The organism is Colwellia aquaemaris (assembly GCF_057548755.1).
Genome location: NZ_BAAJLV010000005.1, coordinates 1 through 57,671 on the forward strand (window position 1 = coordinate 1; position 57,671 = coordinate 57,671).

At 37.3% G+C, this 57,671-nt stretch carries 51 protein-coding genes, 14 tRNA genes, 1 pseudogene and 1 riboswitch (1 of these 67 running past the window's edge); of the genes and pseudogenes, 44 read left to right on the forward strand and 22 right to left on the reverse strand.

The genetic code is table 11. The features are described from left to right. The first annotated feature begins 728 nt into the window (after window positions 1-728). The 7 genes from AC27HL_RS14190 (at window position 729) to AC27HL_RS14220 (ending at window position 7,268) form a co-directional block, all read left to right on the forward strand. Window positions 729-1,918, forward strand: a protein-coding gene (locus AC27HL_RS14190) for an IS3 family transposase (RefSeq protein WP_487081715.1) whose coding sequence is annotated in 2 segments (ribosomal slippage) — window positions 729-996 and window positions 996-1,918 — 1,191 coding nt in all. Because the reading frame shifts where the segments join, the coding sequence is not laid out codon by codon here. Window positions 1,919-1,933: 15 nt separating this feature from the next. Then, complete coding sequence (locus AC27HL_RS14195; RefSeq protein WP_487081944.1) at window positions 1,934-2,167, forward strand: hypothetical protein; 234 nt, start codon at window positions 1,934-1,936, stop codon at window positions 2,165-2,167. 117 nt (window positions 2,168-2,284) lie between these two features. After that, entirely contained in the window at window positions 2,285-2,701 is a 417-nt protein-coding gene (locus AC27HL_RS14200) for a DUF3995 domain-containing protein (RefSeq protein ID WP_487081716.1), read from the forward strand. A 74-nt stretch (window positions 2,702-2,775) separates the two neighbouring features. Beyond that, complete coding sequence (locus AC27HL_RS14205; RefSeq protein WP_487081717.1) at window positions 2,776-3,351, forward strand: helix-turn-helix domain-containing protein; 576 nt, start codon at window positions 2,776-2,778, stop codon at window positions 3,349-3,351. 93 nt (window positions 3,352-3,444) lie between these two features. Beyond that, window positions 3,445-3,873: a DUF4396 domain-containing protein gene (locus AC27HL_RS14210; protein WP_487081718.1), complete on the forward strand. Its 429-nt coding sequence runs from the start codon at window positions 3,445-3,447 to the stop codon at window positions 3,871-3,873. A gap of 710 nt (window positions 3,874-4,583) precedes the next feature. Beyond that, complete coding sequence (locus AC27HL_RS14215; protein WP_487081719.1) at window positions 4,584-5,297, forward strand: hypothetical protein; 714 nt, start codon at window positions 4,584-4,586, stop codon at window positions 5,295-5,297. A 147-nt stretch (window positions 5,298-5,444) separates the two neighbouring features. Continuing rightward, window positions 5,445-7,268: a DUF885 domain-containing protein gene (locus AC27HL_RS14220; protein WP_487081720.1), complete on the forward strand. Its 1,824-nt coding sequence runs from the start codon at window positions 5,445-5,447 to the stop codon at window positions 7,266-7,268. Between the two features lie 49 nt (window positions 7,269-7,317). On the opposite strand, the gene AC27HL_RS14225 is transcribed toward AC27HL_RS14220, so the two are convergent. After that, window positions 7,318-7,986: a substrate-binding periplasmic protein gene (locus AC27HL_RS14225; RefSeq protein ID WP_487081721.1), complete on the reverse strand. Its 669-nt coding sequence runs from the start codon at window positions 7,984-7,986 to the stop codon at window positions 7,318-7,320. A 364-nt stretch (window positions 7,987-8,350) separates the two neighbouring features. On the opposite strand from AC27HL_RS14225, the gene AC27HL_RS14230 reads away from it, so the two are divergent. Further along, on the forward strand, window positions 8,351-8,758 hold the full coding sequence (locus AC27HL_RS14230) for a hypothetical protein (RefSeq protein ID WP_487081722.1): 408 nt from the start codon (window positions 8,351-8,353) through the stop codon (window positions 8,756-8,758). Window positions 8,759-9,013: 255 nt separating this feature from the next. Further along, complete coding sequence (locus AC27HL_RS14235; protein WP_487081723.1) at window positions 9,014-9,280, forward strand: S24/S26 family peptidase; 267 nt, start codon at window positions 9,014-9,016, stop codon at window positions 9,278-9,280. A gap of 9 nt (window positions 9,281-9,289) precedes the next feature. Here AC27HL_RS14235 and AC27HL_RS14240 read toward each other — a convergent pair whose 3' ends face one another. From AC27HL_RS14240 to AC27HL_RS14250, 3 genes and pseudogenes are all read right to left on the reverse strand, one after another. Further along, on the reverse strand, window positions 9,290-9,799 hold the full coding sequence (locus tag AC27HL_RS14240) for a hypothetical protein (protein ID WP_487081724.1): 510 nt from the start codon (window positions 9,797-9,799) through the stop codon (window positions 9,290-9,292). 318 nt (window positions 9,800-10,117) lie between these two features. After that, on the reverse strand, window positions 10,118-10,684 hold the full coding sequence (locus tag AC27HL_RS14245; protein WP_487081945.1) for a methyl-accepting chemotaxis protein: 567 nt from the start codon (window positions 10,682-10,684) through the stop codon (window positions 10,118-10,120). Continuing rightward, window positions 10,658-11,416: pseudogene (locus tag AC27HL_RS14250) on the reverse strand (PAS domain-containing protein); the annotation flags it as partial. The gene AC27HL_RS14245 and the pseudogene AC27HL_RS14250, both read right to left, overlap by 27 nt. Window positions 11,417-11,658: 242 nt before the next feature. On the opposite strand from AC27HL_RS14250, the gene AC27HL_RS14255 reads away from it, so the two are divergent. Beyond that, window positions 11,659-12,030: a Rieske 2Fe-2S domain-containing protein gene (locus tag AC27HL_RS14255; RefSeq protein ID WP_487081725.1), complete on the forward strand. Its 372-nt coding sequence runs from the start codon at window positions 11,659-11,661 to the stop codon at window positions 12,028-12,030. Between the two features lie 98 nt (window positions 12,031-12,128). Here the strand turns inward: AC27HL_RS14255 and AC27HL_RS14260 are convergent, their stop codons facing one another. Further along, window positions 12,129-12,746 carry a paraquat-inducible protein A gene (locus AC27HL_RS14260; RefSeq protein WP_487081726.1) on the reverse strand — a complete coding sequence of 206 codons (618 nt, stop codon included), beginning with the start codon at window positions 12,744-12,746 and terminating at the stop codon, window positions 12,129-12,131. Window positions 12,747-13,075: 329 nt separating this feature from the next. Here AC27HL_RS14260 and AC27HL_RS14265 point away from each other — a divergent pair, with 329 nt between their 5' ends. Together AC27HL_RS14265 and AC27HL_RS14270 are read left to right on the forward strand one after the other, a co-directional pair. Further along, window positions 13,076-13,258: a hypothetical protein gene (locus AC27HL_RS14265; RefSeq protein ID WP_487081727.1), complete on the forward strand. Its 183-nt coding sequence runs from the start codon at window positions 13,076-13,078 to the stop codon at window positions 13,256-13,258. A 116-nt stretch (window positions 13,259-13,374) separates the two neighbouring features. Beyond that, window positions 13,375-14,121: a DUF1835 domain-containing protein gene (locus AC27HL_RS14270; RefSeq protein WP_487081728.1), complete on the forward strand. Its 747-nt coding sequence runs from the start codon at window positions 13,375-13,377 to the stop codon at window positions 14,119-14,121. A gap of 33 nt (window positions 14,122-14,154) precedes the next feature. Here the strand turns inward: AC27HL_RS14270 and yfbR are convergent, their stop codons facing one another. Together yfbR and AC27HL_RS14280 are read right to left on the reverse strand one after the other, a co-directional pair. Beyond that, window positions 14,155-14,763 (reverse strand): 5'-deoxynucleotidase, encoded by a 609-nt coding sequence (gene yfbR, locus AC27HL_RS14275; protein WP_487081729.1) that lies wholly within the window; start codon window positions 14,761-14,763, stop codon window positions 14,155-14,157. 55 nt (window positions 14,764-14,818) lie between these two features. Beyond that, window positions 14,819-16,033 (reverse strand): pyridoxal phosphate-dependent aminotransferase, encoded by a 1,215-nt coding sequence (locus AC27HL_RS14280; RefSeq protein ID WP_487081730.1) that lies wholly within the window; start codon window positions 16,031-16,033, stop codon window positions 14,819-14,821. Between the two features lie 229 nt (window positions 16,034-16,262). On the opposite strand from AC27HL_RS14280, the gene AC27HL_RS14285 reads away from it, so the two are divergent. Both AC27HL_RS14285 and AC27HL_RS14290 read left to right on the forward strand, forming a co-directional pair. Further along, complete coding sequence (locus AC27HL_RS14285) at window positions 16,263-16,853, forward strand: hypothetical protein (protein WP_487081731.1); 591 nt, start codon at window positions 16,263-16,265, stop codon at window positions 16,851-16,853. 151 nt (window positions 16,854-17,004) lie between these two features. Then, window positions 17,005-18,114: an ABC transporter substrate-binding protein gene (locus tag AC27HL_RS14290; RefSeq protein WP_487081732.1), complete on the forward strand. Its 1,110-nt coding sequence runs from the start codon at window positions 17,005-17,007 to the stop codon at window positions 18,112-18,114. 44 nt (window positions 18,115-18,158) lie between these two features. Here the strand turns inward: AC27HL_RS14290 and AC27HL_RS14295 are convergent, their stop codons facing one another. Both AC27HL_RS14295 and AC27HL_RS14300 read right to left on the reverse strand, forming a co-directional pair. Then, on the reverse strand, window positions 18,159-19,871 hold the full coding sequence (locus AC27HL_RS14295; RefSeq protein WP_487081733.1) for a proline--tRNA ligase: 1,713 nt from the start codon (window positions 19,869-19,871) through the stop codon (window positions 18,159-18,161). A 123-nt stretch (window positions 19,872-19,994) separates the two neighbouring features. After that, window positions 19,995-21,077, reverse strand: coding sequence for a Kelch repeat-containing protein (locus AC27HL_RS14300; protein ID WP_487081734.1), 1,083 nt, complete (start codon window positions 21,075-21,077; stop codon window positions 19,995-19,997). Window positions 21,078-21,290: 213 nt separating this feature from the next. On the opposite strand from AC27HL_RS14300, the gene AC27HL_RS14305 reads away from it, so the two are divergent. Both AC27HL_RS14305 and AC27HL_RS14310 read left to right on the forward strand, forming a co-directional pair. Further along, window positions 21,291-21,773 carry a GNAT family N-acetyltransferase gene (locus AC27HL_RS14305; protein ID WP_487081735.1) on the forward strand — a complete coding sequence of 161 codons (483 nt, stop codon included), beginning with the start codon at window positions 21,291-21,293 and terminating at the stop codon, window positions 21,771-21,773. A 48-nt stretch (window positions 21,774-21,821) separates the two neighbouring features. Beyond that, complete coding sequence (locus tag AC27HL_RS14310) at window positions 21,822-22,679, forward strand: DMT family transporter (protein WP_487081736.1); 858 nt, start codon at window positions 21,822-21,824, stop codon at window positions 22,677-22,679. A 51-nt stretch (window positions 22,680-22,730) separates the two neighbouring features. Here AC27HL_RS14310 and AC27HL_RS14315 read toward each other — a convergent pair whose 3' ends face one another. Next, on the reverse strand, window positions 22,731-23,087 hold the full coding sequence (locus tag AC27HL_RS14315) for an RNA-binding S4 domain-containing protein (protein WP_487081737.1): 357 nt from the start codon (window positions 23,085-23,087) through the stop codon (window positions 22,731-22,733). Window positions 23,088-23,256: 169 nt separating this feature from the next. After that, window positions 23,257-23,340: riboswitch (cyclic di-GMP riboswitch) on the forward strand. 59 nt (window positions 23,341-23,399) lie between these two features. Here AC27HL_RS14315 and AC27HL_RS14320 point away from each other — a divergent pair. Next, window positions 23,400-23,744: a DUF3718 domain-containing protein gene (locus tag AC27HL_RS14320; RefSeq protein WP_487081738.1), complete on the forward strand. Its 345-nt coding sequence runs from the start codon at window positions 23,400-23,402 to the stop codon at window positions 23,742-23,744. A gap of 87 nt (window positions 23,745-23,831) precedes the next feature. Here AC27HL_RS14320 and AC27HL_RS14325 read toward each other — a convergent pair whose 3' ends face one another. Further along, a complete protein-coding gene (locus AC27HL_RS14325) occupies window positions 23,832-24,848 on the reverse strand; it encodes a LacI family DNA-binding transcriptional regulator (RefSeq protein WP_487081739.1) in 1,017 nt (338 codons plus the stop codon). A gap of 147 nt (window positions 24,849-24,995) precedes the next feature. Between AC27HL_RS14325 and AC27HL_RS14330 the strand changes: the two genes are divergently transcribed. Genes AC27HL_RS14330 through AC27HL_RS14340 form a run of 3 tightly spaced genes read left to right on the forward strand, consistent with a single transcriptional unit; the run spans window position 24,996 to window position 28,833 of the window. Beyond that, complete coding sequence (locus AC27HL_RS14330; RefSeq protein ID WP_487081740.1) at window positions 24,996-26,039, forward strand: UDP-glucose--hexose-1-phosphate uridylyltransferase; 1,044 nt, start codon at window positions 24,996-24,998, stop codon at window positions 26,037-26,039. After that, a complete protein-coding gene (gene galK / locus AC27HL_RS14335; protein ID WP_487081741.1) occupies window positions 26,039-27,211 on the forward strand; it encodes a galactokinase in 1,173 nt (390 codons plus the stop codon). Before AC27HL_RS14330 ends, galK begins: the two co-directional genes overlap by 1 nt. A gap of 47 nt (window positions 27,212-27,258) precedes the next feature. Next, the gene (locus AC27HL_RS14340; RefSeq protein ID WP_487081946.1) at window positions 27,259-28,833 is read left to right on the forward strand and encodes a sodium/sugar symporter; all 1,575 of its coding nucleotides are present in this window, start codon (window positions 27,259-27,261) and stop codon (window positions 28,831-28,833) included. A 220-nt stretch (window positions 28,834-29,053) separates the two neighbouring features. Here the strand turns inward: AC27HL_RS14340 and AC27HL_RS14345 are convergent. The 6 genes from AC27HL_RS14345 to AC27HL_RS14370 all read right to left on the reverse strand — a co-directional run bounded on the left by AC27HL_RS14345 (window position 29,054) and on the right by AC27HL_RS14370 (window position 29,816). Then, window positions 29,054-29,129 (reverse strand) — tRNA-Val (locus tag AC27HL_RS14345). 46 nt (window positions 29,130-29,175) lie between these two features. Next, window positions 29,176-29,251, reverse strand: a tRNA-Val gene (locus tag AC27HL_RS14350). A 48-nt stretch (window positions 29,252-29,299) separates the two neighbouring features. Further along, a tRNA-Val gene (locus AC27HL_RS14355) sits at window positions 29,300-29,375 on the reverse strand. Window positions 29,376-29,408: 33 nt separating this feature from the next. Further along, window positions 29,409-29,484 (reverse strand) — tRNA-Val (locus tag AC27HL_RS14360). A 29-nt stretch (window positions 29,485-29,513) separates the two neighbouring features. After that, a tRNA-Val gene (locus AC27HL_RS14365) sits at window positions 29,514-29,589 on the reverse strand. 95 nt (window positions 29,590-29,684) lie between these two features. Then, window positions 29,685-29,816 carry a hypothetical protein gene (locus AC27HL_RS14370; protein WP_487081742.1) on the reverse strand — a complete coding sequence of 44 codons (132 nt, stop codon included), beginning with the start codon at window positions 29,814-29,816 and terminating at the stop codon, window positions 29,685-29,687. Window positions 29,817-29,871: 55 nt separating this feature from the next. Here AC27HL_RS14370 and gltX point away from each other — a divergent pair, with 55 nt between their 5' ends. Further along, window positions 29,872-31,284: a glutamate--tRNA ligase gene (gene gltX / locus AC27HL_RS14375; protein ID WP_487081743.1), complete on the forward strand. Its 1,413-nt coding sequence runs from the start codon at window positions 29,872-29,874 to the stop codon at window positions 31,282-31,284. A 279-nt stretch (window positions 31,285-31,563) separates the two neighbouring features. Here gltX and fabA read toward each other — a convergent pair whose 3' ends face one another. After that, a complete protein-coding gene (gene fabA, locus AC27HL_RS14380) occupies window positions 31,564-32,079 on the reverse strand; it encodes a bifunctional 3-hydroxydecanoyl-ACP dehydratase/trans-2-decenoyl-ACP isomerase (RefSeq protein WP_487081744.1) in 516 nt (171 codons plus the stop codon). A gap of 177 nt (window positions 32,080-32,256) precedes the next feature. On the opposite strand from fabA, the gene AC27HL_RS14385 reads away from it, so the two are divergent. The 14 genes from AC27HL_RS14385 (at window position 32,257) to AC27HL_RS14450 (ending at window position 38,556) form a co-directional block, all read left to right on the forward strand. Further along, window positions 32,257-32,511: a hypothetical protein gene (locus tag AC27HL_RS14385; RefSeq protein ID WP_487081745.1), complete on the forward strand. Its 255-nt coding sequence runs from the start codon at window positions 32,257-32,259 to the stop codon at window positions 32,509-32,511. A gap of 136 nt (window positions 32,512-32,647) precedes the next feature. Next, window positions 32,648-33,292 (forward strand): UvrY/SirA/GacA family response regulator transcription factor, encoded by a 645-nt coding sequence (uvrY, locus tag AC27HL_RS14390; RefSeq protein ID WP_487081746.1) that lies wholly within the window; start codon window positions 32,648-32,650, stop codon window positions 33,290-33,292. Between the two features lie 2 nt (window positions 33,293-33,294). Further along, on the forward strand, window positions 33,295-35,148 hold the full coding sequence (gene uvrC, locus AC27HL_RS14395) for an excinuclease ABC subunit UvrC (protein ID WP_487081747.1): 1,854 nt from the start codon (window positions 33,295-33,297) through the stop codon (window positions 35,146-35,148). 103 nt (window positions 35,149-35,251) lie between these two features. Next, the gene (pgsA, locus tag AC27HL_RS14400; protein ID WP_487081748.1) at window positions 35,252-35,830 is read left to right on the forward strand and encodes a CDP-diacylglycerol--glycerol-3-phosphate 3-phosphatidyltransferase; all 579 of its coding nucleotides are present in this window, start codon (window positions 35,252-35,254) and stop codon (window positions 35,828-35,830) included. A gap of 157 nt (window positions 35,831-35,987) precedes the next feature. Then, window positions 35,988-36,063 (forward strand) — tRNA-Gly (locus tag AC27HL_RS14405). 55 nt (window positions 36,064-36,118) lie between these two features. Beyond that, a tRNA-Cys gene (locus AC27HL_RS14410) sits at window positions 36,119-36,192 on the forward strand. A gap of 4 nt (window positions 36,193-36,196) precedes the next feature. Next, window positions 36,197-36,283: transfer RNA gene (locus AC27HL_RS14415), tRNA-Leu, on the forward strand. 68 nt (window positions 36,284-36,351) lie between these two features. Then, window positions 36,352-36,427: transfer RNA gene (locus tag AC27HL_RS14420), tRNA-Gly, on the forward strand. Window positions 36,428-36,471: 44 nt separating this feature from the next. Further along, window positions 36,472-36,547 (forward strand) — tRNA-Gly (locus tag AC27HL_RS14425). Window positions 36,548-36,610: 63 nt separating this feature from the next. Then, window positions 36,611-36,697, forward strand: a tRNA-Leu gene (locus tag AC27HL_RS14430). A 33-nt stretch (window positions 36,698-36,730) separates the two neighbouring features. Beyond that, a tRNA-Gly gene (locus AC27HL_RS14435) sits at window positions 36,731-36,806 on the forward strand. Between the two features lie 63 nt (window positions 36,807-36,869). Next, window positions 36,870-36,956, forward strand: a tRNA-Leu gene (locus tag AC27HL_RS14440). A gap of 33 nt (window positions 36,957-36,989) precedes the next feature. Further along, a tRNA-Gly gene (locus tag AC27HL_RS14445) sits at window positions 36,990-37,065 on the forward strand. A 171-nt stretch (window positions 37,066-37,236) separates the two neighbouring features. Then, window positions 37,237-38,556, forward strand: a complete 1,320-nt coding sequence (locus AC27HL_RS14450) for an outer membrane protein transport protein (protein WP_487081749.1) — start codon at window positions 37,237-37,239, stop codon at window positions 38,554-38,556. A gap of 80 nt (window positions 38,557-38,636) precedes the next feature. Here the strand turns inward: AC27HL_RS14450 and prsT are convergent, their stop codons facing one another. After that, window positions 38,637-41,480: an XrtA/PEP-CTERM system TPR-repeat protein PrsT gene (gene prsT / locus AC27HL_RS14455; protein ID WP_487081750.1), complete on the reverse strand. Its 2,844-nt coding sequence runs from the start codon at window positions 41,478-41,480 to the stop codon at window positions 38,637-38,639. Window positions 41,481-41,861: 381 nt separating this feature from the next. Here prsT and AC27HL_RS14460 point away from each other — a divergent pair, with 381 nt between their 5' ends. The 6 genes from AC27HL_RS14460 (at window position 41,862) to AC27HL_RS14485 (ending at window position 48,257) form a co-directional block, all read left to right on the forward strand. Next, entirely contained in the window at window positions 41,862-42,653 is a 792-nt protein-coding gene (locus AC27HL_RS14460) for a PEP-CTERM sorting domain-containing protein (RefSeq protein ID WP_487081751.1), read from the forward strand. 326 nt (window positions 42,654-42,979) lie between these two features. Then, a complete protein-coding gene (locus AC27HL_RS14465; protein WP_487081752.1) occupies window positions 42,980-43,210 on the forward strand; it encodes a hypothetical protein in 231 nt (76 codons plus the stop codon). After that, on the forward strand, window positions 43,207-43,881 hold the full coding sequence (locus AC27HL_RS14470; protein ID WP_487081753.1) for a DUF2959 domain-containing protein: 675 nt from the start codon (window positions 43,207-43,209) through the stop codon (window positions 43,879-43,881). Before AC27HL_RS14465 ends, AC27HL_RS14470 begins: the two co-directional genes overlap by 4 nt. A 130-nt stretch (window positions 43,882-44,011) precedes the next feature. Next, a complete protein-coding gene (locus AC27HL_RS14475; protein WP_487081754.1) occupies window positions 44,012-46,414 on the forward strand; it encodes a DUF748 domain-containing protein in 2,403 nt (800 codons plus the stop codon). Between the two features lie 131 nt (window positions 46,415-46,545). Beyond that, entirely contained in the window at window positions 46,546-47,361 is an 816-nt protein-coding gene (locus AC27HL_RS14480) for a hypothetical protein (protein WP_487081755.1), read from the forward strand. Then, complete coding sequence (locus tag AC27HL_RS14485) at window positions 47,358-48,257, forward strand: ABC transporter ATP-binding protein (RefSeq protein WP_487081756.1); 900 nt, start codon at window positions 47,358-47,360, stop codon at window positions 48,255-48,257. Before AC27HL_RS14480 ends, AC27HL_RS14485 begins: the two co-directional genes overlap by 4 nt. Window positions 48,258-48,269: 12 nt before the next feature. Here AC27HL_RS14485 and AC27HL_RS14490 read toward each other — a convergent pair whose 3' ends face one another. Next, a complete protein-coding gene (locus AC27HL_RS14490; protein ID WP_487081757.1) occupies window positions 48,270-50,771 on the reverse strand; it encodes an EAL domain-containing protein in 2,502 nt (833 codons plus the stop codon). A 599-nt stretch (window positions 50,772-51,370) separates the two neighbouring features. Between AC27HL_RS14490 and AC27HL_RS14495 the strand changes: the two genes are divergently transcribed. Then, complete coding sequence (locus AC27HL_RS14495; RefSeq protein WP_487081758.1) at window positions 51,371-51,850, forward strand: low molecular weight protein-tyrosine-phosphatase; 480 nt, start codon at window positions 51,371-51,373, stop codon at window positions 51,848-51,850. A 106-nt stretch (window positions 51,851-51,956) separates the two neighbouring features. On the opposite strand, the gene rne is transcribed toward AC27HL_RS14495, so the two are convergent. Further along, window positions 51,957-55,022, reverse strand: coding sequence for a ribonuclease E (gene rne / locus AC27HL_RS14500; protein WP_487081759.1), 3,066 nt, complete (start codon window positions 55,020-55,022; stop codon window positions 51,957-51,959). Window positions 55,023-55,671: 649 nt separating this feature from the next. Between rne and rluC the strand changes: the two genes are divergently transcribed. Continuing rightward, window positions 55,672-56,631 carry a 23S rRNA pseudouridine(955/2504/2580) synthase RluC gene (gene rluC / locus AC27HL_RS14505; RefSeq protein WP_487081760.1) on the forward strand — a complete coding sequence of 320 codons (960 nt, stop codon included), beginning with the start codon at window positions 55,672-55,674 and terminating at the stop codon, window positions 56,629-56,631. 15 nt (window positions 56,632-56,646) lie between these two features. Beyond that, complete coding sequence (locus AC27HL_RS14510; protein WP_487081761.1) at window positions 56,647-57,300, forward strand: HAD-IA family hydrolase; 654 nt, start codon at window positions 56,647-56,649, stop codon at window positions 57,298-57,300. 115 nt (window positions 57,301-57,415) lie between these two features. Here AC27HL_RS14510 and AC27HL_RS14515 read toward each other — a convergent pair whose 3' ends face one another. After that, on the reverse strand, window positions 57,416-57,671 hold the 3' portion of the coding sequence (locus tag AC27HL_RS14515) for a Maf family protein (RefSeq protein ID WP_487081762.1). The gene runs 341 nt beyond the window's last position; only the last 256 of its 597 coding nucleotides appear in the window; the start codon falls outside the window, past its right edge — the gene reads right to left on this strand; it ends in the stop codon at window positions 57,416-57,418.

A 57,671-nucleotide genomic window follows, 5' to 3' on the forward strand; every position in this document is an offset into this window, starting at 1 on the left:
ATATAACAAGCCAATCAAGTCGGACGTATAACAGTTGGCTGCGTTCACTTCGTTCACAATTATAGCCAACTATTATCCGCCGCTTATTGGGGCGTTATATGCTTTAAAGAATTACGTTTTAGAGCAAGAGATCTTTAACGTAGTGTTTTTCGCTAAAACTGTTTAGTGTATGCACTAATAAACTTTGTTGTTATTCCTTTTTCAAAGGCAACAAAGTTATTAATTTAGTTCGGCCAGTTGTGCTTAACGCTCAAAAGTTCATGGTTGGTCGTTTTATAACGGGTGCCTTAAAGTGCTAGCAGTGTTTGTTTTAAATTGCGCTGCATATAACAAGCAATTCAAGCGGGACTTTTTAAAGTTTGCCTAGTTTCGCTGCGCTACACATTTTGGCAAACTATTAAAAAGCCCCTTAATATGGGCGTTATGCGCCTAAAGTCGGGTGAGTTCAAAAATTAAGGGTCGATGTGGCAAACGAGCAATATAAAGCACAAAAAAATCACTACAGTTTAGCAAAAAGAAAATTGATAAAGCTGGGAGAGATATTCGTCACGCTACAATTGGTGATGAACGGACAGCTGCTATTAAGAAGATTCAAAATTTTCGAGAGTACCATTTATACCCTTTAATGCTTTTAAAGAATCACCTTGCTCGTACTGTAGTGGCATACTGAATTTGGCCACCTAAATAGAGATGTTATCATGCATCTCATAACTACTTAGGTGATACAAATGGCAATAAGAAAAAGACCAACTTACGCTCCAGAATTTAAATTAGAAACAGCCCAATTAGTTGTAGATGAAGGCTACTCCCAAGCAGAAGCTGCCAAAGCAATGAATGTTGGTAAATCAACAATCAGCAAGTGGGTAAATCAGTTACAAGAAGAACGAGCTGGTAAGGCTCCCAAAGCTTCACCTATGACACCTGAGCAAATTGAAATACGTGAGTTAAAGAAAAAAATTGAACGTATTGAATTAGAAAAGGAAATTCTAAAAAAGGCTACGGCTCTGTTGATGTCAGACTCCCTGAACAATTCGAATTAATCGAAAAACTCAATCAGAGCAATAAAACTAGGTATCACATAAAAACCTTGTGTGATGTTTTTGGGGTTCATCGCAGTAGCTATAAATACTGGCGTGTGCGGGATAAGACCATTTCGCCAGACAAGCTACGTTTATTAAGTGAAGTTAAACAGATTCACAGTGAAAGCAATGGCTTTGCGGGAGCTAGAACGATAGCAGATATAGCAACAAATAGAGGCCTTCATTTAAGTAGATATCGAGCAACTAAGCTAATGAGGCAACTTGAGTTAGTGAGTTGCCAAATGCCAAAACATAGCTATAGGAACGGTGCTAAGGAGCATGTTGAGTTCCCTAACTTACTTGATAGGCAGTTTGATGTAGTTGAACCAAATACTGTTTGGTGTGGCGATGTGACTTATATCTGGACAGGTAATCGATGGGCTTATTTAGCTGTAGTTATTGACTTATTTGCACGCAAGCCAGTTGGTTGGGCTATGTCATTGTCACCGGACAGTGCATTAACTTGTAAGGCTTTAATGATGGCTTACGAAAGTCGAGGCAAACCAACTGGGGTTACCTTTCATTCGGATCAAGGTAGTCACTATACTAGTCGAAAATTCAGACAAATCATTTGGCGGTATCAGTTAACGCAAAGCATGAGCCGTCGTGGAAACTGTTGGGATAATTCGCCAATGGAACGCTTTTTCAGAAGTTTAAAGACCGAATGGATACCAACAACAGGCTATAGTAATTTTACTCAAGCCAAACAGGAAATCACTGATTACATTATTGGATATTACAGCCAGACTAGACCGCATCGTTATAATGCTGGTTTAAGTCCAAATGAGTCAGAGAAAAGGTACTGGGAAGAATACAAAACTGTAGCCAAAATTAGTTGATCACTACACTACAGTATTGATTGTGCAAGCAAACAGCAAGTTACTAACATTCTTAGTAGTGCCACCAAACAAGGCTTTGAAGACGATTACGTTTCATACTCTGAGAAAAATAAAGTTTGGTCTACAAGTCTCAGTAAATCATTAAAGTTAAATATAAATGATATTTCACTTTATCGAAGTAAGCTAATTCCACTAATGCCAGCTAAAGGCTGTAAACCTATTGGTTGGGGCGCTTCAGTGGTAAAGTAATATAACAAGCAGTTCTAGCGGGACTTTTTACAGTTTGCTCAGTTTCGCTCCGCTACATATTTTAGCCAACTACAATTTGCCCCTTAACAGGGCGTTATGTACCTTTAGAGGATAGTCATGTTTACGTTATCTATTATTGTTTTTGTCATTATGTTAATAGCTTCTGTACTTCATTTTTATTGGGCTTTTGGCGGTATGTATGGATTGAGGTCTGCAGGTCCCGATTTAGAAAATGGAAAAGATTTTGTTCCTAGTAGTTGGTTAATATTTATTGTGGCAACCTTGCTACTTGGTCTTGCTGTATTATCTATTCAACTGATATCTCCTATCGAACAGCTAAAGGGCTATGTTCACTATCTTGGCTTTTTCGTGTCTTTTGTTTTGGTAGTTAGATCCATAGGTGACTTTAAATATGTCGGCTTTTTTAAAAAAGTGTATAACAGTAATTTTGCTACGTTAGATACTAAATATTTTTCACCAATAATTTTATTTTTGGGTATTTCATACGGATTACTTTCGGCGTCAGGTACATAACAAGCAATAAAAAAACCTTAACAGGGCGTTATGTACCATGGGCTGAACCCTCAAACTCTGGAGTTGATTTATAGTTGAAAATTTATATTAAAAATATGGTTTGTGAACGTTGTTGCTTAGCCGTTTCAAACACTCTTGAAAATATTGATGTGCGCTATGAATCAGTTAGCTTAGGTGAAATCGATTTTGCTGATATATACGGTAAAGAATTGCCTTCTGACTTATATATTAAACTAAGAACCGAATTAGAGAATTTAGGGTTTCTAATCCTAAACAATAAAAAAAGTAAATTGATTGAAAGTGTTAAGATTATTTGTCTGGAATACATAGATAATATTGAAAGCCTAAACGGTCAAAAACTATCTAACTACTTAAGTGAAAGAACCCAATTAGAATACAACTATGTAAGCAATATTTTTTCAGCTGTTGAAGGGGGTTCCATTGAAAAGTACTTTATTCGGTTGCGTATCGAAAAAGTTAAAGAGTTATTAGTTTATGCCGAAATGTCTACGGGAGAAATATCTTTTCATTTAGGTTTTAGTAATGTCGCTCACTTGAGCACTCAATTTAAAAAGCAAACAGGGTTAACTCCTGGTCACTTTCGAAAGTTAAAAAATGAAAAATTGAGAGTTCCCCTTGATAATCTGTAAATTATATAAGATTTAACATAAAACATATAATAGGGTTTCGGTACTTCAGTATTAACATTTACCAAGTGATTAACATTAAACTTGGAATGACTTATGAATATTACTTGGAAGAACAAAAAGAATTGGATAAAAAGCGCGCATAATACTAAATGGTGCATAATAGGTTGTGCTATTGGTGATTTTGGTACTATTGCATACTTTCAATTTACAGAACATAGTTTATCAACGTTAGCGGTAATGCTGTTAGCAATGTTCAATGGCCTAATAACTAGCGTCATTTTAGAGACATTTATTCTATGTAGAGCAAAGTTTAAGTTTATTGATGCGTTAAAAGTTGCTCTAGGGATGAGTTTTATCTCAATGGTAGCAATGGAAGCCGCTATGAATCTAACAGATTATATTTTAACAGGTGGAGCCATACTTACATGGTGGGTTATACCTATTTCTCTTCTTGCTGGTTTTTTAACGCCGTGGCCATATAATTATTGGCGATTACAAAAGCACGGAAAATGCTGTCATTAATTAAAATAAACAGGCATATACCAAGCCAATTAAGTCGGGCACCTAACGGTTGCTTAGGTTCCTCTTCGCTACATAAGTTATGGACTTTATAAATTTTGATAGATAAAGATAATTTGAAATTGTGAATACGCCAAAAAACTTTCGAGAAAGTAAATATTTGAATGAAACAGGTGCCAAGACGGGAAACTGGTATTTGAATAGGCTTGACTATTTTCAATTTCATGAATATCCAGAATACAAAAAGCACAAGTATATTTGTGCTCTAGCAACCATGTTATTCTATTGTTTGAGTATAAAGTTTATCTTATCCAGTTTTATTTTATCTTTGCCTTTTATATATTTAAGTTATTTTACGTCAAGAACTTTATATATGTTACATACAAAAGTATGCCGTTATAATGGCTATTTTCTTTACCCTTCAAATATAGTTAATTTCTTGAGAGCGCGAGAAGTTGAAACTGATTTAAATGACTTTGACTCTATTGCAACAATGAGTAAAAAATAGATTCATGTTATTTGTGCTGTTCAAGCAAGGAAAATGAAAGCATTAAGGTTTTTTATTACACGAGTTTAGTGAAATCCATTTAACTTCACTTTATTTCTCTTTCTACTTTGTATTCAAAGTAACTCATATGCGATTTAAATCAACTCAATATTTACTGGACTGTTTTATTATTTGTAATAAGTGCTGATAGCTTGGACAGTAAGAGATGATGACAGATAAAGAAATATTTAAAAATAAGATGCTAAGTGGCATATTTTTATTGCTAGCCACATTGGCAATATTTTTAATTGCAACAGTAATTGAGCATTGGTTAAAGAGCTATGATTTATCGTCAATGTATATCTCATTTTGTTCAGGGTTCATTTTATTTACCCCTTTAGTTAGCTTAACCTTACACCCTTTGTTATTTAAAAGTGTCGAAGACAAGTTACATAAGAAATCGGCGTTAATTGTCAATGTCGGCCTGGTATTGATAGTACAAAGTTTGTTTTTTCTTATCTGGATCACAGATGCTGTCGCAATTTATAGCATTTATGTTGATTCAAATTCATTTCTTGCCAAAGCATTTAACATTACCAGTAATAAAAGCGGTAATTTTAGCCAAGAATTTTATTGGGTAAATTTATTGCTGGCCTGGTTATTCGCCTATTTGTCAGTGGTTGTTGGTTTACTACCATGTTTAATTGCTCGTTTAAAAAACTTAGGTGTTGTTGGCAATTTTGTTTCGGCATTTCAGTTTGCTAAAACAAACAAGTTATCAATAGCCATTTACTCGTTTAGTTTGGCTATTTCTGCGGTAATGCCTTTAATGTATAGCCGCTATTTGTTTATTGTTATTTTTCCACTTGTCCTAGTATGGATTTTTATTAACATTGCCAATGACTATTTAGCACACCATCCGTTAAAACGGTCAATCTAGTGCGGTTAACCGCACTTACTTAGCTAAAATACCTGTTTTCTTTTACTTGTTGTTATGAGTTTGTTAACGTCAACCTAATAACAACAATGTTACATAATTAAGTTTATGATTTTAATAGCTTAAAAAAGGTAACTGAATGAGGGAATTATGGTTAAAAAAATATTTAAATGGCTGGGCATTGTACTATTAACGATTATTGTTGTTGGTGGTAGCTTTGCGACTTATGAGTGGCATGCAGATAAACCTTTTAGGTTTCGTTCATATGTTGACAGAGAAGTATTAAAAATGGCATTTGAGAGCCCTGAAACGTTAACATCTTTAGGCTTTCTTGAGTCGATAGGTATTACTGGACATAACGCAGAGCTTGATGATGCAAGCCTCGAAAAAGCTGATGAATTATTTGTTAAGCTAAAAGAGGTGCATAAAACTATGCAGTCTTATGATGATGAGAGCTTAAGTGAAGCAGATCGTCTTTCAAAAGAAATTGCAATGTACTTATTAAATTTTGCCAAAAACTCCGAACAATTTCGATATCATAATTATCCGGTAAATCAATTATTCGGTATTCAAAATGGCTATCCAAGCTTTATGGAAGCTCAGCATCAAATTAAAAGTGCAGAGGATGTTGAAAACTATTTATCACGTTTAATGCTGGTAAAGCGAAAATTTGATCAAGAACTTGAAGGAATAAAGTTGAGAGAGGAAAAAGGAATTATTCCTCCTGCGTTTGTTATTGAGCGTGTGTTAGAAGAAATGACCAGCTTTGTTAATAAGCCAATCGAAGAAAATATTCTTTATAGTTCATTAGCTAAAAAAATGACGGAAAGTAGTGATATTTCCACCCAACAACAGACTGAATTTTTAGCAAAAGCTAAAACGAATATTGCTGACTACGTACATCCTGCATATCAGGCGTTGATAGATTATTTTACTAAGCTTAAAACAAAAGCAACTGATGACGATGGCTTTTGGAGACTGCCAAATGGTGAACAAGCGTATGCCAGTGCCTTGCAGTTTTTTACCACCACAGATTACAGCCCACAATACATTCATGAAGTTGGCTTAAAAGAAGTTGCTCGTATTCAATCAGAAATAATGGCGATTCTTGAATCGCAAAATTATGATGTGTCGAATGGCTTTACCTTTGCAATTGATGCTTTAGCGGCAGAGGAAAACTTTTACTACGAAGACAGTGATGAGGGCCGAGCGCAAATATTAAAAGATTATCAAACCATTCTAGATGAGATAGATGTTGGTTTAGATTCAGCTTTTAGAATTCGCCCTAAGGCAGGAATGGAGGTTGTTAGAATTCCTGAATTTAAAGAGAAAACGGCTCCTGGTGCTTATTATCAACAACCTGCGATTGACGGTAGCCGACCGGGACGATTTTTTGCCAATTTATATGATATTAAAGCTACACCAAAATATTCAATGAGAACGCTAGCATATCATGAAGGGATCCCAGGTCATCACTTCCAAATTGCCGTGGCAATGGAGTTAGAAGGCTTGCCTTTGTTTAGAATGTTTTCGCCGTTTACTGCCTATGTAGAAGGTTGGGCTTTATATAGTGAGTATCTTGCTTGGGAAATGGGCTTTCAAGATGATCCATTTGATAATATAGGTCGACTTCAAGCTGAATTATTCAGAGCGGTACGCTTAGTGGTTGATACGGGAATTCATTATAAAAAATGGACTCGAGAGCAAGCCATTGATTACATGAAGGCTAATACTGGTATGGCACAAACAGACGTAGTTTCTGAAATTGAGCGTTATATCGTCATGCCAGGTCAAGCTACCTCATACAAGGTTGGCATGATGAAAATTTTAGCATTACGAGAGAAAGCTAAAATAGCACTAGGTGATAAGTTTGATTTAAGAGATTTTCATGACGTAGTTCTGAAAAATGGCGCTGTGCCGCTTGATATTTTAGAGCGTTTTGTTGATGCTTATATTGAGAATACAAATAGTTAGCTGACTCATTTGTTATATGAAAAGGGCCATCTTGGCCCTTTTTTGTTAATTAAACTTTAGTTGAATTAACACAATGTTTGAGCTGTTGTTGATAAAGTCGATGGATAAGATCTATCTGATAAACATCTTTAACCGCTTTTACCAGTAGAGGCTTTATCTGTTGAAACTGAGATTTTTTAGACAAATGTAGTCCCCATTCTTTATGCCCAAGCTGGTAGGCATGGTTTAACAGGCTTTTGTTAATATTGCTTTGTTGAAATGCGTAATCGAGACCAACTTTAGAGCCTATTACCGCATCTACCCGTTTATGCTTGAACATGTTAATGGCTTGCTGATAACTGTCGACACTGATTTTATTTAATGCTTGGTCGTTGTCGAATTTTGGCTCAAATTGAGCATTTCTGATCACCGCAATATTATTAAGTGATGTTAAATCTTGATATTTTTTAATGGGCTTGTTTTTTTGGCTAATTATAATTATTTCTGAATGGGATACTGGCCCAATATAGTCGACATATTCTTCAATGGAATTGTTTTTAAAAATAAGTGCTATGTCTAATTGGGCACTTTTTATTGAGTGTAAAATCCTTGCGTAGGGGTAGTTAATTAATTCAACGTCTACATTTAGTTTTTTAAAGATATTTTGCAATGCCATCATACTAGCGCCTTGGCATTGGGACATACCAACAAATGAATTAAAAGGAGCAAATGATGGCACACTCGCTTTAATTTTGTTGTTTGCGCTTAGCTTGAAACTAGCGCATATCAGTAATACACAACAAGTACCAAGTGCTTTGTAACTAGGGAAGTATGTCAAGTTTTTAAACGTTGCGGAATAATTTCATATTATAGTCTGCTATGTGTGGGATTTAAACCAATACATAGCAGCGATATTTGTCGTTTTATCGTGATTTATTATTCACTTGCTAGCGAAAGGGCAATATTAATGTCGATAAAGTGAAGAAATTTATCGTAAGGTTCGTTTATATAAAGCGAATAACACACTTGCTAATGCAAATGATAATGGTTATTATTTATGGTGTTGGAATATTGCGAGGTAGATTATGCATTGGCAACTTTTGATGAGAAAAGGAAATGGTTGTTTTGAAGCGCAGCAATGGACAAAAGCGGAATTGTACTATAAATCAGCTTTTAGTCAGTTAGAGGGGCGCTGGTTACAAGGAAAAGAGAGCGAGTCGTTATTAATGGCATGGATATGTGCTTGTCAAAATCTAGCGACTTTATTTGAAACTCAGGGTGAATACCAGAACTCAATTGGCTATTTGGTTAAGGCATATCAAGAAGCTTTTCGAATCAGCCAAAATAGTGCTGCGAGTAGTTCTTTACGTGGCATAGCATTTGGTGCTTTGGGTACTACGCTACAGGCAATAATGTATTTTGCTCAGAAATATCCAACCTGTGAGCATTGTTTAAAACAGTTACAAAATTTACAACAAACCATAGAGTGTCAAGTTGATATTATTCATTAAGTGCATACAAATTTTATCAGGCTAATGCTTGGTGTATGTTTAGTTAATTATATGATGTTAAGAAAAATTGGAGTTTAAAATGTTATACCGTCTTATTAAAAAGTTAGATAGCGTTTTTGAATTTTCACAAGCGAACGCGATTTCTCAGGAAATTAAGCAAAATAAATCAATGGCCTCAAATTAGCCTTATAGCTTTGCTATACCAGGAGAAAGAATATGTTTGGGTTTACCTTTTATAAGATTAAAGGTGATAGCATGTCACCAAAAATTCCAAATGAAAGCTATGTTTTGTCATGTAGTTGGTTCAAAAATTTGTTTCTAGCTGAGGGCAAAAAAATACTCGTACAACATCAACAATATGGTTTAATTGTTAAAACAGTCGCCTTAGTAGATCACAATGGCTTTATATGGGTTAAAGGCGAAAACATGCAAAGTATTTCCGTTGAGCAATTAGGACCAATAAGTACTAAGCAGGTGATTGGCCGAGTTCTTAGCGTCTTTTCTCAACCAAAGTCTGAGTAATTGTCGCTACTAGTTTTGTTCATTAGTTTTAGTATTAGTTTGAAAAGTTTGTGTTGCCACTTTTTTATTTTCTATACTTTCAGTTATTAGTTCTTCACGCATTTTTTCTAATTGTTCGATAGCCTTTTGCTTCTCTTCGGGGCTCATATTTTCATTTTTAGCAATTTCTTCCATCATAGCTTCAAGCTCGGCTAGTTGTTCGCGATCAACACCTAAACGTTTGTCTAAAATAGATTGCATCATGTTACGGAACGTATCGTCTTGTGTTGTTGAATTGTCTATCGCGTTGCTTTGGTTAGCGGCAAGTAATGAGCTAGCTGTGGCTGGTTTAATATATGTTGGCGGTGTTTGATGAACATTATTACCAGCTATTTTTGCAATCGCAGCATCTGATAGTGTTAATGTGTCGGTAGTAGAGACGTAACCATTTGATTTAGGTGTGTTATCAAAGTGCACTTGTTGAGCACTATTGGCTTTAGCTTCCTGTACGTGTGCGGTGTAATTGGTGTTGATCATCATAATGAAAATCCCTTGTCATTTAAAATGCCTGCGTATACAAGAGCACATTGAGCCCCTTGCGTTATACGTTACTAGAGCAGGTAACGTGCCAAATTAAAACATAGGCTTTTGCTTAGGGTTTTTCTGACTAAATAGCGAATGAAAGGCGTTATAAAATTTAAGGCAAGAAAACGCATTGCTGAGTTTTTAAAAAGCGGTATAGTTTTGCCGTTTATGCCAAGTTATTAAGGCTAATTTTTGCCTTAATAACTAAGTTGGATATATTGATTTTAATGAGTAATGCCAAGCTTAAATACATCTATGCTTGGCATTAATTTGCTATGCTTTAGATAAACCGGCGACGGTATTAGATACGTTAGTTGCACCAGACTGAATTTTTACCATTACTTCGGCAACTTCAGATATTTGAATTTTTCCTTTTTCAACAAAACTTGATACCGCATTCATGCCATCTTGTACATTAGTTGTTACTTCTTGGTTATCAGATACGACTGTGGCTATTTCATTGGTTGACTGACTTGTTCTAGAGGCCAATTGTCTGACTTCGTCTGCGACAACGGCAAAACCTCTACCTTGTTCGCCAGCTCTTGCCGCTTCAATAGCTGCGTTTAGGGCAAGTAAGTTGGTTTGATCGGCAATGCCTTTAATTGTTGATACTATAGCTTGAATGTTATCTGACTGCTCATTAAGCCTATTGATTTGCATTGTTGTTTCGCTGGCTTTTTCTGATATTTCATTTGATATTTTAACGGAAGAATTAAGTAAGCTTGATGCTTGTTCGGTAATTTTAACTGTTTCTATAGAGGTGTCATAGGCAACAACGGATGCTTCATTAACTAATGCTTCACGCGCTATATTTTCAGTGATGTCACTGGCAAATTTAATTACTTTTACTACGTTATTCTTTTCATCAAAAATTGGGTTATAGGTTGCTTCTAACCATAGCTCGTTGCCATGTTTGTCTTTGCGGGGAAACTGGCCGCTTTTAAATTGCCCTTGTTGTAAGTCTTGCCAAAATGTAGGGTTTTGTTGGTAAAACTCGCTATTACAGAATATTTTATGGTGCTTGCCTTTAATGCTGGCTAAGTCATATTTTACCGCATCGGTAAAATTGCTATTTGCGGAAATAATCTCGCCACTTGGTGTAAATTCAATGATGGCTAAAGAGCGGTTTAAAGCGTCGTAAATTGACTGTTGAGCAGTTGCTGTTAGCTTGATTTCGGTAACATCGCTGGCAATTTTCATTACTTTGATGACTTGCCCGTTATCAACTATTGGAAAATATGTGGCCTCTAGCCAGATAACGTCGCCTTTTTTATTCTTTCGTTCAAAAGTGCCTTTATTTGCTATGCCATTGCGTAGCTGTTGCCAAAATTCTTTGTATTCGGAAGAGCTGGCATATTCATCACTACACATAACTGAATGATGTTGGCCAATAACTTCAGATTTGCTATAACCGGCTATCGCTAAGAAAAGTTCATTGGTGTCTAAAATTGTTCCATCAGGTGAGAATTCAATGGTCGCAACATTACTTTTTATGGAGTTAATAATAGCGTTAGACTCTTTTAGTAGATTTTGAGTTTGTTTTAATTCTGTTTTTATTTTTGTATTGAACATATTTCACCTTATATTATTGACGTTTAGTACCGTTAACGAGCACGATATGTAACTTATATTTTTTACTGAACGCTTAAATAAATTTAACGAACACGGGGAAAACGAAAGTCCTTTAAAAGCAGTATAGCGGGTATTTTTTATTTGTTTTAAAACATGAATAATTAATGGCTTATATTCATTTTTTAGTGACTTGTTAATTGCCGTTAGTATAATTTGTCAAAAATAATAGAGTGTATTGCTAAATGACGACATTAAATAAAAAGGCATATTTTCCGGCTGGAGGGAAAGCTGATAAAGAGGTGGAAATTACCCATATTTCCTACACCGATAGAGCCGATGTAATATTCGGTCGTACAACATTACCTTTGTCGACTCGGGAAACCGACGTGGTTATTTATAGTCAGTTGCTAGAGAATGGCACGATGGAATATCGTACTGTTTCAGCTAAATGCCCACATCAAGGTGCTGATATTCGACAAGATGAACTAAAAGCCGATGGTAATGTTTATTGTTCTTTACATCGTCGACCTATTTGTATTTTTAGTGAATACAATTATGCTTTTTTAGTGCAAAAAAGAGCTGATAAGTTTTTTATCATAAAGTCAGAGAATTAATTCTTTGATTAAGTGGCTTTGGAATCGCTTTGTGTATTCAATAAAAAAGACTTAAGGTGTGTTTAAAGCCAGTAATAATATACTGGCTTTACGAGATATTAATTTGCTTGCTTAACGGCTAGTTCGTTTGCTGCATCTGTAGGACTAACTTTAAGGCTAGGCGACATGCTACTGTGACTAATGGTTGAGCCCAATAATGACAATAAACAATAACCAGTAAAGTAATAAAAGCCAGCGCCAAGCGTTGATAATGTTTCACTGCTTACCAGCAAATCTAATTTAAAGCCAAACAGGGCTAATTGCTGCTGTGTCGCGGTTTCTGCATGATTTGTTGATAATACCGCAAGAAAGATAGCAACAACAAAAACATCCGCCATTGACCATTTGCCAATTTGGCTAATAAATTGATAAATTTTTGCTTCTAATCGAGTGTTCTTTTTTGCATATGCAATACTGAGTAAGGTAAATTTAACAACTGGGATACAGATTGAAAAAACAAAAATAAGTGAAGCGACAAGTATTCGTTCGTCTTGCCAGAGTTCTTGAACCGTTTGTAGTAGCGATAAGTTTTTATCAATTAAGGTATTACTTAATTGAGCACCACTGACGTTTGCGGTCATTGCCATATTTAATGAAAACATGGGCAGTAAAATACCCGGTATAAATAGTACGATAGCAATGAGATTTATTAAAAAGCCGATATGTTTTCTTATCATTGTTTTGAAATTCCTAGATAATATAATGCCTTATTACTGATGTAATAATTGAGTTGATAATAGTTTAACGGGCAATTAAGCTTCGAGATACATTTAGCTCAAAATTAGTTTAGCAGTATGCCTTAGGGTAGAGACTTTGCGAATAGCTACTTAAACTGCTTTGCAAAATGCAAAGTTGTTAAGTTTTTTTCTTTTAATATCATAGGTTGTAATTTATTTTTCATTTAAAATCAAATAGTTGTTTTGATGTTTTTTATTGGCTTAAGGTTTGCAATAAGTCAAGTAAGCACGGGAATATGCTTACAAATAATATTTGATGAGGAAAAATTATGGCTAGTATTAATGAATTTCAAAATACCGAAGACTTAACACAATATCATGAAAGTTTACGTGCAAATTGTCGGGGCGATAATCAACAATTAGCTGACACATTAAGCTATGCGCTGCAACATGCCTCAAAAACTGATAAGCAAAATGACGCGTCATTTGGTTTTGTATTAGGCTATAACTAAGTTGCCGTGGTAACCATGCTATCAGCAGCACTATTTATAACCAATATATGCCCTTGCATATATTGGTTAAATTATTTTTAATAGAGACAAATAGTTAGGTGAAATAAGGTAAGTAAGTGAAAGCGGTACATATTCTTAATGGTGATTCATTAAAGAGCCAGCTGCAAAGCGTTTTAAAAGCAGAGCTTATTATTGCCCGTGAATGTTTAATTGATGGCAATGTTCAAGGTAACACATCAACAGAGTTCTATCGTAATAGGGCGAATTTTATTGCCGGATATGAAGGTTGTCGCTGTGAAGACTACTATCAAAAAACTGTCCCTGAACTTAATAAAATAAATACGCTGAGCCCTGGATGCGAAGTAACATGTTGGTTTGAAGATGATTTATTTTGCCAAGCTAATTTTTGGTATGTGATTCACTTACTCTCAAAGCATAAAAAACTGGGCAAAGTGTTTTTAGTGCGCCCTAATGAAGGTAATGAATACAGTTTTGCGAATATGACTGCGCAAGAATTGACTCATGCCTGTGCTAAACGTCAATTACTCAGTCCATCAGATATTTTATTATTGGCAGAATTATGGCCACTGTTTCAGCAAAACAACATTAACGGTATGTTAAGCTGTGCTAGCAAACTTGACGAACGTTTTCCATTTCTATTGCCTGCAATTGAGGCGCAACAAAGACGTACACCTGATGAGTCGGGCTTAGGTTATCCGGAGCGAGTATTATTAGCGCTTGTAGATGAGTTAAACAGCAAAGAATTCCCGGTTGTTTTCCGGGAATTTTCAAAACGCATGGCAATATATAGTTTTGGAGATTTGCAAGTAAAACGTATGTTTGATCGGGTAATTAAAAGCTAATACTGCAAATAGTTGAGTTTACATTGGTGAATATTACGAGTCTTTAGCTAGGTCTTCACTAAGCTTGTCAACTGTCGCGGAACAGGCTTTTAAAAATATCTGCATAAAATAGGCGACTTCAGGCATTTGTTGTTTAAGGGTTGCGAGTTTTCGCTCTAATCGCTCTTTGACATGATCAAATTCATGATTTTGATGGTTTAATTCGTCTAAGGCCTTAATGTAAGCCACTAAAATATCGGCTGCTTTAACAATTTGTTTGTACTCTTCTTCAACATGATCTTGCACTATGATGTCTTCAAAAAGCTCTTGGAACTCTTCAGGTAGCGACGCTAAACATTGTTTTTCAGCTAAGTATTCTATTTTTTTAAATTCACGAGCAATTTCAGCATTTGCGTATTTTGTTGGGCTTACAATATCGCCAAAGCGGGTTTCGCTTGCCTCATGATAAAGGGCAATAGTGGCAACACGATCCGCGTTGATATTTCCCGCATATTTTTTATTTTTAATCACAGCGAGTAGGTGGGCAACAATAGCGACTTGGTGCGAATGTTCGGCAACATTTTCTGGCTTCACACAAAACATTAAAGCCCAGCGCTTAATAAGTGGCATGCGAAACATCCAAGCTAAAAATGTACTTTGCATAGGCTTATCCTTTGTTTTTTATGTGGCAAACCATTACAAATGGTGAGCTTTGGCGTTATTGTTGATAGCTTTGAAAAAAGTTAGCTAGCCTTTCTAACGCGGGTTTTAATTCGTCAACATGCGGCAAAAATACTAAACGAAAATAATTTTTTTGCTTGATATTAAACGCTCGACCATGAACTAACAGTATTTTTTCTTGCTTTAATAAGTCTAGAACCATTTTTTCATCATCGTGAATATTGAATTTTTCTTGATCAACTTTGACAAACAAGTATAACGCCCCCATTGCCGGGTGACATGACAAACCATCAATAGCATTGATCATCTCATAAGCCATATCGCGCTGTTTTAATAAGCGCCCATCACCATTAATTAATTCATTAATGCTTTGATAACCACCTAGTGCAGTTTGGATAGCATGTTGGCATGGTACATTGGCGCATAACCGCATTGAAGATAAAATATTCAAACCTTCTAAGTAGTCTTCAGCATGGAGTTTAGGGCCAGTTATTACCATCCATCCAGCTCGAAAACCGGCAATACGGTAATTTTTAGACAAGCCACCCATAGTAATAATAAGAACATCGCTAGCCAATGTCGCGGTTGGAATATGTTGCGCTTGTTCATACAATATTTTGTCGTAAATTTCGTCACTGAAAATAATTAAATTGTGCTGGCGCGCTAGCTCAACTATTCCCGTTAATATTTCTTTACTGTACACAGCTCCAGTAGGATTGTTTGGGTTGATCAACACAATTGCTTTAGTTTTTTCGGTGATTTTGCTCGCCATGTCATCTAAGTCAGGAAACCAAAAATTTTCGTCATCACAAATATAATGCACTGGCTTACCGCCTGATAATGCAACCGCTGCTGTCCAAAGCGGATAATCTGGTGCAGGAATTAGCACCTCATCTTCATTATTTAACAACCCTTGCATGGCCATAACGATAAGCTCACTGACACCATTACCAATGAAAATGTCATCGACGCTAACATCTAAAATACCTTGTTGCTGGAAATACTGCATTACGGCAACGCGGGCAGGGTAAATGCCTTTAGATTCACAGTAGCCTTGTGCCGTTGGCAAGTTATGAATAACGTCTTTTAATATATCGTCGGGCGCATCAAAACCAAATGGGGCAGGGTTACCAATATTTAGTTTTAAAATTTTATGACCTTCATCCTCCAAACGTTTGGCTTCTGCAGCCACTTGTCCGCGAATTTCGTAGCAAACATTTTTTAATTTAGAAGATTTATTGATCGTTTTCATAATGGCGGTCTTTATTAGGGAAAATTAACATTGTTGTAAAGCGTTTAACCATTGTTGCTAATATTTCTTAACTTTGAAATAGTTACTTGCAAATTTTTTATAGTAAATTTCTTATTTTTACGCCAACTTGTTATTAAGCACTGAAATTAAGTTGTGCTGGTTGCTATCGACTATAATTAATTGAATACCAAAACCCATAACCCATAACCTGAGTATAAGGAGTTAATTTATGCCGTTACCTTTGTTGTGGATAGGTGCTGCGGCTGCATCAGCATTGGCAGTAAAAGGGCTAGCTGATGATAGAAAAGCTCAGCAACGAAAACGCTTTAATAGCGCTAGAGTACAAAAATTGAGTGATTTAGCTGAACACGAAAGCCCAGTGGCCACGTATCCAACTGACATTTTTGACACTGAACAACTCGTGTTGCCAGAAGTAGGCGCCATTGTATGTTGCGGTATTGGCGGAGTTTTAGACCATACCGGTATTTGGGTTGGTGATAACACGATTATTGAACTCGATGGCAATGGCTTGATCAAGCCAGTTTCGCCAAGGCGATTTACTGATGACCGATCAGGTAAAGGCATATTTATAGCGTGTGATTCATTAGCAAGGCCTTTAATAAGTGAATCGGCAGCCAATATGGCAATAGCGCAAATATATCAACAACGCGATTATCATCTTTTTGATAATAACTGCCATCAATTTATTTGGCAGTGTTTTCAACCTAATGCGAAAGGTATTACCACTTTTAAATCTTTATCAGTTAATATTGCCCAATTATTTGATAAGGTAGTGTATTGGGACTTGTGTGATTGTTAGTATCGTTAACAGTATTTTTAATTCAAGGTTAACTAGCGTTTATTAATTATGAACGTAAGTTATACGTTCCCGTATATTCGTTGCAGTAATATTAGCTTAGAAGGATTTAGCACTATTGAAATAATGGCTTTAAGTGAGTATTTGTTGTTTTATGTGTAAAAAATATCTCGTTAGTTTCTTTTTCTATTTGCTTTGCCATTGGCCCGCTGTTGCTGATACTCAGAGCTTAAAAGTAATTTTCTTAAACCCCGGACATCCAGATAAAAACGTAACAGGTAGCTTTTGGTCGAACGTTAGTTTGTTTATGCAATCGGCTGCCGATGATTTAAATATTGAATTGATCACCATTTATGGGATGCGAAATCATGTATTAACAAAATCACTCGCTGACGAAGTAGCTGCCCAGTCACCTGACTATATTATTTTGGTTAATGAAAAAGGCACAGGTTTACCTTTAGTGAAGTCGTTAGCAGCTTATAATATCCCTGTTTTTATGTTGTTAAATACCTTTGACAAGCAAGAGTTGGCGCAACTTTCAAGCGCTGAAAAGGCAATGATCATAGGTAGTATTGTACCTAACAATATGGCTGTTGGAGAAAATTTAGCCAGTGATTTATTTAAATTGTATAGTGAATATTCCCCACACCTAGCAACAGAAAAACAGATTAATTTACTGGCATTAGAGGGAGATCATAAAACTCCTGCGGCTAAACAACGAACTGCAGGTCTTGAAAGCTTTTTGAAAAATAATGCCAAAATCACAAGAATTGATAGTACGGTTGCAAATTGGTCGAAACAGCAAGCATATCAAAAAGTGCGTGGTATTATACAACGTAAACGAATTGATATGATTTGGGCGGCAAATGATGCCATGGCATATGGCGCAAAGCAGGCCGTAGTGGAAGCTGAGCTTAAATATCCCGTTGTTATTGGTGGAGTTAACTGGGACATTGACGAACCCTCAGCTAGCCTTGATATTTCCTATGGCGGCCATGTTACTTTAGGTGCGTATGCTTTGGTGATGTTAAATGATATTGAACGTAATTTAATATTGCCTGATGAGCGCTATCGCGTCATTGATATTTTTGAGTCTAGCCAACGTACATTCTATTTGCCTTTTAAACAACATTTGCTAGAGCAAAAATTGACAGATTTTAATTTTTCAATTTTTAGCTTAGAACATGAAAACAGTCATGTTTTTTCATTGCAAAATTTATTAGACAGTAGACAACCTATAGCAACAGCCAATAAAAACGGTTAGGTAATTTCTTACCTAACCGTTTAAAGTCAGTTGGTTAATGATGTTTACTTAGAGAACAGTGACATTACTTTGTCGATGGCCAACATTGATTTTTCACCCGTTATGCGGTTTTTCACTTCAATTTCTTGCTGGTCTAAATTACGCTCTCCAACAATTAATAACAGTGGCGTACCAATTAATTCATGATCTGCAAACATTACACCAGGGCGTTCTTTTCTGTCGTCAAAAATCACTTCAATGCCAGCAGCTTGTAACTGTTCGTATAAGCCTTCCGCAGTTTCTTTAACGCGTGCAGACTTTGCCATATTCATAGGTACTATAGCAACTTGATATGGTGCTAATGCGGCAGGCCATTTAATACCGTATTTATCATGATTTTGTTCAATTGCCGCCGCGACAATACGCGAAACACCAATACCGTAACAACCCATAGTTAGCGTTTGGTTTTTACCAGCCTCTGTTAATACGCCACAATTCATCGCTTGTGCATACTTTTCACCAAGTTGGAAAATATGACCAACTTCAATACCGCGTTTAATCACTATTTTACCTTCACCACACGGGCTTGGGTCACCTTCGACAACATTACGTATGTCTTCAACATGATATTTTGTAGTATCTCGATCCCAGTTTACGCCTGTTAAATGAACGTCATCTTTGTTGGCGCCACAAACAAAATCGGCTAAATGAGCTGCGCTACGGTCAACGATGACGTCAATGTTTAGACCAACAGGGCCGATGGAGCCAGCATTGCAGGAAACAGCTGCTAAGATTTCTTCGTCGCTAGCAAAAGTTAGTGGCGATGCAACTTGCGCTAACTTTTCTGCTTTAATTTCATTTAACTGGTGATCGCCTCGTAAAACAAGGGCAATAATTGGACGCTCATTATTATCAGTGGCGACACCATGAACTAATAACGTTTTAACTGTGCTTTCTACGTTAATATTTAAAAAGTTAGTTAGCTCATCTATCGTGCGAACATTCGGTGTAGCAATTTCATTTAGGCTTTGTGTTGCCTGTGGGCGCTCACCCGTTGGCGCTAGTGCTTCGGCTTTTTCAATGTTGGCCGCAAAGTCACTAACATCACTAAATGCAATATCATCTTCTCCAGAGTCTGCTAGTACATGGAATTCATGTGAAGCATCACCGCCGATGGAGCCAGTGTCGGCAATAACAGGGCGGTAATCTAAACCTAGACGATCAAATATACGACAATAAGCGTCAAACATTACTTGGTAAGTTTTTGCTAAGCACTCGTGCCCTAAATGAAAGGAGTAGGCATCTTTCATCAAAAATTCACGGCCACGCATTACACCAAAACGTGGACGAATTTCATCGCGAAACTTAGTTTGAATTTGAAACATATTCAGTGGCAATTGTTTGTAGCTGCTGATTTCGTTACTGACAAGTTTAGTGATCACTTCTTCGTGTGTTGGGCCTAATACAAAAGGGCGCTTGTGACGATCGTTTAAACGCAATAATTCAGGACCGTAATCTTCCCAGCGCCCTGACTCTTGCCATAAGTCGGCAGGTTGTACCATAGGCATTAACACTTCTAAAGCGCCAGCACGCTCCATTTCTTCACGAACTATAGCTTCTACTTTACGCAGTACTTTTAAACCTGTCGGTAGCCAAGTATACAAACCTGATGCGACATTACGTACTAAACCGGCACGTAACATTAATTGATGGCTGATAACTTCAGCGCTAGCAGGGGTTTCTTTCAAAGTTGAAAGTAAATATTGGCTTGTACGCATTGAGAAAACATTCCTAGTGAGCGAGTAATAAGTAAGAGGCGTATTCTAACAGGGCAAATTCACGCAAAAAAGCATTAAATTGCCCAATTGATAAAATCATTTATAAATTGGATGTATTAAGGGCTAATATTGATTTATTTTACCTAATACTTGTTGATTTTCTCCCATACCGCCTAGGGTTAGAAGTTTGTTTTCAAGAATAAGTAAGCCGCGATGATCCATTGTTGCTATTTTACTATTTGTTATTTGCCATTGCCTAGTTTCAACGTTGTATCGCCAAATTTGCTTACTTGGTGCAGACGGTTTGCCATTGTAACCAATACCATTATAGTTGTATGGGTTATCACTTCCACCCACGAAAACTATCTCTTTAGTGTTTGATTGCTTATTAATAAAGCCAGATGCTGCCATACGATAACGCGCAGTATTGGTGGGATGTTCTACTTTAAACCATGCAATTTTGTTTACTGTGCTAGGGTCAATTTCACCTCGATAACAAGCAGTTTCCGCGCGATAACTGCGGCGTTTATGAATATGAACGTCAATGGCGACGCCATCGCAAACGAGCAAGGTATTGTCAATTATTCCGCCAGCGTGACCAAATACTGCCTTACCAGGAAATGGAGATGCCTGTTGCCATAGGTTCGTTTTAGTATCATAAACTTGGACTAAATTAACATTACCGTCATTATGCCAGCCGCTGATCAAATAAATGTAACGATTTTTATAAGGTAAGGCGATGCTATCATCCACAGGAACTGGCATTGGCGCTAATGGCTGAAAATTATCTGTTATTACGTGATAAGCATAAACATCAGCAACAGAAACTTCACTATGGTCTTTAGCGACCGTATAACCGCCAAAAACGTAAGCGGTTTCATTGATAGCTGTAGCAACACTTGCTAATCGACCAGTTAAGCCATTAACTGGTTTTTCGATAGGCACAGGAGATTTTTTTTGCCAAGACTTTAAGCTAACATCGTAAACATAGGTGGCATTATGAACGGCTTGATAAGTTTTTTTACTCCCTAAGCCATTAAAAGAAATTAAGTAGTCTTTATCTGCAATTTTTACTTGCGTTACAGCATTGTTAGTTATTGGTTGGGGTATACTGGATGCAAATGCGCTGTTGGTTACAGCAAGAAAAATATTAACGGATAAAAGACAAACGCCAATAGGTAAAACCTGAAATAATAATTTAAGCATTGTTAATTATAGGTATTGATAATGAAAAATTATGTTAATGCTAACATGGATATGCGAATATTTTACTTGTTTTAGGGCACAGGGTACTGTGCTAATTTAGCTAGGCAATTATATTAAATGCTAATGTTGCTGAGCAACTGCGTGTATTGGCTTGAATTCGCGAGCTTTTAAAATACCTAGCATCACTATTACTAATAAAGAGAGTTACAAACCATGACAATATCGGTAATTACCGCTGATTACTTTGATAAGCAACACGCACAAGATGTTATGACGTGCTTATCAGCATATGCACTTGATCCTATGGGTGGTGGTGAAGCATTGTCTGAGTTTGTTGAACAAAATTTAATTCAAAAATTACAGCAACAAACGAATGTTTTTAGTGTACTTTGTTATGTTGATGGTCAAGTTGCAGCATTAGCAAATTGTGTTGAAGGTTTCTCCACCTTTAGTGCTAAACCGCTAATTAATTTCCATGACATTGTTGTACTTACACCATATCGTGGGCGTGGCTTAACGCAATATTTATTTGATTATGTTGAAGCGATAGCAAGAGAAAAGGGCTGCTGTAAGCTGACCTTAGAAGTACTTGAAGGTAACGCCATAGCACAAAAAGCATATGAAAAGGTTGGCTTTTCAGGCTATGAACTTGACCCTAAAATGGGGCGAGCTGTGTTCTGGCAGAAAAAGCTTTAAAGATATTAAAACAGCGATTTGTAATGACCAAATTCGGCTGAACATTAAATGCATTATTTACTGTTAACTTCAATTACCATTTTATTATGGAGTTGCTTAGCACTGCTCGTTGCTAAGTTGAACCACATACCTGCCTTTTTACTCTTAGCAATAAGTTTACTCTTTGGCGGTAGTTTATCGATTCCTCAATATAAAAAGTGGCAGATAAATCCAACGCTTTTATTGGTCGGTGTTGGCGGTATTTTTGGTTATCATTTTTTATTGTTTATGGCGTTAAGACTGGCGCCACCTGTTGCTGCCAACTTAATAAACTACTTGTGGCCATTATTTATATTATTATTTACTCCCTTGTTTTTTAATGAGATTAAATTGCGCAAGCGACAAGTTGCCGGCACCTTTATATCTTTGTGTGGCGCCGGATTCATTGTTGCCGCAAATGGCGTAACATTTTCTATGGACGATATATTTGGGTATATATTAGCGCTAACCGCTGCCATTTTTTGGGCGTGCTATTCATTGTTATCAAAAAAATTATTTCAAAAATATACTCAGTTTGGCTCAGCAACGGTGGGCTTGTTTTGCTTGCTATCTGGTTTGTTGGCTGCAATCTCACACATGTTATTAGAGCAAACACCGTCGATATCTCACTATGATTTTAGCTTGATGTTAATGCTAGGGCTTGGTCCTATGGGGCTATCTTTTTATTGTTGGGATGCTGCGGTGAAAAAAGGAGATCCGCGAGTTATCGCCACTATGTCTTACTTTACTCCTTTATTGTCGACGCTATTACTGATTTTGTTTACAGATAACGTGTTTAGCCAACAAATATTGTTAGCCATGCTTTTGATTGTTGCGGGCGCTGTGGTGGCTAATTTTAGTTTCTTTAAAACGGTTGAAGAACAATAAAAGATTTAACCAGTTGTAATGACAATGAATACACCTTCATTTAGTCGACCTTTAAAAAGATATAGGTTTACGCTTTGAGCGCGAAGCTGTAACAGTTGTTGGTGATTTTGTTGTATTTTTCTTATTGTGTTTTTGCTTTACTTTACTGTTAGGTATTGAAGGAGTAATAGGCTTAGTTATTTCTTCAGTTACATTCACTTGTATTATTTCACCATTAAATTCAACAATATCGCCGTGATATATTTTTTTACGCTTTTGAAATTCAACCTCATTATTAACCACAACATAGCCTTCACTAATAACGATTTTAGCTTCACCACCGCCACCAACCATGTTCGCTATTTTTAAAAGCTTACATAACTCAATAGGTTGTATAGAGATATCAATTAGTGGCATGTCAAGGTTCATGGTTTGTCTTCATTGGGAAAATCGAAGCGTAATTATAACGGAGTTACTGGTAGATGTCGTGCGCTGAAAAGATGATAAATGAATAAAGTTTACAGCACATGCTTAGGTGTTTATTAGAGATCACAAAAAATTACCTTGTGTAACAATACTGTCTCTGTATAATGCGCGGCGGCAGAAACGGCAAGATACTTGAAAGGGTATTACGCAAAACTACCGGTCTAAGGATTTTATCTATGACAGCGGAGTTTCCAATGCGACTTAGTATCGAAAGTTCGTTTCACTGATTTTATTTTATTGATATTAAGGCACACCATGAAAAACATCTTATTAGCTATTTCACTTGTATTATTAACAATCAGTTATTCTGCAAATGTTCAGGCACAAAATGTAGCTAAATCTTTATGTGAATATGTTTCTGTTGATGATAAATCGCGTTTTCGTTCATTTCTAAAGTCTAATAAGCTAAAAATTCGTAAAGTATTTGACGGTGTGCAATGTAACGGACAAAATTTAATTGCCTTTGCGGCAAAAAATAATGCCATAAAAACGGGTACTTTAATGCTAGGTAAGTTACCTAAAGCAACCGTGGAAGGTATTCTACCAACAATAACTTCGGCAGAATTAACGGCAGCAGCCCAAAAGCGCATAAACGGTTAGTTTATTGCCATAAAATTTAATGAAGCGAGCAATAGCTCGCTTTTTTTATGTGTTATGTAGTGTAAATGCAGGTAAGTCTGGAGCGAATTATTTAGTTTTATAGTGAGTTGACTCACGTTTTACTAGGTTTGGTATGTATTTATAATGCTGGCAGTTTTCTGGTGTAGTGGCTATGTTTTGGCTTGATAATTCGAGTGCAATTGCTGCCGCATGTTTAGCCATTTTTTCTATTGGATAATTAAGCGTAGTTAATTTGGGTCTTGAATAGCTTGCAAGGAGCACGTCGTCAAAGCCAAGAACGGAAATATCTGTTGGTACATTAAAACCGTTATCTGATAACGTTGAAATGGCGCCAATTGCCATAGCATCGTTATAGACAAAAATTGCCGAGAATGATTTTCCTGATGCTAATATTTTTTGCGCAGCGATTTCTCCACCTTGTAATGTTGGTTCACCAAATTCAATTAAGCTTTTATCTAGGGTGATATTTACCGATTGTAGCTGTTTTTGAAAACCGTCAAGTCGTAAATGAGGATCATCAATTTGATGTTGACTCGAAATACAAGCAAAACTTTTATGATTTAGTGATAGTAGGTGTCTTGCGGCAATTTTCCCCCCTTCAACATTGTCTAGCCAGATACAGCGCGTTGCTATTTCTTTAATGTAGCGATCAATTATCACTAGGCCTTTAACTTTATCTGCTAAGTCGATTAACACCTGATCGGCTAACTTTTTACTGTGTACTACCATCACATCACATCGCCTCTCAATAAGTAGTTCTATTGCCTGCATTTCTGCGTCGGCACTTACCTGGCTGGTACTGAGTAATAATTGCATTTTATTTTGCCGAGCGACTTGTTCAACACCGTGTGCTAAAGAGGAAAAGAATGGGTCTAGTAAATCTGGTACAACAACGCCTATAGTACTGCTTTTTTGTGTGACTAAAGCTCGGGCATTGGCGTTGGGGGTATAATGAAGTTCCTTCATTACTTGCGATACTTTATCTATGGTTTTTTGACTGACTTTAGGCCCGTTATTTAAAACACGAGAAACCGATGCCACTGATACTCCAGCAGCTTGTGCGACGTCTTTAATTGTTGTCATAGAGAAAGTGTGTACGTTTACATTGATATAATTAGCCAAATATAGCGTATTTAAGGGTAAATCACTATTGATTTTATTTAAGCTTGTCAGAATTAGGGTAAACGTTTACCCTTGGTGTTATCGTTTATTTATGCACACACAAAAACTATGGAAAATGCATTTGACCCAGGTGAACATCCACATCGTCGCTATAACCCACTTATTGATGAATGGGTTTTAGTTTCTCCTCATAGAGCAAAAAGACCCTGGCAAGGGCAAGTTGAAGTTGTTGATGAAAAAGCTCAGGTAAACTATGACCAGTCGTGCTTTTTATGTGCTGGCAATACGCGCATCAATGGTGAAGTTAACGACGCTTATCAAACCACGTTTGTTTTTAATAATGATTTTGCGGCGCTAAAAAAAGATACGCCAAAATATAACTGTGACGACCCGCTTTTCAGCATGACGACGGAGCAAGGAGAAAGTCGGGTGATATGTTTTTCTCCCGATCATAGTAAAACATTAGCGCAATTAAATATTACAGCAATAAAAGCTGTTGTTGATACTTGGCAGGCACAATGCGTTGAACTTGGTGCGTTATACACATGGGTGCAGGTTTTTGAAAATAAAGGCAGTGTAATGGGCTGCTCGAATCCGCATCCGCATGGCCAAATATGGGCGCAGCAACAGTTACCAACAATTGCGATAAAAAAGCAGAATGCGCAACAAGCTTATTATCAGCGACACAAGAGCAATTTATTACAAGACTATATGAAAAAAGAGCTAGAAAAAGCAGAGCGTGTTGTGGTTGAAAATAAAGATTGGCTAGTTGTGGTGCCATATTGGGCATCTTGGCCATTTGAAACTTTACTATTTCCGAAATTTAAAGTTGCAAGAATGACGGAATTGGATGATAGCCAAAAATTATCACTTGCAGAGATTCTTAAAAAAATTACGGTTAAGTACGACAATTTATTTAATTGTGCATTTCCTTATTCTATGGGGTGGCACGGCGCACCTTTTGATAATGGATTGCACGATGAATGGACATTACATGCGAGTTTTTTTCCTCCGTTATTACGCTCGGCGCATGTGCGTAAATTTATGGTGGGCTACGAAATGATGGCTGAAACACAAAGAGACCTAACAGCAGAGCAGGCAGCAGCACGCTTGCGCGATGTTCCGGATGTTCACTATAAGGAAGCCAAATAATGACAAGTAAGACATTGACACAAGAAGCCTTAGCGATGTCGTTATATGAACAGCAATTTAACGGTGTGGCACAAGTAGTTTGCCATGCACCTGGTCGAGTAAACCTTATGGGTGATCATACCGACTATAATGGCGGTTTTGTGCTACCAGCGGCAATTAATTTTGGCACCACAATCGCTGCATCTCGCCGCGAAGATAACAGGGTTAAGGTTTATGCATATGACTGTGACAAGCAACTTAGTGAATTTACGTTAAGCCATATTAAATTCGATCAGCAAATGATGTGGAGCAATTATGTTAAAGGTACATTAGCGGCCTTAATTCAAAAGTACCCAGAAATTAATGGTGCAAATATAGTTGTTACTGGCAATGTACCGCAAGGCGCAGGTTTAAGCTCTTCTGCAAGTTTTGAAATTGCGATTTTAAAAATATTTACCCGGTTATATCAGTTGCCGTTGACAGGTGTTATGGCGGCTATTTTAGGGCAAAAGGCCGAAAACGAATTTGTTGGTTGTAACTGCGGCATTATGGACCAGCTTATTTCAGCTTTAGGTAAAAAAGGCCATGCGATGTTACTTGATTGTCAAAGTTTAACCTTTGAAGATGCACCTATTCCTGAAAACTTGTCGTTATTAATTATTAACTCAAATGTTAAAAGAGGGCTTGTTGATAGTGAATATAATCTTAGGCGGCAGCAATGTGAACAAGTGGCCGAACATTTTGGCGTAAAAATGTTGAGTGACGTAAGTATGGACCAGCTTGAATCAGAAAAGTCGAATATAGCTCCGCTGCTGTATAAACGCGCACGCCATGTTATCACCGAAAATATCCGCACAAAGGACATGAGATATGCGTTAAAAGATAATGATATGTCTGTAATTAGCGCGGTGATGAAAGCGTCTCATCAATCACTTCGAGACGATTTTGCTGTGACAACGAAAGAAATGGATGGCTTGGTTGCCATGATAGCAGAAGTGTTAGGAGATTCTGGCGGTGTTCGTATGACGGGTGGTGGTTTTGGCGGCTGTGTGGTCGCTATAGTACCAACATCAATGATTAAGCAAGTCAAACATGTTGTCGAAAGTCGTTATCAGAAAACCTTCGGCTTAACTGCAAGCATTTATGATTGTCATGCATCGCAAGGTGCCTTTAGGGCAATAACTGAAATTTAATATTTTAGAAAATTAAAAATAATAACAATATTAGCAGGAAAACTATGATGGATTTTACTAATAAATTAGGTGTATTAGACAGTAGCATATTTATTGTCTACGTTATTGGCTTATTGTGCTTAGCTTTGTGGATTTCTCGCAATAAGAAAAAAGAAGGAGCAAATACCGAAGATTATTTTTTGGCCAGTAAGTCATTGCCATGGTGGGCAATTGGGTCGTCATTAATTGCGGCCAATATTTCAGCAGAGCAAATAATAGGTATGTCGGGTTCAGGTTATGCTTTAGGTCTTGCAATTGCATCATATGAATGGATGGCTGCAATTACATTAATATTGGTAGGCAAATATATGTTACCAATATTTTTGAAAAATAAAATATTTACCATGCCACAATATCTTGAACAGCGATTCGATTCTAGGGTGAAAATCACCATGGCGATATTCTGGCTAGCCGTATATACCTTTGTTAATTTAACAGCGGTATTGTGGCTTGGCGGTTTAGCCATTGAAACCGTAACCGGAATTGATTGGCTGTTCGGTATGATATTCTTGGCGATATTTTCAGTCGCTTATTCTTTATATGGTGGCCTAAAGGCCGTGGCTTTTACCGATATTTTGCAAGTTGTTTTGTTAGTGTTTGGTGGGCTTTTATTAAGTTATCTTGCATTGGATGCAGTAGCTGACGGCCAAGGTGTTTTAGCCGGTTTTACTGTACTTACAGAAAAAATGCCAACGCACTTTGATATGATATTAAGCCCTGAAAGTGAGCATTATATAAGTTTACCAGGAATTTCTGTGCTTATTGGTGGTATGTGGGTGATGAACTTTAGCTATTGGGGATTCAATCAATATATTATTCAGCGTGCATTAGCGGCTAAAGATCTTAAAGAAGCGCAAAAAGGGATCGCATTTGCGGCTTATTTAAAGTTATTAATGCCAGTTATTGTGGTTTTACCTGGTATAGCAGCGGTAATACTGTATCCGACATTGACAAGTCCCGACCAAGCATACCCTTCGATGATGGCATTAATGCCTGTTGGGATAAAAGGGTTAGTTTTTGCGGCTTTAGTGGCGGCAATAGTGTCGTCGCTGGCGTCAATGACAAACAGTATTTCTACCATTTTTACCATGGATATATACGCACGTATTAAACCTAACAAAAACCAACGCCATTATGTCGCGGTGGGCCGTTTAGCCGCTTTAGTGTCTTTATGTATTGCACTGCTTGTTGCTGAGCCGTTATTGGGTAAGTTTGAACAGGCATTTCAATATATTCAAGAGTTTACCGGTTTCTTTACGCCTGGAATTGTAGTGATATTCGTTATGGGAATGTTTTGGCAACGTACCACTTCTATGGGGGCATTGTCAGCAGCGCTTGGCTCAGCATTATTCTCATTAGTATTAAAGTTTGCATGGCCTGAACTTCCATTTATGGATAGAGTCGGTTTGGTATTTTTGCTTTGTTTAGCGCTTTGCTATTTTGTTTCTATTACCAGTAAACGAGTAGAAACGAATAGTAGCGTGAGTTTGTCAGCACTAAGTTTTAAAACTGAAAAATCGTTTAATGTCGCGGCATTTGGTGTGTTAGTTATTCTAAGTGCTCTGTATGTCACTTGGTGGTAGAAAAAAGGGCTTTTAATTGTATCGATATAAGCCCGATTTTCCCCGATTATTTAAAGTGTTGAACGCTACAAACAGCTCTATAGTACGAAAGTTATAGAGCTGTTTAATGCCAATTTTTTCGAGATAATAAAGTTCAACACGTACATTAGACGATAGTTAGTGAGACTAATTCTTTGTATTTGAACGATAGTTACGCTAAAGATAATTATAGAAAATAAGATGGTGGACGATACTGGGCTTGAACCAGTGACCCCCGCCTTGTAAGGGCGGTGCTCTCCCAACTGAGCTAATCGTCCATATACGCTAAGCATAATATGAATCAGGGTTATCAAACTTGAGTAATGGTGGACGATACTGGGCTTGAACCAGTGACCCCCGCCTTGTAAGGGCGGTGCTCTCCCAACTGAGCTAATCGTCCATATATACTATAGTGTGATATGAATCAGGGGTTAACAAATTTGACTAATGGTGGACGATACTGGGCTTGAACCAGTGACCCCCGCCTTGTAAGGGCGGTGCTCTCCCAACTGAGCTAATCGTCCTATTTGTTAATTTTGTATGGTTATCTCGTTAATTGGTGGACGATACTGGGCTTGAACCAGTGACCCCCGCCTTGTAAGGGCGGTGCTCTCCCAACTGAGCTAATCGTCCATATAAGATAACTTATACAAACAGAGATATGGTGGACGATACTGGGCTTGAACCAGTGACCCCCGCCTTGTAAGGGCGGTGCTCTCCCAACTGAGCTAATCGTCCGTCTCTGTGGGGGCGTATTATAGGGACATCGAATAAGCTGTCAACAAAAACTCCGTACTTTTTTGCTATTTTTTTAACTATTTAGTTTAACCGCATTAATTTTCATCGAAGTGATGGTTTTGTGAACTTTTTTTCAATGTTGGCGCAGCATTTATCGATAATTTAACCATAGTATTGATGTATTTCATCACTTTGCCTGATAAAATGACGACAATTTTATTAACCAAAATTTTTTCCGATATTGCCTTTTATTAGCAATTTCACAAATTAGTTGAGATTTTTATGACTTTAACAACTCGTTTTGCTCCAAGCCCAACAGGATATTTACATGTTGGTGGCGCACGTACTGCCTTATATAGTTGGTTATATGCCCAAAAGAATGGCGGTAACTTTATTCTTCGTATCGAAGATACTGATCTTGAGCGTTCTACCCAAGCATCGGTTGATGCCATTATGGACGGTATGAATTGGTTGAACCTAGAATGGACACATGGTCCTTACTTCCAAACTCAACGTTTTGATCGTTATAAAGAAGTTATTGAACAGCTAGTTGCCTCAGGTAATGCTTATCGTTGTTACAGCACTGCAGAAGAAGTAGAAGCGATGCGTGAAGAAGCAAAAGCTAAGGGTGAAATTGAAAAGTACAATGGTTTGTGGCGTGATCGTACGGATTACCCAGAAGACAAACCTTATGTGATTCGTTTTAAAAACCCGTTAGATGGTGATGTAGTCATTAACGATATTGTTAAAGGTGACATCACTATTAGCAATGAGCAATTAGATGATTTAATTATTGCTCGTTCAGATGGCACGCCAACATACAATTTAACGGTTGTTGTTGATGATTTAGATATGAAAATTAGTCATGTCGTACGTGGCGATGATCATATTAGTAATACCCCTAAACAAATTAATATCTTAAAAGCACTAGGGGCAGCAGTACCTGCTTACGCACATATTCCGATGATATTAGGTGATGACGGTAAACGTTTGTCTAAACGTCACGGTGCGGTAAGTGTTATGCAATACCGTGATGACGGCTACTTACCAGAAGCATTATTGAATTATTTAGTGCGTTTAGGTTGGTCACATGGCGATCAAGAGATTTTCTCTCGCGAAGAAATGATTGAGCTTTTTGATTTAACTGGTTGTAACCGAGCGCCTTCAGCCTTTAATACGGATAAGCTAATTTGGGTTAATCAGCATTATATGAAAACCCTTGAACCAAGTTATGTTGCTTCACATTTAGCTTGGCATATGGCTGACCAAGGTATTAATACTGAAAATGGTCCAGCGTTGGAAGAAGTGGTTAAAGTGCAGGCGGATCGCGTGAAAACATTAAAAGAAATGGCTGAAATTTCACAGTACTTCTACCAAGACTTTACTGATTTTGAAGCGAAAGCCGCGAAAAAGCACCTACGTGGTGTTGCTAAAGAGCCATTAGCTTTAGTTAAAGATAAATTAGCTGCTCTTGATAACTGGCAGGCGGAGACAATTCATGCGGCAATCAATGCAACTGCAGAAGAGCTAGAAGTAGGTATGGGTAAAGTTGGCATGCCACTTCGCGTTGCTGCAACTGGTGGCGGTAATTCACCGTCGTTAGATATAACACTAGCCTTACTCGATAAAGATAAAGTTTTAGCGCGTATTGATTTAGCATTAGCAGTTGTTGAAGCAAGAATTGCAAATGGCTAATATTAGACGCTAACGTCAAGGTATTAAAAAAGCCAGCATAATGCTGGCTTTTTATATTCAGGACGAATGGTATAGCGCGGTCACAAGGATGTGAAAGAGCGTATATTCAGGACGAATGGTATAACGCGGTTACAAGGATGTGAAAGAGCGTATATTCAGGACGAATGGTATAACGCGGTCACAAGGATGTGAAAGAGCGTATATTCAGGGCGAATGCTAAACGCAATCAAATATACTAATTAACATTGCCCCAAAACCTATCGTTAGTTTTATAAATTATTAAAACTTAGTTGTATCCGTAAACAAACCAACTTTTAAATCAGTTGCGGTATAAATTACGCGACCATCAACAGAAACTGTACCGTCTGCAATACCCATAAATAATTTACGTTTAATTACACGCTTTAAGGTAATTTTATATGTTACTTTTTTCGCTGTTGGTAGAATTTGGCCAGTAAATTTAACTTCACCTACACCTAAAGCACGACCGTGACCTGGGCCACCTGACCATGCCAAATAGAAGCCAGTTAATTGCCACATGGCATCTAATCCAAGACAACCTGGCATTACCGGATCACCCTTGAAATGACAATCGAAGAACCAAAGATCAGGTGTGATATCTAATTCAGCAATAATTTCGCCTTTGCCGTGCTCACCGCCGTCATCGTTTATGCTGATGATTCTATCCATCATTAACATATTGTCAGAAGGTAATTGGCTGTTACCAGCGCCGAACATTTCACCTGTACCTGCTTTAATTAAGTCTTCTTTTGTGAACGAATTTTTTTGTTCCATGGGATCACTTACATCTATTGAAAATTTGAAAGGCGTTACTTTAGCGAACACTTGTACGCTAAACAACTCCGAACAGTTAAATAAATTAAGGTTTTACTTAACTTTCACTGAAATTTTTGTCATTATTGGTTATGCGTAACCGATGGGTTTTAAACTTGATTGTAGAGTAAGTTATTGATGAATATTAAAAAGAAGGCATTGACTAATGCTGAAAAACAAAAGCGCTATCGTGAACGCCAAAAAGATCGTGGTAAAAGAGAAATGCGTGGATATTTGTCGCCTGAAGCGCAAAAATGCTACGAATTGATTGCTGAGCAAACGAATTGGAATGATAGTGTCATATTAAGTAATGCGGTTCGTTTAACTTATGCTGCATATAAAAATGGCCAAATTGGCTTACTTAATAGCTGGTTAAATAAGAATGAACTCTAACGGTTGTTTATATTTTGTTTAATAAGTGAGTTAAATAAAGAAATGCAGTAAATTAGATTGTGTTGAAGGGCGTTTAGCTATATTCTTTTTGTCTAATATTATGCTGTTTCTGAAGAAATTATAAGGTAATTTTACGTTGATAAATGTTTTGTTAGTTGATGATCATGAGTTAGTTCGTACTGGAATACGAAAAATCCTAGACGAAGTAAAAGGACTTAAGGTTATTGGTGAAGCCAAAACAGGCGAAGAAGCTGTACAGTTTTGTCGTAAAACTGAGCCTAATGTTGTGCTTATGGATATGAATATGCCTGGCATTGGTGGTTTAGAAGCCACTAAGAAAATAATTCGTTATGCGCCAGACGTTAAAGTTATTGTGTTAACTGTATATTGTGAAGACCCAATTCCAACGAAAGTAATGCAAATAGGGGCTGCGGGTTATTTAACTAAAGGTGCAGGTCCTGATGAAATGATCAACGCTATTCGTGCAGTAAATAGTGGTCAACGTTATATTACGCCAGAAATAGCTCAACAAATGGCATTAAGCCAATTTAAAAGCGCAGAAGAAAACCCATTTAATAGTTTGTCAGAGCGTGAATTACAAATCATGCTGATGATCACTCGTGGTGAAAAAGTGCCAGATATTTCAGAGCAATTAGTACTGAGTACTAAAACCATTAACAGTTATCGTTACCGTATGTTTGAAAAGCTCAATGTAGGTAATGATGTTGAGCTTACGCATTTAGCCATTCGTCATGGTATGTTGAAAACTGAAGCACTATAGTTTTGTCTGAAGATTCATTGTCAAATGATGATATTTCATTTGATCATAAAGCTTTCCTAGCGGCGGTTTCTGAACAAGCAGGGGTGTATCGTATGTACGATATCACCCAAACAGTTATCTATGTTGGTAAGGCTAAACAACTTAAAAAACGCCTTGCTAGCTATTTTCGCAAAGATGTTGGTAGTAATAAAACTCGCGCACTAGTAAAACAAATTGCTGCCATTGATGTTACGGTAACCCATACCGAAGGCGAAGCGCTGATCCTCGAAAATAATTATATTAAAAAGTACCAGCCAAAATATAATATTTTACTGCGTGATGATAAATCCTATCCTTATTTATTAATAACCGACCATAAACATCCAAAGCTTGGTTTACATCGTGGTGGTAAAAAAATTAAGGGGGATTACTTTGGTCCTTATCCAACGGTGGGAGCAGTGTGGGAAAGCTTGCGCTTAATGCAAAAGTTATTTCCGCTTCGACAATGTGAAGATAGTTATTATCGAGCCCGTAGTCGCCCATGTTTACAATTTCAGCTAGGGCGTTGTTCGGCACCATGTGTTGATAAAATATCGCAAGAAGATTATCAACAACAAGTGCAGTTAGCTAAGCTTTTTCTGAAAGGGAAAAGCTCAGCAGTAATTGAACAGTTAGTGGCTAAGATGGAATTCGCCAGCCAAGCACTACAATTTGAACATGCGGCTAAATATAGAGATCAAATTGCGACGTTAAGAAAGGTCCAACAGCAGCAATTCGTCAGTGGTTCAGCCGCAGAAATGGATATAGTTGGTTTGTTTCGTTATAAATCGCAAGCTTGCATTCATTTACTGTTCGTTCGTGAGCAAAAAATTCTTGGCAGTAAAAGTTATTTTCCAACAGTGCCTGCTGGTTCTGATGACGGTGAAATACTCACCGCATTTATTAGCCAACATTATATAGGTAACGAGCTAAACTCTGGCGCTATTCCAAAAGAGATAGTTATCCCAAGTGCAATAGAGAATCCGCAAGATATTATGCAAGTTATTAGTGCTCAAGCGGAAACTGAGGTGAAAATTTCACACAAGGTTCGTACTGAGCGGGCACAATATATCAAGCTAGCCTGTACTAACGCAGAAACCGCGTTAATGACAAAAAATGCCCATAAAGAGTCGATGCAGGCAAGATTTGCGGCCTTAAATGAGGTATTTGAGCTAAGTAATGGCATTTCCAGAATCGAGTGTTTCGATATTAGCCATACTATGGGGCAGCAAACGGTCGCTTCAAACGTGGTTTTTAATCAAGAAGGGCCGCTAAAAAGTGACTATAGACGTTATAACGTGCATGGCATTACACCCGGTGATGACTATGCCGCCATGGCTTTTGCTTTAGATAAACGTTATAGCAAAGTGACTAGCGAAGAAAAGATGCCTGATATTATCTTTATTGATGGTGGTAAAGGCCAATTATCAAAAGCAGAAGCTTTTTTTGCCGAGATTGAGCAAGTAAAAACGCCATTGCTGGTTGGCGTAGCAAAAGGCGAGTCTCGAAAGCCTGGCTTAGAGACCTTGATTTTAGCTGGTAGTCATCAATTAATTTCATTACCGGCAACATCGCCAGCACTGCACTTAGTGCAACATATACGTGATGAGTCTCATCGTTTTGCGATAACAGGCCACAGAGCAAAAAGACAAAAGGCCAGTAAAAAGTCAACCTTGGAAGCGATTCCGGGTATTGGCGCTAAAAAACGACAAGCGCTATTGCAATACTTAGGCGGCCTACAAGAAGTTTTAAAAGCGGATAAAGCCACTTTAGAAAAAGTACCAGGTATAAGTAAACAATTGGCAGTAAATATTTATGATGCCTTGCATGACAATTAGCACGTGATCTGTGTAAAATGACAATCAGCCTGAATTACCTTCGATTTCAACATAATCGATTAGATAACCACCTATAACTATAAGAATAGACATTAGACATATTATGTGGACAATCCCCAATCAAATAACATTATTTAGAATCATATTAATTCCTGTTTTTATCGTGGTATTTTATTTACCAGTATCATGGAATCATTTTGGCGCCTTTGCGGTGTTTTGGTTAGCCTCCATAAGTGATGCTCTTGATGGCTACTTGGCTAGAAAGTTAAATCAGTCTTCGGCATTTGGTGCCTTTATCGATCCTGTCGCTGATAAACTTATGGTTGTCGCAGCGTTAGTGATTTTAATTCAAGACCTTCAAGTGTGGTGGATTTCAGTTTCAGCAATTTTAATGATAGCCCGAGAAATTTTCATTAGCGCCTTGCGCGAGTTTATGTCTTCACGAGGCAAAAGGGACGATATTGCCGTTTCTCAATTAGGCAAATATAAAACTGCCGCACAAATGCTCGGCATTATGGGTTTAATTTGGTATCCAACGTATGATATTCCATTAATTTTATTTGAATTTCCTCATGAAATATTGATTTTTGCCGCTTATGCTTTCTATGCAATTGCTACTGTGCTGACATTTTGGTCTATGGTGATTTATTTTAAAGCAGCTTGGCCAGAATTAACCAAGTAATATTTGAGTAAATAGGTGTTATGCGTAAGGTTTTAGTTAAAAAAACACCAGATTAGTCGCTTTTTGAGCAGTCAAAATAAAATTGAAATTAAATGGTTGACTCATGAATTTTTCAATGTAGAATGCGTTTCCAGTTGACAGGGAGTCAACAGATGAAGCGGCTGTAGCTCAGCTGGTAGAGCATCACGTTGCCAACGTGAATGTCACGAGTTCGAGTCTCGTCAGCCGCTCCAATTCTCTTTAAGAGAAAATTCTAAGGAATACTACCTAACTCGTAGTGATGTAAATGGCGGGTTGGCAGAATGGCTATGCAGCGGATTGCAAATCCGTGGACCTCGGTTCGACTCCGGGACCCGCCTCCATTTTGCCCGGGTGGTGGAATTGGTAGACACAAGGGATTTAAAATCCCTCGCTGGTAACAGCGTGCCGGTTCAAGTCCGGCCCCGGGTACCATTTCATCAGTACAGGTTTGGTGGTTAATACATAGTGGCATATGTATGGAATTAAATTGTTTTTATGAAGCGGCTGTAGCTCAGCTGGTAGAGCATCACGTTGCCAACGTGAATGTCACGAGTTCGAGTCTCGTCAGCCGCTCCAAACTAACAATTTTGTGTGAGTCTTAACTTAGTTAAGCATATGAAGCGGCTGTAGCTCAGCTGGTAGAGCATCACGTTGCCAACGTGAATGTCACGAGTTCGAGTCTCGTCAGCCGCTCCAATTTTTGATGTATGAAATCATCTAAGTAGGGTACCAATCTCTACGTTAAAAATACTTCTCGTTGCCCGGGTGGTGGAATTGGTAGACACAAGGGATTTAAAATCCCTCGCTGGTAACAGCGTGCCGGTTCAAGTCCGGCCCCGGGTACCATACTGAATTTTCAGGAAGTATTTGCTCTTCGAAGCGGCTGTAGCTCAGCTGGTAGAGCATCACGTTGCCAACGTGAATGTCACGAGTTCGAGTCTCGTCAGCCGCTCCAATTTTTGATGTATGAAATCATCTAAGTAGGGTACCAATCTCTACGTTAAAAATACTTCTCGTTGCCCGGGTGGTGGAATTGGTAGACACAAGGGATTTAAAATCCCTCGCTGGTAACAGCGTGCCGGTTCAAGTCCGGCCCCGGGTACCATACTGAATTATCAGGAAGTATTTGCTCTTCAAAGCGGCTGTAGCTCAGCTGGTAGAGCATCACGTTGCCAACGTGAATGTCACGAGTTCGAGTCTCGTCAGCCGCTCCAATTTTCCTAAATTAATAACCACTTTTTTCGAATTACTCATACATTTTTATAACATTTTAGTCCGCTAACTCCTTGCTAAGTCACGTATAATAGCGTTTTGTGTTAATTATCCTCTTTATTAAAATAAATATTCTAAAGCATATATTTTCCAAACTTTACCGAGAACAAAGCATGACTTTAAAGAAATCTATTCTTAGCCTTGCCGTATTATTTGCGGCTCAAAACGCTTACGCAGCGTCTTTTCAATTAAACGAAACTAGTGCCTCAGGCTTAGGACGAGCTTTTGCCGGCGATGCCGTTATCGCTGATGATGCTGCGGTGTTAGCACGTAACCCTGCGGCTATGGCTTTATTTGATAAAGCAACATTCTCATTTGCAGCAACTTATGTCGACCCTGGCGTAGATATTGAGGGGCTTGATGCGCCAGATATGTTGGGTGAAAATTATGATAATAGCCAATTAAATCAAAAAGGCGTTGTGCCAAGTGCAATCATACCTGCTATGTATTTTATTAATCCAATCAATGAAAAGTTTGCTTACGGGCTAGGCGTTAATTCTAATTTTGGTCTTAAGAGTGAGTATGATAATGACTACGCTGCGGGCTCTATCGGCGGGAAAACTGATTTAAAAACCATTAACGCAAACCTAAGCGGCTCATACCGTATTAACGATAAAGTGAGCATTGGCTTGGGACTTAATGTAGTTTATGGTGAGGCCGAGCTTATTAGGCATGCTGGAGACGTGTTAGCGCAAGGAGTTACATTGCCTGGTGTTGGCCTAGTTGTTCCGCCAGTACCGTCAACTGTTGAAGTTATTAATATGTCTGGTGACGATTTTGGTTATGGCTGGAACACAGGTATTGTTTATGAGGTAAATGCAAGCCATCGTTTTGCATTAACTTATAGAAGTAAAGTTGAGTTGGCATTCGAAGGTGATTTTACTGGATTAGGCACACCTACAGTACCAGGAACACTGACAATTGATTTACCAGCTGGTGCAGAATTTTCTGGGTTTCATCAATTTACACCACAGTGGGCTATGCATTACAGTATTATGTATAGCCAATGGTCTAGCTTTAAAGAGCTTCAGGCATACACAGGTGACGAATTAGCGTTTGAAAAACAAGAGAACTTTGAAGACACTTATCGTTTTGCTTTAGGTGCTACCTATGATGTTAGTCAAACATTAAAATTACGAGCTGGGATTGCTTACGATCAATCGGCCGCTGTAGAAGATTATCGCTCTATTTCAATTCCTGATAGTGACAGGCTTTGGTATAGTGCTGGTGCAACGTATCAAATAAGCGAAGCTGACAGCCTTGATTTTGGTGTTTCTTATATCAATGGTGATAGTGTTGTTGTTACAGAAGAAGACGCCTTATTAGCGCAATTACCACCGTCATTGACTCCTGTCGTTGGTGATAAGAATTGGCGTTTTACCTCAGAAGGTAATGCCTTGCTTGTAGCACTGCAATATAACAGAAGTTTCTAACTCTGGGATGAAACATAGCCTCACCGAAAAAAAGCCAACCTAAAGGTTGGCTTTGTTGTATAAACTTATTGCAAATAGTATTACCAATTGGCGAGCGTTTTTTTCGCTTGGGCTTTTTCTGTAAAATGCTGTGGGCTATCAATGGCTTCAATTAAGTAGTTCTTAGCCTCACTGATTCTATCTAATTTGTGCAATGTAATGGCTAAATGATATTTAATTTCTGCATTGTCGTATTCTTTAGTAAGTGCATACCTAAATAACGCTAATGCTTCATTATAATTTCCAAGGCGGCTTTCAATCCAAGCATAAGTATCAATAATTGCTACATTATCTTTTAAATAGCTATATGCTTCTTTTGCATATTCTCGCGCTCGTTCAGTGTCATTTAATTCGAAGTAAATATTGGCGGCATTATTTAATAGGATTGGCATTCTACCGTGCTTGGTTAACAGTTTCTCATACTGTTCGGCGGCTTTAATTAGATCTCCTGAATGTTTATAGCTATCAGCTAATGCTATTTTAATAGCCAAATCACTAGGGTGCTTATCAAGCCAGCGCATTAAATGCGGAATAACGGCATTGAGGTTCTGTTCATTCTTATAACTTTGATATAAACCTAAAATTGCCTGTTTTTGATCTGAAATTTTTAATGCCGCTATATAGTGCTGTTTTGATTTTTCTGTATTATTTAGTGTTAAATAAAGATCTCCTAACAGGACTTGTTCAAGGCTCTTACTTTTCGTTAACTTGTGTAGACTGGAAATTAAATTAAGTGCGAAAGATTCATCTTTATTTTTAATAACTAGATTGACCAGGCCTATATGCGCAGGGATGGAAGTGTCATCTGTTACTAATGCGCGTTTATAAGATTGAATTGCACCAGATTTATCTCCCGCAGCAACTTGCGCCTTAGCAAGTAATATGTAGGCAGATATCTTATCTGGGGATTTTTTCACATAATCTCTAAGTGCTAATATTGCTTGTTCATGTTTGTTTTGTTGTAAATATAAACTTGATATTAGCTTTAAAGCATTTGCGGCGTTACCATTTTGCCCTATGAAAAAATCAACCAATTCTGTCGCTCTATCCAGTTGCTGGTTTCGAGCAAGGGCATTAGTGTAGCGCGCTAATACATAAAAATTGTTAGGTGCTATAGCATGTGCTTTTTCAAGAAAGTCTATCGCTTTAGGTAAGTTGTTTTCATAGAGATAAGTATCCGAAACTTCTGCCATAAGTAGAGGGTTTTGAGGGAAGTTTGTTAGTTTTTCAGATAAAAAATTGCGTGCCTTAGCATATTTTTTCTCAATAATATCCATTCTTGCTAAGTGGACAATGGCAGCAATATTCGCTTCATCTAAGCTAAGTGCTTTTTTGAATGATGCTCTTGCTTGAGAAGGTTGTTTGTTCCAGCCATACAATTTTCCGATTCTTTCTTGAATAAAGCTATCTTGTGGATATTGTGTAATTAATTCTTGCGCGACCTCAATGGCTTTATCGAGAGAACCAGCGCTCTCAAATGCATCAATCAACAGTAATTTTACCTGAATGTTATTTACTTCATTATCTTTGATGCTAAGCAATGCTTCAATCGCTGATTGATACTCGCCTGATTGCATTTTACTGCGAGCAAAATTGCTAATACCGACTTTTGATTCAGGTTTTAATTCTAGAACATTCTTAAAGAAAGCCTCAGCCTTTTCTGGTTCATTCATTTGTAGATGGGTTATGCCAAGCAAGGTTAAAATATTGGCATTATTTGGGTAAGTTAAATTCGCTTTTTTAAGTAAGTTTTTTGCAGATATTGTATTGCCTGTTTGGATTTCTATTTGAGCAATCATACGTATCGAATCTAGGTGAGATTCAACGTAAGTTAGATACTTTCTAAGATAGCGTTTAGCATCGTCATAATTACCATACTGAAAGTTAGTTAGTCCGGCCAGGTAATAATAATCTGGTGTGTTTTTCATTATTTCATCTGGTACCGCTGCCAAAGTTGCTATAACTTCTGTGAGCTTCTTAGTGCCATCACTATTTTGCTCAGTATTTAGATGAGTGGTAATAATTGCTTTTAAATATCCTGCTCGTGGTTCGTTTGGTATTTTACTGAGAATGAAATCAATATGAGGCTCTGCCAAAGCATAATCGTTAGTGTCGATGTAAAGCATAGCTTTAGTTAACCTTGCAGACATTTGCTGGTTATCTATTGCCAATGCTTTATTTATGGCCTCTAACGCGGCAGAAGTATCTCCCATATGAGAGAGTAAATTAGCTTTGAATATCCAGCCGTTAATAAAAGGACGGGTATTTGCTAATGCTTGCTCAATAAACTTCATTGCTTGCTCAGGCTTATTAGCTCTTAGTGAAATTTGTGCTCTACCTAATAAGGCAAGTTGATTTTTTGGAGATATAAGCAATGCTTCTTCGAATGTCGCGTCTGCTGAGCTATAGAGTTTCTGGCCTATCTGTGCTTGCCCTTTATAAACAAGCAAATCAGTTTCTATTTTATTTCCACGATTTCCTGCTTTGGTTACTTTCAACACGTCTTCATATTTATTTTGTAAAATATAAGCATGAGCAAATAAGGTGACTAAGCGGTTTTTATCGGCATTATCGTTTTGAGCCTTATTTAATTCAACTTCTGCTAAAGCACCTTGACCTTGTGCTAAAAGTGCTTGTGCTAATAAAATTCGTGAAGGTAAATGATTTTCTTGCCCTTGCAAGACGTTTTTGAGGTGAATGATAGATGTTTCAATTTGATTGTTCTGATACGCGATAAGTGCTTTTTCATATTGCTCATTTATCGTGTTATTTGCATAGCACTCAAGCGATATTGCACTCATTAAAGTAATTGCAATAGATGCCTTTCTTAATTTACTTATTGATTGATATGGCTTGATCAAATTTGGAAATAGTGAGTCGTTCATAACAGAGCCTTGGGAAAATATGAAAATAACATACAGCGATAATGTTATTGGTTGCAATTATGTTAATTTTTTTTTTCTTTATACGCTAGCAATTTAATGATGTTATTTAATTAAGCTAGAGTTAAACCGTTATGATATAAAATATTTCCTTTATTTTAAGCAGAATAATTAACATCAATATGCTAGATTTAATTACTGGTTATTTTTTAACTGTCGAGCTATTTTACAACGTACTAAGTAAAAATACTTAAAACAAATCCTTACGAAGGTATACCCTTGTAATTAAAGGGTAAATTATATTTGGCTTGTTTCTTGCTTTGTTTCTGGTGTAAAATAAAGTTTATTACAGTTGAAGTTGTAACAACATATAATTGGAATATTATGATGTCGATGATTAAGAAAAGTTTAAAAACATTAGGGTTAGCAGCATTACTTGTTAGTGCCAATGTTTACGCTACGGATATTACTATTGGTGGATCACAAGTCTCTATTGATGATAGAGAGTCAGCTGGTGATAGAGATGCTAATGGTAGAGATAGCACATATAATATTGATCAAATGGATGTCTCTTGGTCATCCGAGCACACAATTACCGTTGATATTTTTACTAACTTCGCAAACTTTACTCATAATAGTGGTACCGAAACACATAACAACGAGCATGGTTATTATGGACAAAGAATTGTTTATGGTGACTTACTAATTGGAGTTGATAGTGGCTCTGATTTTAATTATGCCTTTTCGTTGAAAAATGGTCGATGGGGCAATGGTCAGGTAAATAACTCTTCAACGGGCGGTTTATATGCTATAGATGGTACATGGACATCTCGTGACCGCCATAATAATAGCCGCGGTAGCGCAAGATATGATGGTGATGTTTTTGGTCGTACAGTTGGGTCTGAGCTAGGGAGTAATAACTCTTGGAGCGTAACGCCAGGTAAAATTAGTTTTAGCTTTAATGTTGCCGGTTTAGACATGTTTAAAAATGCTAAAACTCTTGCGTTAAGTTGGGCTGAATCATGTTTTAATGATGATGTACATGGTGAGTTTGACATCACTCGTCGAAACAGACCAGCAGAAGTTCCTGAGCCTTCTACGTTAATATTGATGCTACTTGCTTTAGGCGCTGTTGCCTATCGTCAAAAGAATAAGCGCAATTCATTTTCTGCGTAATGTCTGCTGGCTAGCAAAGGTTAGCTAAACAAACAGTTTAATAAAAACCAGATACAGAAGTATCTGGTTTTTTTTGTTTAATCGTTTGCTGCGTTCTTTAGTAAGGCGTTGACATAATGTATAAATTGTTCGTTATCGTTAATGACCTAGTGATTTTCTTGTTAGTGAATTAAAGCTGTTTAACTAAACTGTAGCTTAAAGTAAATTTTTACAAAAATTATCTTTTTATTAATAATAGGCGCAGTAAATCTAATAAAGGTAATGTTATACTATTGACAATAAAACGATATTTTAATAACAAAAATTTAACGTTCGGAGGTTTTTATATGGCGCAACAAGGATCTGGTGGCAATGTATTAGCGGCACTATGTAGTATTTTTATTCCTGGTTTAGGGCAATTAGTACAAGGGCGTATTATGCCGGCTATTTTATTTTTTATATTTTGGACAATCGCTGGGGCATTAATGTGGGTTGGTATAGGCTGGATTCTTTTACCAATTGTGTACCTTTGGTGCATAATCGACGCCGCTCGCTACACTAGTGGAGGTAGTTCATGACACTTTTTCGAAATTATTACGCTAATAAATTTCAAAAAATTGCACTAATTGCTCTGACGACTGTTGCCATGCTGGGCTGTCAGTCTGCGTATTATTCAGCAATGGAAAAAGTTGGCGTTCATAAACGCGACATCATGCTAGATCGGGTTGAAAACGCTCAAACGGCACAACAAGATGCACAGCAGCAGTTTAAGTCAGCGTTAGATCAGTTATCTCAGTTGATTAATTATGACGGTGGTGACTTAGCTGCTCAGTACGAATTGGTTAATGATCAATATGAAGCGAGCAAATCATCTGCTGAAGAAGTATCAGACCGTATAAGTGCCATTGAGAATGTTGCTGAGGCATTATTTGATGAATGGAATGATGAAATTCAACAATATGCAAGTGCTAGTTTGAAGCAGCAAAGCCAGCAAAAATTGAGAAAAACGCAGCGTAATTATCAAAGCTTAATTAAGTCGATGCATCGTGCAAAAGATAGAATGGCACCGGTATTATCAGCATTAAAAGATAATAGCCTTTATCTTAAGCATAATTTAAATGCGCAAGCTATTGGAGCCTTACAGGGTGAATATAAAACGATAAAACGTGATGTTGAATCACTAGTTGCCGAAATGAGTAAGGCAATTGAACAGTCGCAGCAGTTTATCGATTTATTACAGCCAGAATAACGCTTAGTTAATTTATAGAAACCATCGCAATTATTGCGGTGGTTTCTTCATTTTAATATCAATAAAAATCTAATAATCAAACAGTAAACGAAAAAATTATTTTAATCGTTGTAACGTGTAGGAATATACAATGGGGCGTCATATCAAGAATCTAACTAAAGTTTTAGCTATTAGTTTTTTTACTCTATATTGTTTAATTTGGATATTATCCCCATTTTTAGCAAATTACTTTACTAATAATTATGCGTTACCTAAAGGTTATTCTCTAACGTCAAACTCTACTATTCGTTATAACCCTTTTACCGCTCATTTAACGATCACTGAATTAGAGTTACAGTTTAAAAACGGAGCAGCGCTTAGGCTTGAACAACTTGATGCAGAACTGCATTTGCATCAATTTATTTTTGATACTATTTATGTTGCCGAGTTTGAAATTTCGGGTATATACATTCCTGTTGTCTCAAAAGAAGGTTCGCTAACAATTGCTGGATTTGAGCTTTTAAAACAAGACAAAGACGCTATTGAGCATGAAGACAACCAAGTTGGTGGCGACAACTCAAACCAGCAATTATTTCCTTATGAAATCGTGCTACCAAAATTCAACTTGTCTGATATGACAATCGATATTGAACATTTGGGCAAAGAGCACAACATAGAAATTGACTCATTAGCTATTTATGATGTTGTATTGTCAGAGCAAGAACAAAACGTGGCTATTGAATTATCGAGTCATATAAATCAAGCTCGTTTTAATTTCAGTGCCAGTACTGAACTCGTTAGACAGCAAGGTTTGATAAACGTCAAACTTGATATTGCTGAATTTGCGTTAAAGCATGTGAATGACTTCTTATCTGAAAATTTACCCGGTCTTGCTGGTAAATTAAATTATTCAAGCCAATTCGATATTGAATTGTCTGAACAATTAACCAAGGTAAATTTTAATAACTTTCAACTATCTGTTAGTAACTTTCATGTCAATGAAGGGAATTTTTCTGTCAATGTAGCTAATCAGCAATTACGTAGCGAAAATTTATTACTTACCGTTACGCCAAACAGCTTAGTAAACCTTGATGCTAGTTTCACGTCATCGCTAGATGCTATTACAGTTAAAACAATTTCAGACAATGGTCAGTTAGTTGAAGTTGGTGATATTGCCATTGATGATATTTCGCTACAAGTGCGGGAAAACAAACCAAATGTCACTATTGGCAAGCTGGCAGTAAATGAAGGTGTTTTTTCACAACAAACATCAAATAGCATGCCGCCACTAGCAGCGTTTAAAAATCTTTCTTTTAATAATATTGGCTACCAACAAGATAATGTCTCAATTCAAGATATTACATTATCAGGATTAATTGCTAATTTGCTTTTGGATGAAAACAAGCAGCTATCCACGCTTGTGTCCCTAAATGAAAATTCAGCTGAAGAGGCTAGGTCACAAACGGTTGAAGATCAAAGTGAGCAATTGCCTATTGAAAAAAGCACTAACGAGACAAATTCAGCAATAGCTTTTAGTCTTGGTGAATTCAAATTAGTCGACAATGCAATTATCGATTTTAAAGATAAAAGTGTGAGCCCTCATTATGAGCGAAATATTAATATCAATAGCTTGATATTAGCTAACATTGACACAGCAAAGCCCGATGTAGAAACCACTTTTGATTTGCAAGGTAAAAGTGATAAATATGCAAATTTTAAGATTGATGCTAGCGGTTTTCCTTTCGCAACAGAGCAATCTTATAAGCTAAATGCAGTTTTAAAAGAAGTAAGCTTACCAGGGGTGTCTAGTTACATTAAAGATGCCTTAATGTATGAAATAGAAAGTGGCCAATTAGATGTCAATGTTAGCGCAGGCCTTACCGGAACGGAAATAGATGGCGATGTTGATTTATTGCTCAGGGGAATAGAGTTTACCGCCGCAGATGACCACGAAGCAGGCACAGTTACTGATCAAACAAGTGTGCCATTTAATGTCGCTTTAGGCATGCTAAAAGACTCTGATGGCAATGTTGAACTGTCGGTTCCGTTATCTGGTGACACCAGCTCACCGTCATTTGGTTTTTCGGGCTTTCTAACATTATTAGTGAAGCAAGCAACAATGTCAGCAGCTAAAGATTATTTATTAACCACCTTTGTTCCATACGCGAGTGTAATGAAAGTTGCGATGGCAGCAGGTGAGTATGCTTTAAAACTACGTATAAATGATTTGAATTACGCAGCTAAGCAAGTAGAGCTTAATGATGAACAGCTTGAGTTTACTCGTCAAATGTCAGTTATGCTGCAAGACCAAGTAGATATTAATGTTAAGCTTTGTGCTATAGCAACACCAGCTGATATCGATGCAAGTAGTGGAGAAGAAGCGCATCAACAAGCCAATATTGAACGACTAAAATCGATATCGCAGCAACGTGTTGACTTATTTAAAGCTCATATGGTTGAACAGTTACAAGTGCCATCAGCTAAACTACTACTTTGTACCCCGCAAATAGATACATCTGAAAACGCAGTATCGCGTATTGAGTTTGTTATTTAAACGCAATATTTTCATTTTCAGCAGGTGCAAATTATATGCTTGCTGAAAATGAAGTGTTTAAGCTGTTTATATTATTCGCTTTTGTGTTATTTTCCTTTAATGTATTCAAAACAATTATTTATTGGTGTCATTTGAACATAGATTTTGCAAGATTAAGTCAAATTATATTATTTGAATTAGTACGTTTATTTAGAACTAAGCGTGGGTTGTTGGCGTTATTAGCTTTTGCAACTATTTGGTTTATTATTCTATATTATTTTGTCAGCTCAGCGGCAGGAATAGTAACGTCATCATCATTCGAGCGCATGGCTTCTGAACTTTTTGGCGCGCTTGGTTTATCGGCTCTACTTGAGTGGCCGGTCTCAGAATATGCAATTTACTGGTTGGTCGCGGTTTATTTCTTTCCAGTATTTTCGGTATTAGCATGCAGTGATCAAATTTGCTCAGATAAACAACGAGGTACGTTAAGGTTTATCACGCTGCGTTCAACACGACTTGAGTTATTATTAGGTCGATATTTGGGACAATTATTAATTATTACAATATTGATTTCTTTGACTATGTTGGCAACCACTTTTTTGGCAAGTTTTCGAGATCTTTCTCTGCTTTCTGTAAGTTTATTTATCGGCATAAAGCTTGTTATCGAGTTATTGGTTGTTGTTATGCCATTTATTGCGCTTATGTCATTGTTAAATACATTGGTAAGTTCTGCCCGACTTGCCGTCGTGATGGCTACACTGTTTTTCGGCTTAGGGCCGTTACTAATTACTTTTATTGACTATCAATTAGGACAAAGTTTTTACTTAGAGCTTATTTTCCCCGGCGGGCAAATCAACAGTATATTGTCGCAAACTACTATCGATGGCAGCCACTATGTTTTACCTATATTACAAACCTTAGTGTTACTTTTCTGTAGCCACATTGTTTTAAAGAGAGCTGCACTATGAGCGTTATTATTGAAGTAGAAAATTTAACAAAAAATTATGGAGATAAACAAGCGCTTAATAGTGTTAATTTTGAGTTGTTAAAAGGAGCACCTGTAGCACTCGTTGGCCCTAATGGCGCTGGAAAAACAACCTTGTTTAGCTTACTTTGCGGTTATATTCAGCCAAGTTCAGGAACAATAAAAATTTTAAATAATAAGCCGTCAAGTGCTGAATTATTTGGCCGTTTGTCGGCGTTACCACAGGATGCACAGTTGGATCCGCGCTTCTCAATCGCAACGCAAATAATGTTCTATGCGCGCCTACAAGGAATGAGCGCTTCGGCAGCGAAAAAAGACATGCAACGAGTATTAGCTATGGTTGGTTTGGCTGATGTTGCCAACAGTCGGCCTAGTGAACTCTCACATGGTATGCGTAAACGAGCGACTATTGCTCAAGCTCTTTTAGGCACACCTGAGATAGTCATGTTAGACGAAGCAACAGCAGGGCTAGATCCTAAAAATGCTAAAGACATTAGAGCTGTTGTTGCAGAGCATGCCGATGATGTTACTTTTATTCTCAGTTCGCATGATTTAAGTGAACTTGAACGGCTTTGTGAGCAGGTATTATATTTAGAGTCTGGCCAGCTAACACAGCATAAAAATTTGCAGGTGGATGCTGGCGAGAGGTTTATTACCTTGCGAATGAAACAGCATTATAGCGAAATCATACCTGCATTATTAACCATACCAGCAATTTCTAATGTTATTTCAACACAAGATAAAGAGTATTTAGTATCCATAGCATCTAATGAAACAACCATTAATATTGAACTTGCTTTATTTACCTTATTACAAAAAAATAATTGGCAATATGCACAAATTATCAATGGAAAAACATTAGAAAATCAATTGTTTTAATTGATATTAAATTTATTTAGCCGCTGGAATAAATTCACCTTCAAGGCTTGCCGGTATTTGGCCATTAGATAGATGATTGAGCCAGTCAAGGTAGGCCGCGTACGACATTGGCTTAGCATAGTAATAACCTTGGCCAATATCACAACCAAACTCCCTTAGGGTTTTTTCATCTAATTCGCTGTTTATACCTTCGGCAACAACTTCTAAGTTCAATCCTTTAGCCATTTTTACTGTAGTTTCTGCGATAATTTTACGCTTTTGATCGCTACAAACATTCTCAATAAACTCGCGATCAATTTTTAATTCGTGAAAAGGTAAGTGACTAATTTGCGACATTGATGAATAACCAGTGCCGAAGTCGTCAATGCTGATTGTAATGCCTAGCTCAATTAATTTTTCTATGGTTTTAACGGCTATACTTTCTTCCGAGAATGATATGGATTCTGTTAGCTCAAAGATAATTTTCTCAGCTTTAATATCACTTTCAGCTATTATTTCTGAGATATCTGTTAAAAAGCTTGGCTGAACAAGATCTTTGCCACTGATATTGATCGAAACCATATGGTTAAGTCCCGTTTGTTCAGAAAGGTTTGCCTGTTGATACAATGCTGTTGTGATAATCCAGCGTGTTAGCGATGGCATAAGTCCAAAGTCTTCAGCTACGGGTATAAAAACCTCAGGAGAAACGTAACCGAGTGTCGGGTGTGGCCAGCGTAACAAACACTCACTACTACACACCTTGTTGGTTTTTAAATCTATTTGTGGTTGATGAAATAATTCAAAGCCTTGATTTGATATTGTCTTTTGAAGGTCAACTGCTAATTGTATGGTAGAAAGAGTACTTTTGTGTGCTTCAGCTGCATAAATTTGCCATTTTCCTTGTGAAAGCTCTGCATTTTTCGCCGCCTGTGATGCGTTTTTAATTAAAGTGTCACTTGAGTGTCCATGCTCTGGATAATTTGCCACACCAACAAAAGCTGATAACGGTAATCGTAGTTCTTTATGATAAAAAACTTGCCCAGCTGTTTCTTGAATTGATTGCACAATAATTGCAATATCTTGTTGATTGATTTGATTATCAATAACAAGTGCTACACAATTGCTTTCAAGAAAACATAATTTTTCTTTCCGTTCCGTAATACTTAACACAGCATCATTAAAGCGAAATAAGGATGATAGTTTTCGATTTAAGTTTTGGAAAAATTCTATGCGTGTTTGCTCATCAATATACAATTCGATACGGCTAAATTGCTCAGGCTTTATGACTACTACGGTTAGACTAGCTAAGTTATTTTCTAATGCTTTTTTGACGGTATGGTCTAAGTTGGTTTTGCGTGGTAGGTGATTACTTTGATGATAAGCAATCATCTTAATCTTCTCTTTCTCATTACGACGAATGCGCTCTGCGAGTGCAAAAGCCATAAAGGTGACTTCTACTAAAACCGCAAGTAGAAAGGCGTTGCGAGTAAGAAAACTATATTCAAGTTTATTTAACAATACCATGGGCTGAATTACTGCACCTGTTAACAGCGGGATCCAAGAAAGGAAATAAAAGCGAGCCCAAGAAAAGTCGCGTTTAATTCGGTTGATGATCAAATAAAGGGCAATAACATAAAATACTGGCTGTAGTGAAAAAAATAATTTTGCTTGTGCTATTTCAGGTAAGAAAATTGAGTAAACGGCCAATATTCCCATAACAGCAGCTATGATTAAGGATATTTTGTAAGCCCAATGACCTAAATGGTCATACCTGAGAAAGTATAAAGTAAATAAGAGTAAGGCAATAATCAGTAGAAAATCATAGAAGATAAGATACTGATTTAGTAATTGCATGGTTTGTTCACTAAATAGGAAGTATCCGTAGCCAGTTAATGTAGAAAGAACAAAAAAGGCTGAAAGTAAGTAACTGATATACAGTAAATACACTTTATCTTTACCAGCAAAAAACAATACTAAATTATAAATTGCCATGATGAGCAATACGCCAATAAAGGCGCCGTAAACCAGCTGAGATAGCATTAGTCGCTGCTCAAAATTTTCAGGCTTGAAAAGTAAAAGTGGAATGTTTGGCGGCCCTGAATTTTTTACATGGATAAGAAATTCACTTTCACCAAAAGGACTTAGCCGCAAAGTAACATTTGGGTAAACATGGTTCATAGTGTTTAGTAGCTGAAGCTTTTTTGAAAAAACTTTATCTACTGTTTTTAGCGCATTAATTTTATAAACATCAAACACTTTCAACATACTATGCTCAGCCATTAATATTACTTCGTTATTAGCACTTGTGGGGTTGGTATTAGCACCGGTTAAAGGATAATGAAGAGTTAATTTTATCCAATAACTTTGCTCTGCTAATGCATACGGAATTTTATTTAATGGCGAACTAATAAAGTTTTCGCTTTTTAATATATTTTCCGCATTGCCTGTTGTGTCGTTATCTATGTAGTAACTACTTTCAATAGTAAATGCACTGTTTTTCTCTGTAATAAACTTATGATCGATATTAGTTACCATGTTTACAAAATAAAGAACGATAAGTAATAGTATGCTTGAAACTAGCGCTGTGAATAGCCATTTGCTGGCATGAAAAAATTGCAAAAGTGTTACTCGACTATGTTGATTTTATTTGGAATTTACATTTCATTATTACAAGGGCTACTGATCTTTGTTTATTAATCAAGGCGAAAACAATGCAATTTAGTCATCTAAATTAGTCATTTTCAACGCAAAGTAAGGCAATTTTAAACTCAGCCTTTTAGATAATGACTATTCCTAACGCTAGTAGCACTGTAACCCCACTTATCAGGAACAACCAAACATCCTTCATTCAGTTTTACTAACATAAACAAAGATCAACACCCCCTAATAATGTAGCAGAATTATTGTAAAAACGGACAATATTAAGATGTTTTTTAAAAGAATAGTTAAATAAAATCAAAGTGCTGTTTAATTATCGACAGATTAATAACAGACTGGTAGTTATTTGCATTAATATAATGCTAGTGCTCAGGTTATCAATGCTTGTATTCCGTATTGAGCCATTTAATAATGTATCGGTCTAAATATTTTTATATTTATAGGCGCAACTTTAAAGTAAAACTTAGGGACTTTTCGTGAATAGTACAATTGAATTATCGGCCGTAAAATCTATATTGTTCGTTTGCATGGGCAATATTTGTCGCTCACCAAGTGCAGAAGCAGTTTTTCGTCAAAAAGCTCAATCGCTTGCATTAAAAATTGATTCGGCGGGTACGATTGGCTCACATGCAAGAGAAAAACCCGATCATCGCGCACAGAAAGCAGGAGTCGCTCGAGGTTATTCATTTGATAAAATTAAAGCACGTAAAGTGACAGAAAAAGATTTTGTAACTTTTGATTTGATTTTGGCGATGGATGAACAAAACGTAAAAGATTTAATGAAAGTAGCACCGCAAGAGCACGCCCATAAAGTGCAATTGTTTTTAAATTATGCCGAAAATTTTGAAGATACCGAGGTGCCAGATCCGTACTATGGCGGTGCCAGAGGCTTCCAGTATGTGTTAGATTTGGTTGAAGATGCAAGCGACGGTTTAATTAAGCGTATGTCAAATTAATGAGCAATTAATTGCTCCCATAGCTTTTAACTTTAAGCTAGATATAAAAAAGCCAATTGTATTTTTACAATTGGCTTTTTAGTTTATTTACTAAAGGTTAGTAACTTTAATCTAAGCTTGGTTTAGTTGGCCCAGCTGAATGTCGACTCGTTACATGAGCTATCATAGCTGACTTTTCAGACTTGCTATGAGCCATACGTTGCTCACTAGCGACAAAGTCGGTCGGAATAGTACCGTTACTGACAATTGTTTCAGGCTTAGTCATAGGTGCTGATGCTTTCCCCGGTGCTTTGCCAGCGGCAGCTTTAACTTTGCGCTTAATGTTTTTAACCTTAGCACGAACCTTTTTAGGTTTCTCTTCAGTTTTAGTTTTAGGCGCTTCAGTTTCAGATTCTGACTCAACAACAGATTGTGCAGCGGCATTATCAACTTCTTCACTATCTGCTGATTGCGCAACCTCGACAGTAGGCTCTGATTCTTGTTGAACTGACTCTTCACTAGGTTCTACTTGCGCTTGAACTTCAGTGCTTTCCATTGCAACAACAGGAACTTCTGCAAGGGTGACATCTTCATTAGTAGGTTCAGTAACGATAGTTTCAGGCTCTGCTACGGTGTTTTTTGCTTCAGTATCAACTTTTGAAGCAACTTCAGGCTCATCAAAAGGTAAGTTTTGTTGAACTTCATTAACCACTTCGTTTCCAGTTTCCGCTTTAGCATCGGTATTCTGAACAACAGCTTGTTCTGTAATTACACTTTTATTAGTGCTTTCTTCAGCCATTTTGGCTTCGTTAGCTTCATCAAATGAGTTAACGTGCTGCTTTTCAGGGTAACGTGTTGTTACTGGATCTTCAGTAATTTCACTTTTAGCATCAACTGCTTCAGAGTTTTGACGACGACGTTGACCATGTGCTCGCATATGGCGAGGAGAACGTCGGCTTCTAGGACGTTGCTCTTCTTTTGGCTTGTTTACTGTTTGCTCAACTGCAGCACTTTCAACATTTGTGTTATCAACTGTAGAGTTTTCAACATTAGTGTTTTCAACTGCGCTAACAATGTTGTCTTGCTCTGTTTTTTCTACCGATACAGGTGCTGACACTGGTGCTTTTTTATTGCTAGTATTTGCCGTAGTTTGCTCACTATTATTATTGACACGAACTTTCTTACGGTTATTGCGACGCTGACGACGTTCAGCAACTTTTTCTTCTTTCGGCTTTTGTACGCGTTCTTTCTGCGTTTTAGCTGATTTATTTTGCTTGTTGTCTTTTACGTCATTAGCATCTTGCTGCTTACGTTTATCGTTGCGTGCGTTGTTTCTGTTGTCTGAGCGGTTATCACCACGATTTTCACTACGAGAATCATTACGGTTATTGCGACGTTGCCCTTGACGGTTGCGTTGTTGACGACGTTCACCACCTTTATTACTACGTTGAGGCTTTTTAGGTTCTACAGGTTTAACTTCTTCAGCAGAAAATAAAGACTTTATCCAAGTAACAATGCCTGAGAATAAGCCTTCAGACTCAGCTGCGTTTTCAGTTTTAACTTGCGACGTAGTAGCTTGCTTTGGTGCTTGCTTAGGCGCAGACATACCTTGTAATAGTGGCTCATCGCGCTTACTTGCTTCTTTATCAAACTTAGGCATTACCGCTTCTTCTGGAGGTAGCTGCTTAACATTAACTTCGTAGCTTGCTTCTTCAATGCTTTCGTCTTTTCTTACACGCACAACTTCATATTGTGGCGTAACCATATTTGGATTAGGAATAATCAAAATATGTACACTGTGGTGCTTTTCGATATGGAATACCGAACGACGTTTTTCGTTTAACAAGTAGGTTGCTACAGGCACAGGTACTTGTGCTTGTACTTGCTGAGTATTATCTTTAATGGCTTCTTCTTCCATTAAGCGCAATACTGACAATGCTAATGATTCAACGCCTCGAACATGACCTGTACCATTACAACGTGGACAAACACCTTGGCTTGTTTCACCAATCGACGGACGTAAACGTTGGCGTGACATTTCTAATAAACCAAAGCGAGAAATACGGCCTAACTGTATGCGAGCTCTGTCTTGACGTACAGCGTCACGCATGCGATTTTCAACTTCACGCTGATGACGTACAGGGGTCATATCGATAAAATCGATAACCACTAAACCACCTAAATCGCGTAAACGTAATTGACGGGCAATTTCTTCAGCCGCTTCTAAGTTGGTGTTAAATGCTGTTTCTTCGATATCACCGCCTTTTGTTGCACGGGCAGAGTTAATATCGATAGATGTCATAGCTTCAGTTGGATCAATGACAATTGAACCACCTGACGGTAAACGAACTTCACGTTGGAACGCTGATTCAATTTGCGTTTCAATTTGATAATGGGTGAATAATGGTACGTCGTTAGTATAAAGTTTTACCTTGCTTAAAAAGTCAGGACGAACAATTTCAATGTGCTTTTTAACGCTTTCGTAGGTTTTTGGGCGATCAATAAGTACTTCGCCAATATCACGACGTAAGTAATCACGAATTGCACGTAAAATAACGTTAGTTTCTTGATGAATTAAAAATGGTGCAGGGCGGCTAGCGGCTGCTTCTGAAATTGCGTTCCAGTGGTGTAATAAAACATTTAAATCCCACTCTAGCTCGTCATAATCTTTGCCTACACCTGCTGTGCGAACAATTAAGCCCATGCCTTTAGGTAAGGCTAGTTTGCTTAATGATGCTTTTAAGTCTGTACGTTCATCGCCTTCAATACGACGTGAAATACCACCCGCGCGAGGGTTGTTTGGCATTAGTACTAAATAGCTACCGGCAAGGCTGATAAAAGTAGTTAAGGCTGCGCCTTTTTGACCACGTTCTTCTTTATCAATTTGTACAATAACTTCTTGGCCTTCATGCAAGACTTCTTTGATGTTAGGACGGCCTTGAAAGCTATAACCTTTAGGAAAGTATTCACGTGCGATTTCTTTCATTGGTAAGAAACCGTGACGCTCAGCACCGTAATCAACGAAAGCCGCTTCTAAAGAAGGTTCTATACGAGTGATTTTAGCTTTGTAAATATTTGACTTTTTCTGTTCATGGCCTGGGCTTTCAATATCTAAATCGTAAAGCTGTTGACCATCAACAAGTGCTACACGTAACTCTTCTGACTGTGTAGCATTAATTAACATACGTTTCATAGTTTGTGTGACTCATTTTTAGTCACAACACACCATTGCCTAGAACACAAAGTAATCTATCGCTATGGTAACAGCGTTTTGTCAGCCTCACGGGTGTCAATCTTCCTGCGCCATATTACGCAGCAAGCTGTTAAAAATTCTGATTGTCTAATATAACCAAGATGTTACACACCTTGGTAAAATTGATTCTTTATGTGCTCAGCCAGTGTGCTGTGCGCAACAGAAAATCAAGCTTATTGCTAATTTTAGTTCGATAGTCTTATCGTATTTTCTAATAATTTAACAATAAAAGTTTACTTGCTATTTCTGTTTAATTACATAATCGCTTTATTGCGCCGGACAATATGTTTATGCGTTGTTTTTGACAAGTTACTCGCATCAATCTCGCAATAGGCCTTTCATTTAATATCTCAACACTGAACACTTATTAAAGTGATTATCAAACTGTTTCATATTAACGTGGCCGCATTTTGCCTCTTACGTTTCGCTTAAAGCATCCTTTTTAATCATTACGGCTAAAATATAGCGGTAACCACTCTATTATCACACTTTATTTCAAGATAAGCCAATTAAATCGAGGTTTTAATTGCCCGAAAAGCAAAAAAAATATGTTAAACTGTCAGCAATTAATGTTCATTGTATAGTCCTTATGACAGATAGCCCAAAACCTCAAGTTAGATTTATCACTATAGATAGTGAAGATGCCGGACAACGTATCGATAACTTTTTGCTAAAAACCTTAAAAGGTGTACCAAAAAGTATGATTTATCGATTGCTAAGAAAAGGCGAAATTCGTGTTAATAAAAAACGTACTAAGCCTGAATATAAATTAGTTGATGAAGATATTATTCGTGTTGCGCCCATCAGGGTTTCTGAAAATACCAATACGGTATCAACACAACTTAACGTTGTGGCAAATTTAGAAAAACAAATATTATTTGAAGACGAACGTTTAATTGTTATAAATAAGCCTTCAGGTATGGCGGTTCATGGTGGCAGTGGTTTAAGCTTTGGTCTAATTGAAGCGTTAAGGGCACTGCGCCCAGAAGCTCGAATGCTAGAATTAGTACATCGCTTAGACCGTGATACGTCAGGTTGTTTAGTCGTTGCTAAAAAACGTTCTGCATTACGTAATTTGCATGAGCAACTTAGAAATAAAACTGTGCAAAAATTTTATCATGCCTTAGTTAAAGGTCGATGGTCGAATAAACTAACCCGTGTTACTGAAGGGTTAAAGAAAAATGATTTAAAATCAGGTGAGCGTGTCGTTGTTGTTGACAACATAAATGGTAAAGAGTCTGAAACGCGCTATAAAGTTATTCAGCATTATAAGAATGCCACACTAGTTAGGGCCTTTCCGGTAACCGGTCGTACCCATCAAATTCGAGTTCATTGCCAAACAAAAGGCCATGCCATTGCGTGTGATGCTAAATATGGCCATGAAGACTTTGACCAAGAAATGAAAACATTAGGGTTAAAACGCTTATTTTTGCATGCGGCAAGTATTGAATTTACTCATCCGTTATCTAATGAGCGTATAAAAGTTGAAGCACCGTTAGAGCCGTCATTAGAAAAGCTACTATCAAAGCTAACTAAAGTACAACCTTAGGTTATTGGTAGTCATATGCAGAATTATGAATTGATCATTTTTGATTGGGACGGCACTTTAATGGATTCGGTCGCTCGTATTGTTTCTTGTATGCAATCAGCAGCGAAAGTAGTTGAATTAACTATTCCAAGTGCTGATAGCGTTAAAAATATTATTGGCCTAAGTTTACCTAAAGCGGTTACAACTTTATTTCCAGACAGTAATAAGCAACAGGTGGAAGAAGTTATTGCGCAATATAAGCATCATTATGTTGCCGTTGATAAAACACCAACACCACTATTTGACGATGCTGTGCATTTGTTATCTCAGTTACGTGAGAGTAATAAACTGTTGGCTGTTGCAACAGGTAAAGCTCGCGTAGGGTTGGAACGAGTTTGGCAGTTAAGCGATACTAAACACTTTTTTCATACATCTCGTTGCGCCGATGAAGCGTTGTCAAAGCCAGATCCTGAAATGATAACCAGTATTTTATCTGAATTATCTATTCCAGCTGAGAAAGCAATAATGATAGGTGACACTAGCTATGACTTAGAAATGGCTCGCCGCGCTGGTGTTGCCAGTATAGGTGTAACTTATGGTGTACATGATAAAGAAACGTTAGCTTTATATGAGCCAAAGGCGATTGTAGATTCATTAGCAGAGCTTTATGCACTCTTTATTATTCAGTGACTAAAAAGCCCAACATAGATAAGTTGGGCTTTTTAGTAGAAAACAAATACTAAAAACGTTTTAACCAAAAGTTGATAATTAATAATAAATTAAAGTAGTGCTTCTTTTGCTTGCCTTATATAGCTTTTTGTTCTGCTAACACATCAACATTATGTTGTTTTAATAGTTCTACTAGCTTAATTAAAGGTAAACCTATTAAGGTGTTTGGATCATTGCCTTCGAGTTTTTCAAATAAACAAATACCTAAGCCTTCGCTTTTAAAACTGCCAGCACAATTGTAAGGTTGCTCTGCATGTAAGTAATTTTCAATCTCAGCTAATGAAAGTTTTTTAAAGTGCACTAAAAAAGGTTCAATTAACGCTGTAGTGTAA

Coding starts and splice junctions, on each gene's coding strand:
- AC27HL_RS14200 (WP_487081716.1), top strand. CDS start 2,285: ATGTTTACGTTATCTATTATTGTTTTTGTCATTATGTTAATAGCTTCT.
- AC27HL_RS14210 (WP_487081718.1), top strand. CDS start 3,445: ATGAATATTACTTGGAAGAACAAAAAGAATTGGATAAAAAGCGCGCAT.
- AC27HL_RS14215 (WP_487081719.1), top strand. CDS start 4,584: ATGATGACAGATAAAGAAATATTTAAAAATAAGATGCTAAGTGGCATA.
- AC27HL_RS14220 (WP_487081720.1), top strand. CDS start 5,445: ATGGTTAAAAAAATATTTAAATGGCTGGGCATTGTACTATTAACGATT.
- AC27HL_RS14230 (WP_487081722.1), top strand. CDS start 8,351: ATGAGAAAAGGAAATGGTTGTTTTGAAGCGCAGCAATGGACAAAAGCG.
- AC27HL_RS14235 (WP_487081723.1), top strand. CDS start 9,014: ATGTCACCAAAAATTCCAAATGAAAGCTATGTTTTGTCATGTAGTTGG.
- AC27HL_RS14240 (WP_487081724.1), bottom strand. CDS start 9,799: ATGATGATCAACACCAATTACACCGCACACGTACAGGAAGCTAAAGCC.
- AC27HL_RS14255 (WP_487081725.1), top strand. CDS start 11,659: ATGACGACATTAAATAAAAAGGCATATTTTCCGGCTGGAGGGAAAGCT.
- AC27HL_RS14260 (WP_487081726.1), bottom strand. CDS start 12,746: ATGATAAGAAAACATATCGGCTTTTTAATAAATCTCATTGCTATCGTA.
- AC27HL_RS14265 (WP_487081727.1), top strand. CDS start 13,076: ATGGCTAGTATTAATGAATTTCAAAATACCGAAGACTTAACACAATAT.
- yfbR (WP_487081729.1), bottom strand. CDS start 14,763: ATGCAAAGTACATTTTTAGCTTGGATGTTTCGCATGCCACTTATTAAG.
- AC27HL_RS14280 (WP_487081730.1), bottom strand. CDS start 16,033: ATGAAAACGATCAATAAATCTTCTAAATTAAAAAATGTTTGCTACGAA.
- AC27HL_RS14285 (WP_487081731.1), top strand. CDS start 16,263: ATGCCGTTACCTTTGTTGTGGATAGGTGCTGCGGCTGCATCAGCATTG.
- AC27HL_RS14290 (WP_487081732.1), top strand. CDS start 17,005: ATGTGTAAAAAATATCTCGTTAGTTTCTTTTTCTATTTGCTTTGCCAT.
- AC27HL_RS14295 (WP_487081733.1), bottom strand. CDS start 19,871: ATGCGTACAAGCCAATATTTACTTTCAACTTTGAAAGAAACCCCTGCT.
- AC27HL_RS14300 (WP_487081734.1), bottom strand. CDS start 21,077: ATGCTTAAATTATTATTTCAGGTTTTACCTATTGGCGTTTGTCTTTTA.
- AC27HL_RS14305 (WP_487081735.1), top strand. CDS start 21,291: ATGACAATATCGGTAATTACCGCTGATTACTTTGATAAGCAACACGCA.
- AC27HL_RS14310 (WP_487081736.1), top strand. CDS start 21,822: ATGCATTATTTACTGTTAACTTCAATTACCATTTTATTATGGAGTTGC.
- AC27HL_RS14315 (WP_487081737.1), bottom strand. CDS start 23,087: ATGAACCTTGACATGCCACTAATTGATATCTCTATACAACCTATTGAG.
- AC27HL_RS14320 (WP_487081738.1), top strand. CDS start 23,400: ATGAAAAACATCTTATTAGCTATTTCACTTGTATTATTAACAATCAGT.
- AC27HL_RS14325 (WP_487081739.1), bottom strand. CDS start 24,848: ATGACAACAATTAAAGACGTCGCACAAGCTGCTGGAGTATCAGTGGCA.
- AC27HL_RS14330 (WP_487081740.1), top strand. CDS start 24,996: ATGGAAAATGCATTTGACCCAGGTGAACATCCACATCGTCGCTATAAC.
- galK (WP_487081741.1), top strand. CDS start 26,039: ATGACAAGTAAGACATTGACACAAGAAGCCTTAGCGATGTCGTTATAT.
- AC27HL_RS14340 (WP_487081946.1), top strand. CDS start 27,259: ATGGATTTTACTAATAAATTAGGTGTATTAGACAGTAGCATATTTATT.
- gltX (WP_487081743.1), top strand. CDS start 29,872: ATGACTTTAACAACTCGTTTTGCTCCAAGCCCAACAGGATATTTACAT.
- fabA (WP_487081744.1), bottom strand. CDS start 32,079: ATGGAACAAAAAAATTCGTTCACAAAAGAAGACTTAATTAAAGCAGGT.
- AC27HL_RS14385 (WP_487081745.1), top strand. CDS start 32,257: ATGAATATTAAAAAGAAGGCATTGACTAATGCTGAAAAACAAAAGCGC.
- pgsA (WP_487081748.1), top strand. CDS start 35,252: ATGTGGACAATCCCCAATCAAATAACATTATTTAGAATCATATTAATT.
- AC27HL_RS14450 (WP_487081749.1), top strand. CDS start 37,237: ATGACTTTAAAGAAATCTATTCTTAGCCTTGCCGTATTATTTGCGGCT.
- prsT (WP_487081750.1), bottom strand. CDS start 41,480: ATGAACGACTCACTATTTCCAAATTTGATCAAGCCATATCAATCAATA.
- AC27HL_RS14460 (WP_487081751.1), top strand. CDS start 41,862: ATGATGTCGATGATTAAGAAAAGTTTAAAAACATTAGGGTTAGCAGCA.
- AC27HL_RS14465 (WP_487081752.1), top strand. CDS start 42,980: ATGGCGCAACAAGGATCTGGTGGCAATGTATTAGCGGCACTATGTAGT.
- AC27HL_RS14470 (WP_487081753.1), top strand. CDS start 43,207: ATGACACTTTTTCGAAATTATTACGCTAATAAATTTCAAAAAATTGCA.
- AC27HL_RS14475 (WP_487081754.1), top strand. CDS start 44,012: ATGGGGCGTCATATCAAGAATCTAACTAAAGTTTTAGCTATTAGTTTT.
- AC27HL_RS14485 (WP_487081756.1), top strand. CDS start 47,358: ATGAGCGTTATTATTGAAGTAGAAAATTTAACAAAAAATTATGGAGAT.
- AC27HL_RS14490 (WP_487081757.1), bottom strand. CDS start 50,771: ATGGTAACTAATATCGATCATAAGTTTATTACAGAGAAAAACAGTGCA.
- rne (WP_487081759.1), bottom strand. CDS start 55,022: ATGAAACGTATGTTAATTAATGCTACACAGTCAGAAGAGTTACGTGTA.
- rluC (WP_487081760.1), top strand. CDS start 55,672: ATGACAGATAGCCCAAAACCTCAAGTTAGATTTATCACTATAGATAGT.
- AC27HL_RS14510 (WP_487081761.1), top strand. CDS start 56,647: ATGCAGAATTATGAATTGATCATTTTTGATTGGGACGGCACTTTAATG.